Source organism: Nitrosophilus alvini (assembly GCF_015100395.1).
In the GTDB taxonomy this organism is placed as follows: domain Bacteria; phylum Campylobacterota; class Campylobacteria; order Campylobacterales; family Nitratiruptoraceae; genus Nitrosophilus; species Nitrosophilus alvini.
This window is the reverse complement of the sequence record NZ_AP022847.1, coordinates 1,735,857-1,785,000: the sequence shown is the minus strand read 5'-3', so window position 1 is coordinate 1,785,000 and position 49,144 is coordinate 1,735,857. Positions and strand designations below refer to the sequence as shown.

Annotated in this window: 43 protein-coding genes and 2 rRNA genes (2 of these 45 only partly in view); 22 read left to right on the top strand and 23 right to left on the bottom strand. The window is 37.0% G+C overall.

What is annotated here, in order from left to right; all coding sequences use genetic code 11:
• The 4 genes from EPR_RS09050 to EPR_RS09035 all read left to right on the top strand — a co-directional run.
• Nucleotides 1-84, top strand: a 23S ribosomal RNA gene (locus tag EPR_RS09050); it begins 3,133 nt to the left of the window's first position.
• Nucleotides 85-232: 148 nt separating this feature from the next.
• Nucleotides 233-348, top strand: a 5S ribosomal RNA gene (gene rrf / locus EPR_RS09045).
• 259 nt (nt 349-607) lie between these two features.
• Entirely contained in the window at nt 608-931 is a 324-nt protein-coding gene (locus EPR_RS09040) for a cytochrome C (protein ID WP_200762900.1), read from the top strand.
• Between the two features lie 226 nt (nt 932-1,157).
• Nucleotides 1,158-2,672, top strand: coding sequence for a DUF3373 family protein (locus tag EPR_RS09035; protein WP_200762899.1), 1,515 nt, complete (start codon nt 1,158-1,160; stop codon nt 2,670-2,672).
• A 32-nt stretch (nt 2,673-2,704) separates the two neighbouring features.
• Here the strand turns inward: EPR_RS09035 and EPR_RS09030 are convergent, their stop codons facing one another.
• The 3 genes from EPR_RS09030 to EPR_RS09020 are packed head-to-tail and all read right to left on the bottom strand — an operon-like array spanning nt 2,705 to nt 4,701.
• Nucleotides 2,705-3,739, bottom strand: coding sequence for an Mrp/NBP35 family ATP-binding protein (locus tag EPR_RS09030; protein WP_200762898.1), 1,035 nt, complete (start codon nt 3,737-3,739; stop codon nt 2,705-2,707).
• A gap of 24 nt (nt 3,740-3,763) precedes the next feature.
• Entirely contained in the window at nt 3,764-4,135 is a 372-nt protein-coding gene (locus EPR_RS09025; RefSeq protein WP_200762897.1) for a hypothetical protein, read from the bottom strand.
• On the bottom strand, nt 4,132-4,701 hold the full coding sequence (locus tag EPR_RS09020) for a hypothetical protein (RefSeq protein ID WP_200762896.1): 570 nt from the start codon (nt 4,699-4,701) through the stop codon (nt 4,132-4,134). Before EPR_RS09020 ends, EPR_RS09025 begins: the two co-directional genes overlap by 4 nt.
• 311 nt (nt 4,702-5,012) lie before the next feature.
• Here EPR_RS09020 and EPR_RS09015 point away from each other — a divergent pair, with 311 nt between their 5' ends.
• From EPR_RS09015 to EPR_RS08960, 12 genes are all read left to right on the top strand, one after another.
• Nucleotides 5,013-6,140, top strand: coding sequence for a sulfurtransferase (locus EPR_RS09015; RefSeq protein WP_200762895.1), 1,128 nt, complete (start codon nt 5,013-5,015; stop codon nt 6,138-6,140).
• 12 nt (nt 6,141-6,152) lie between these two features.
• Nucleotides 6,153-9,029 carry a molybdopterin-dependent oxidoreductase gene (locus EPR_RS09010; RefSeq protein WP_234697205.1) on the top strand — a complete coding sequence of 959 codons (2,877 nt, stop codon included), beginning with the start codon at nt 6,153-6,155 and terminating at the stop codon, nt 9,027-9,029.
• A gap of 13 nt (nt 9,030-9,042) precedes the next feature.
• Nucleotides 9,043-10,161 carry a 4Fe-4S dicluster domain-containing protein gene (locus EPR_RS09005; RefSeq protein ID WP_200762893.1) on the top strand — a complete coding sequence of 373 codons (1,119 nt, stop codon included), beginning with the start codon at nt 9,043-9,045 and terminating at the stop codon, nt 10,159-10,161.
• The gene (locus EPR_RS09000; RefSeq protein WP_200762892.1) at nt 10,158-11,366 is read left to right on the top strand and encodes an ethylbenzene dehydrogenase-related protein; all 1,209 of its coding nucleotides are present in this window, start codon (nt 10,158-10,160) and stop codon (nt 11,364-11,366) included. Before EPR_RS09005 ends, EPR_RS09000 begins: the two co-directional genes overlap by 4 nt.
• A complete protein-coding gene (locus tag EPR_RS08995) occupies nt 11,363-11,785 on the top strand; it encodes a hypothetical protein (RefSeq protein ID WP_200762891.1) in 423 nt (140 codons plus the stop codon). Before EPR_RS09000 ends, EPR_RS08995 begins: the two co-directional genes overlap by 4 nt.
• A gap of 112 nt (nt 11,786-11,897) precedes the next feature.
• Nucleotides 11,898-12,470 carry a TorD/DmsD family molecular chaperone gene (locus EPR_RS08990; protein WP_200762890.1) on the top strand — a complete coding sequence of 191 codons (573 nt, stop codon included), beginning with the start codon at nt 11,898-11,900 and terminating at the stop codon, nt 12,468-12,470.
• A complete protein-coding gene (locus tag EPR_RS08985; RefSeq protein WP_200762889.1) occupies nt 12,460-13,524 on the top strand; it encodes a 4Fe-4S binding protein in 1,065 nt (354 codons plus the stop codon). Before EPR_RS08990 ends, EPR_RS08985 begins: the two co-directional genes overlap by 11 nt.
• A 165-nt stretch (nt 13,525-13,689) precedes the next feature.
• Nucleotides 13,690-14,565 (top strand): KaiC domain-containing protein, encoded by an 876-nt coding sequence (locus tag EPR_RS08980; RefSeq protein WP_200762888.1) that lies wholly within the window; start codon nt 13,690-13,692, stop codon nt 14,563-14,565.
• 91 nt (nt 14,566-14,656) lie between these two features.
• Nucleotides 14,657-15,322 (top strand): bacterio-opsin activator, encoded by a 666-nt coding sequence (locus EPR_RS08975; protein WP_200762887.1) that lies wholly within the window; start codon nt 14,657-14,659, stop codon nt 15,320-15,322.
• Nucleotides 15,323-18,760, top strand: coding sequence for a reverse gyrase (gene rgy, locus EPR_RS08970; protein ID WP_200762886.1), 3,438 nt, complete (start codon nt 15,323-15,325; stop codon nt 18,758-18,760). It begins immediately after the preceding gene.
• Nucleotides 18,744-19,655, top strand: a complete 912-nt coding sequence (gene ppk2 / locus EPR_RS08965; RefSeq protein ID WP_200762885.1) for a polyphosphate kinase 2 — start codon at nt 18,744-18,746, stop codon at nt 19,653-19,655. Before rgy ends, ppk2 (EPR_RS08965) begins: the two co-directional genes overlap by 17 nt.
• 56 nt (nt 19,656-19,711) lie before the next feature.
• The gene (locus EPR_RS08960; RefSeq protein ID WP_200762884.1) at nt 19,712-20,398 is read left to right on the top strand and encodes an SDR family NAD(P)-dependent oxidoreductase; all 687 of its coding nucleotides are present in this window, start codon (nt 19,712-19,714) and stop codon (nt 20,396-20,398) included.
• On the opposite strand, the gene EPR_RS08955 is transcribed toward EPR_RS08960, so the two are convergent.
• Together EPR_RS08955 and EPR_RS08950 are read right to left on the bottom strand one after the other, a co-directional pair.
• Nucleotides 20,395-20,751 (bottom strand): hypothetical protein, encoded by a 357-nt coding sequence (locus tag EPR_RS08955; RefSeq protein WP_200762883.1) that lies wholly within the window; start codon nt 20,749-20,751, stop codon nt 20,395-20,397. The genes EPR_RS08960 and EPR_RS08955 overlap by 4 nt on opposite strands.
• Entirely contained in the window at nt 20,738-21,118 is a 381-nt protein-coding gene (locus EPR_RS08950) for a hypothetical protein (RefSeq protein ID WP_200762882.1), read from the bottom strand. The genes EPR_RS08955 and EPR_RS08950 overlap by 14 nt, the downstream gene beginning before the upstream one ends.
• 146 nt (nt 21,119-21,264) lie before the next feature.
• On the opposite strand from EPR_RS08950, the gene EPR_RS08945 reads away from it, so the two are divergent.
• A complete protein-coding gene (locus EPR_RS08945; RefSeq protein ID WP_200762881.1) occupies nt 21,265-21,720 on the top strand; it encodes a heme-binding domain-containing protein in 456 nt (151 codons plus the stop codon).
• Here the strand turns inward: EPR_RS08945 and EPR_RS08940 are convergent.
• The 14 genes from EPR_RS08940 to EPR_RS08875 form a co-directional block, all read right to left on the bottom strand.
• On the bottom strand, nt 21,713-22,267 hold the full coding sequence (locus tag EPR_RS08940; RefSeq protein ID WP_200762880.1) for an HdeD family acid-resistance protein: 555 nt from the start codon (nt 22,265-22,267) through the stop codon (nt 21,713-21,715). The two genes, EPR_RS08945 and EPR_RS08940, sit on opposite strands and share 8 nt — an antisense overlap.
• Nucleotides 22,268-22,270: 3 nt before the next feature.
• Nucleotides 22,271-23,296 carry an AmmeMemoRadiSam system radical SAM enzyme gene (gene amrS / locus EPR_RS08935; protein ID WP_200762879.1) on the bottom strand — a complete coding sequence of 342 codons (1,026 nt, stop codon included), beginning with the start codon at nt 23,294-23,296 and terminating at the stop codon, nt 22,271-22,273.
• A gap of 55 nt (nt 23,297-23,351) precedes the next feature.
• The gene (locus EPR_RS08930) at nt 23,352-23,942 is read right to left on the bottom strand and encodes a flavin reductase family protein (RefSeq protein ID WP_200762878.1); all 591 of its coding nucleotides are present in this window, start codon (nt 23,940-23,942) and stop codon (nt 23,352-23,354) included.
• Nucleotides 23,926-24,828: an eIF2B alpha/beta/delta subunit family protein gene (locus tag EPR_RS08925; protein WP_200762877.1), complete on the bottom strand. Its 903-nt coding sequence runs from the start codon at nt 24,826-24,828 to the stop codon at nt 23,926-23,928. Before EPR_RS08925 ends, EPR_RS08930 begins: the two co-directional genes overlap by 17 nt.
• Nucleotides 24,829-24,898: 70 nt before the next feature.
• Entirely contained in the window at nt 24,899-27,862 is a 2,964-nt protein-coding gene (locus EPR_RS08920; protein ID WP_200762876.1) for an EAL domain-containing protein, read from the bottom strand.
• Between the two features lie 80 nt (nt 27,863-27,942).
• Nucleotides 27,943-28,701: a polyphosphate kinase 2 gene (gene ppk2, locus EPR_RS08915; protein ID WP_200762875.1), complete on the bottom strand. Its 759-nt coding sequence runs from the start codon at nt 28,699-28,701 to the stop codon at nt 27,943-27,945.
• A 55-nt stretch (nt 28,702-28,756) separates the two neighbouring features.
• Complete coding sequence (locus EPR_RS08910; protein ID WP_234697133.1) at nt 28,757-29,854, bottom strand: ABC transporter permease; 1,098 nt, start codon at nt 29,852-29,854, stop codon at nt 28,757-28,759.
• Entirely contained in the window at nt 29,851-30,972 is a 1,122-nt protein-coding gene (locus EPR_RS08905; RefSeq protein WP_200762874.1) for an ABC transporter permease, read from the bottom strand. Before EPR_RS08905 ends, EPR_RS08910 begins: the two co-directional genes overlap by 4 nt.
• Before the next feature lie 27 nt (nt 30,973-30,999).
• Nucleotides 31,000-32,625, bottom strand: coding sequence for an ATP-binding cassette domain-containing protein (locus EPR_RS08900; protein WP_200762873.1), 1,626 nt, complete (start codon nt 32,623-32,625; stop codon nt 31,000-31,002).
• Nucleotides 32,618-33,760, bottom strand: coding sequence for an MFS transporter (locus EPR_RS08895; RefSeq protein WP_200762872.1), 1,143 nt, complete (start codon nt 33,758-33,760; stop codon nt 32,618-32,620). Before EPR_RS08895 ends, EPR_RS08900 begins: the two co-directional genes overlap by 8 nt.
• Nucleotides 33,760-35,211, bottom strand: coding sequence for a TrkH family potassium uptake protein (locus tag EPR_RS08890; protein ID WP_200762871.1), 1,452 nt, complete (start codon nt 35,209-35,211; stop codon nt 33,760-33,762). The genes EPR_RS08895 and EPR_RS08890 overlap by 1 nt, the downstream gene beginning before the upstream one ends.
• Entirely contained in the window at nt 35,193-36,518 is a 1,326-nt protein-coding gene (locus EPR_RS08885) for an NAD-binding protein (RefSeq protein ID WP_200762870.1), read from the bottom strand. Before EPR_RS08885 ends, EPR_RS08890 begins: the two co-directional genes overlap by 19 nt.
• Before the next feature lie 9 nt (nt 36,519-36,527).
• Entirely contained in the window at nt 36,528-37,682 is a 1,155-nt protein-coding gene (locus EPR_RS08880) for an HlyD family secretion protein (protein ID WP_200762869.1), read from the bottom strand.
• Between the two features lie 11 nt (nt 37,683-37,693).
• Nucleotides 37,694-38,290, bottom strand: coding sequence for a TetR/AcrR family transcriptional regulator (locus EPR_RS08875; protein ID WP_200762868.1), 597 nt, complete (start codon nt 38,288-38,290; stop codon nt 37,694-37,696).
• 143 nt (nt 38,291-38,433) lie between these two features.
• On the opposite strand from EPR_RS08875, the gene EPR_RS08870 reads away from it, so the two are divergent.
• The 4 genes from EPR_RS08870 to EPR_RS08855 all read left to right on the top strand — a co-directional run bounded on the left by EPR_RS08870 (nt 38,434) and on the right by EPR_RS08855 (nt 43,666).
• Entirely contained in the window at nt 38,434-39,549 is a 1,116-nt protein-coding gene (locus EPR_RS08870) for an HlyD family secretion protein (RefSeq protein WP_200762867.1), read from the top strand.
• A gap of 96 nt (nt 39,550-39,645) precedes the next feature.
• Nucleotides 39,646-41,214 (top strand): DHA2 family efflux MFS transporter permease subunit, encoded by a 1,569-nt coding sequence (locus EPR_RS08865; protein WP_200762866.1) that lies wholly within the window; start codon nt 39,646-39,648, stop codon nt 41,212-41,214.
• The gene (locus EPR_RS08860) at nt 41,211-42,503 is read left to right on the top strand and encodes a TolC family protein (protein WP_200762865.1); all 1,293 of its coding nucleotides are present in this window, start codon (nt 41,211-41,213) and stop codon (nt 42,501-42,503) included. Before EPR_RS08865 ends, EPR_RS08860 begins: the two co-directional genes overlap by 4 nt.
• Nucleotides 42,500-43,666 carry a phospholipase A gene (locus tag EPR_RS08855; protein ID WP_200762864.1) on the top strand — a complete coding sequence of 389 codons (1,167 nt, stop codon included), beginning with the start codon at nt 42,500-42,502 and terminating at the stop codon, nt 43,664-43,666. The genes EPR_RS08860 and EPR_RS08855 overlap by 4 nt, the downstream gene beginning before the upstream one ends.
• Here EPR_RS08855 and EPR_RS08850 read toward each other — a convergent pair.
• From EPR_RS08850 to EPR_RS08835, 4 genes are all read right to left on the bottom strand, one after another.
• The gene (locus EPR_RS08850; RefSeq protein WP_200762863.1) at nt 43,656-44,423 is read right to left on the bottom strand and encodes an undecaprenyl-diphosphate phosphatase; all 768 of its coding nucleotides are present in this window, start codon (nt 44,421-44,423) and stop codon (nt 43,656-43,658) included. The genes EPR_RS08855 and EPR_RS08850 overlap by 11 nt on opposite strands.
• Before the next feature lie 108 nt (nt 44,424-44,531).
• Nucleotides 44,532-46,403, bottom strand: coding sequence for an EAL domain-containing protein (locus EPR_RS08845; RefSeq protein WP_200762862.1), 1,872 nt, complete (start codon nt 46,401-46,403; stop codon nt 44,532-44,534).
• Nucleotides 46,400-46,831: a hypothetical protein gene (locus EPR_RS08840; protein WP_200762861.1), complete on the bottom strand. Its 432-nt coding sequence runs from the start codon at nt 46,829-46,831 to the stop codon at nt 46,400-46,402. Before EPR_RS08840 ends, EPR_RS08845 begins: the two co-directional genes overlap by 4 nt.
• Nucleotides 46,828-48,687, bottom strand: coding sequence for a TonB-dependent receptor plug domain-containing protein (locus EPR_RS08835; RefSeq protein WP_200762860.1), 1,860 nt, complete (start codon nt 48,685-48,687; stop codon nt 46,828-46,830). The genes EPR_RS08840 and EPR_RS08835 overlap by 4 nt, the downstream gene beginning before the upstream one ends.
• A gap of 194 nt (nt 48,688-48,881) precedes the next feature.
• Between EPR_RS08835 and EPR_RS08830 the strand changes: the two genes are divergently transcribed.
• Nucleotides 48,882-49,144: the 5' portion of an NnrS family protein gene (locus EPR_RS08830; protein ID WP_200762859.1), read on the top strand. 979 nt of this gene lie beyond the right edge of the window; only the first 263 of its 1,242 coding nucleotides appear in the window; it begins with the start codon at nt 48,882-48,884; the stop codon falls past the right edge of the window.

Below are 49,144 nucleotides of genomic sequence, written 5' to 3'. Positions count from 1 at the left end.
AGACTACCTGCTTGATAGGCTGGGTGTGTAAGGGCTGCAAGGCCTTTAGCTGACCAGTACTAATAGTCCGTTCGGCTTACATATAAAAGATCTGGGCGTATGCCGCCTTACTGAGTTACTTAAAGAGATTGCATCTTTATTTGGGCTGTTAACAATGAGTGTGAGTGTTGAGTGATAGTGTTAGTGAATGACAGAAAGATTAAGGGCTTCTCGAAGCTTTTACTCTTTCTGTCCTGGTGCCTATAGAGCGGAGGAAACGCCCGGTCCCATCCCGAACCCGGAAGCTAAGCTCCGCATCGCTGATGATACTGCACCCCTCGGGTGTGGAAAAGTAGGTCGGCGCCAGGCCAGGTTTTTTTCTTTCTTTTCTATTTATCCTTCTAAAACAACTAAAAAATCAATAAAAATTCTTGCTTTATTATCTGCAAATGTTTATTTTATATAAACAACATTTCTTTTAATAAATATAGTTTCATCTTATAATATAAGAAAATACATCAGTTATACTTATTTTATTTTTATTAAGTTATTCAAAAAAGTTATTTTAACTACATTTTATATACGTTCTGATAAAATGAATTTATCTATAATCATTAAAGGAGCTGTTATGAAGAAGTTTTTTGCAATACTTCTTACTGCATTTTTGGGATTGAGCTTTGTAAGTACTGCGGCTTTTGCAGATGTTACAAAAGGTCAAAGGCTTTTTCAAAAAAAGCTTAAAAAACCTTGTGGTATGACAGGAGCAAAATTTGCTGCAAAACATACTCAAGATGAATGGGAAGAAATATACGAGAGCGGTAAATTTAAAGAAGAGGTAAACAAAATATGTCCTAAAGTAAAACCTGAAGCTATTAAAGATAAGTGGGTAAAACATCTATTTGATTTCTGTTATGAATATGCTAGCGACAGCGGTAACGTACCTTCATGTTAAATAAAAATAAAAGCGGCTTTTAGCCGCTTTTATCTCCCTCATAGCTCCAGATATAATAAAATCTTATCATAATATGTTTTTTAAACTTATACTAACATAAGTAAAAATTATTGAACGAACTCATAAATAAAATTCAGATATAAATTTAAGTTATATTTAAAACCAGTTGATTTATAATCACTGTATCGCTGATATATGCGTAATGTCAAATATTAAAGGAGTGAGGATGAAAAAGTTTATCGCTTTGTCTGCAATAGCAGCAGTTGTAACAACGGGTTTTGCAAGTGAAGCTGACATAAAAGCTGAACTTGAACAGCTTAAAAAAGAGATACAGGAACTCAAAAAAGCACAAGCCGGAGTAAATCTCAAAGCACTGAAAAAGCAGCTTCAGGAGGTTAAAGCACACGATGCAGGTGATAATATAAAGTGGAATGTTGATTTCAGAACAGCGTATGATGTAATCGGGTATAAAACAGTAAACGGTAACTCAAGCTGGAACAGAATATTTACAAATAGACTCTGGCTTGGAATGGCATATGCACCAAAAAACAATATTGTTTTTAAAGGTCTGATAAGTTATTACAAGGCATACGGGCAGATGACAAACACTTTAGGGGCGAACTTTAACTATTTTGACTGGATTGTAAATGAGACTCCAAATCCTAACGGAGAGCTCAGAATAAAAGAGGCTTATTGGTTATATTTTGGAGAGAGTCTCTTTGGCGCCGACATTCCCTGGACAGCGAGTTTGGGAAGAAGACCTGCTACTGACGGACTTCTTGCGAGCTACAGAGAAGATCAAAATCCAAAATCTCCGCTTGGGCATATAATAAATACGGAGTTTGATGGAGCAAGTTTCAAATTTAACCTCGAAAATGTGACAGATATATCCGGTATGTATTTTAAACTCTGTATGGGAAGAGGTATGACAAATGCAAATATTAGATATGCTTCTATAAAACCGGGTTTTGTATACGGAGTTTCTAATCAACTTGTTGTGGGTGGAAATGGAACTGAATATACAGAAGTTCCTGATTATGACTCAACTGATCTTTTTGGCTTTATCTTCGTTCCATATGATGACGGACAATATTCTGTACATACTACAGCATTTAAAGCATGGAATCTTCCTGGTATAGTTTTGGATAGAACTGCTCCTATGGTGGATACTGATCTAGACGGAACGCTTGATTCGTATCAGGGCAACTTTAGACAAGTAGGTAATTTGTACGGTGCTGCTATAAGTTTCTTGGCTCAGGGTATTGGCGACGGTATAAACGATACACTTGATGAAACAAATGCATTCATAAGTTTTGCGGCAAGCAAAACAGATCCGAAATCCGGAAACGCTATGCTTGGATCTACCGAGAAAAAAACCGGCACATCCGTATATGTTGGCGCAAACTGGCCGTGTATGTTGATAGATGATGCCAGAATAGGGGTAGAATATAACCACGGAACGAAATACTGGAGAAGCTTTACATATGCGGAAGATACACTTGCAGGAAGCAAGCTTGCCACAAGAGGCGATGCGTATGAAGTATGGCTGACAAAAGAGCTTATCGGAAGAACACTTACCGCGCAGATAAGATATACATATATGAACTATAAATATACGGGAAGCAACGGATTTTTTGCAGACGGTGGTGCACCTATAGAAGTAGACAGTACTGATGGAAAAGCAGTAGATGCTTTAGACAAAGCACAGGATATCAGGTTCTACATAAGATACAGATATTAAAATTTTCCCGAAGGCTTAGGCCTTTGGGAAAATCACAACTTAAATGCCACTTCTTTTAAAAGGTTTTCCACAATATTTTTATAATACCCCTTTTGTCTTGCATCGCCTACTGCAATGGCAGGTGTTCCGCTGTCTGAAAACTCTCTTATCTTCATATCTAGGGGAATTTTTCCAAGAAAAGGAATACCGTATTTCTTTGCGAGAGACTCTCCTGCTCCAGAACCGAATATATCGTATCTTTTTCCTGTATCAGGGGCTATGAAAAAGCTCATATTTTCTATAAGACCTCCAATTTTTACGCCAATATCCTTGAACATCATAATAGCCCGGCTTACATCATCAACCGATACCATCTGGGGAGTAGTTACAAGAACACTGGCGGTGATGGGTAATTCCTGTGCCATTGTGAGCTGAATATCTCCGGTTCCGGGAGGCATATCTATAACCAGAAAATCCAACTCCCCCCAATCTACATCTTCAAGAAACTGTATCAAAGCGCTGACCGCTACCGAGCTTCTCCAGACAAGAGGCGTATCCGGCCTTGGAGTGGTAAGGCCTACGCTCATTATTTTAATACCGAAATTTTCACTGGGTATTATTTTGTTGTTATTTCCCCATCTAAGTTTTTCGTGACCTGTTTGTGTCATTCTGGGTATATCTGGACCATAAACATCTGCATCGAGCAAACCTACTCTGTATCCTTTCTGAGCCAGTGCAACAGAGATGTTTACGGCAACAGTGCTTTTACCTACACCTCCTTTACCACTTGTTACCGCAATGATATTTTTTGCATAAGGGGCTCTGTTGTTGGGTTTTGCGGTTGAGCCATAACTAATCGATTTTTTCTCTTTTGGTTTGAGTTTGACATGAATATATCTATAATAATCTTTGAAAACATCTTTTATATCCGCTTCTATTAAAGGAAAAGCTTCTTCATTTGTTATACTTAGAACTACTTCGAGTCTGTCTTTCTCTTCTTTTACCGAATCAACAAGTTTTAATTCGACAATATTTCTATTGAGTCCGGGATATTTGATACATTCAAGTTTTTTCCATATCGCTTTCATCTGTTCTCCTTTGATCCAAGACTCTTATTCGTAAGGATTTGCTCTCATTCTTTGTTTAAGAAGAAGGTCGGTACTCCTGGCCTTTTGAATCCATTTTGATATAACTTCTTTCGAAGCAGGATAAGTATGTAAAAGTTCAGAATAATTTTTTATTCTCTCATTTAATATTTTTGATATCTGTGTAAATAGAGCAGGAAGATTGTCTTTTTTATTCGCCTCCGCTATCAATTTTTTCAGCATCAGGTCTCTGTCGCACAGATCTATATTATTGATGCCGGCTTCTTTACCGGCCTTCATTAACTCTTTGTTTGTTATATAGCATCCGCTGTAAAAAACCGCCAATATCTGCTTTTCAAGAAGTGAAAAGCCGGAGTCAAAACTCTCTTTTTTTTTCATCTCTTATCCTTTTTAAGTCTCATATTTGCCGCTTTGCTTACGTCGATATCTGAATCTGCGGCAAGTTTTTTTAAAATATTTTCTGTTGATGAAGGATTTTCGGCAACTCTGAGTCTAACCATTTTGTCTCTGTCATCTGCAAGAATATTCAGAAGTTTCAAAGGTGTGTTGGGATTTCCGGAAAGTCCGTCCCGAACAATTTTTTCATCACTGAAAAGCTGTGAGAGAATATTTTTTGGTGTATTCGGATTAGTAGCTACTAGAGCACGAACGAGATTGACCTCATCGCGAGAGAGTTTTTCTAAAACTTCTGAAGGTGTGTGAGGATTTTTCGCTACTGCCCAGCGTGATCCCATATCTTCACTTTGGGAGAGTTTTACGAGAAGTTCTGTCATTATAGGACTTTTCTCCTTTTCTCTATCGTATACGGAGGTCCTAAGACTGAGATTCATAGCTACCATTCCGACGACTTCCATATCCTCTCCGAAATTTTCGAAAATTTCTTTTACTTTTTCAAGAGGCAATTTTTTGTCTTCAAGAAGTTCAAGTGCTTCGTTTCTATCCATGATATAACCCTTCATAATAATTTTGCCTTTTTAAATATTAAGAATACTTTTATGAATATACCTGAATAATATTAGCAAAATTAATTTAAAAAGGAGTTATCAAATATAATTGAATTTTTGATAAGCAATTTTGAATGAAGTTACTGTTTTTGTACAATATTTATTTATAATGTATAGAAATACAACTTTTTTTTACTGATTGAGCCTTTTTAAAGTTTAGCTAAGATATTAAAATTTATAATCAAGATGAGTACACAAAAGCCCACAGTTATGGGCATAAGTGAATGTGAATACAATCATAAGGAGATATAATGAAGAGATTGTTTCAGGCACTGTTGATAACAGCCGTGCTGATAGGTACGAATCTTCTTGCAAAAGATGATCGTATCCTTATAGAAGCAGAGGAGGCTGTCAAGCTAATAGGCAAGCCGGGTGTTATGTTTGTGAGTGGAGATGATGATACTGCTTTTGAGAACGGCCACATAAAAGGGTCTGTCAGTATGTATGCTCATCATCTGCATCATGCGGATATAATGGGCAATATGCACTGTGCTCCGCTTTTTATGTGTCCCGAGGATGCGCAAAAATATATTGGTGCACACGGCATTGACAACGATACTATTGTCATAGCCTATGACAATTTCAGGGGTCCCAACGCTACCGGGGTATATACATACTTCAAAAGTTTCGGGCATGAGAAGGTATATATTCTTAATGGAGGAATGGAGGCAATTAAAAAAGTTGATCCAAATCAGCAGAAATACAATGCTTTGAAGAAAAAGTACAAAAAGGCTAAAAAAGCGGCTAGAAAAGCTAAGAAAGCCGGAAATAAGGATGAATACAAAAAGCTTAAAGCCGAAGCAAACAGATACAAAAAAGAGCTCAAAAAACTTGAAAAAAAACTTCTTATAGTAAAAGGTGCAAAAAAAGTTGATCTTGGCCACCATTTACATGCGGTTCTTGCTCCCGAAGCGGATATAAAACCTAAAAAGTATCATATAGATATGAAAAAAATAAGATATGACATTATTGCCGGAAAAGATGAAGTATATAAAGCTATGAAAGATATTCTTGAAAAAGGTGAGAAGAGCAAGTATGTCATTATAGATACAAGAGGAATGATAGAAATTATAGGTGAAAGAAAACTCGACAATGTTGCAAGAGGCGGGCATATTCCCGGAGCAAAATTTATCGAGTGGAAAAATATAACGGATTTCAAAAACAAGAAGAGTTTCAAACCCCTTGAGGAGTTGCAGAAAGTTTTTGACAAATACGGAGTCAAAAAAGACCAGACCATATATGCATACTGCCATGTGGGTGCAGGAAGAAGTACGGAAATCATCACCGCTCTTGAGCTTTTGGGATATAAAAATATAAAAGTCTATACCGGAAGCTGGGATGAGTGGGGAAATGATATGAATCTACCTATAAGAAGATAAGGAGCAGGTGTGATGAACAGCAAAAGAAGAAATTTTCTTAAATTTTCAGGAGCTACGGCTGCTCTTGTGGCAAGTCAGGGAAGCCTTTTTGCTAAAACAGGGGCAATGAAAATAGAAAACGGCAAAGAGAACTATCCCAATACCACGTATACGGAGCAGATGTACAGAAACGAGTTTGGCTTTACGTACGGCAAAAAAGATGAGCATGGATTTGCCTATCACTGTGTAAACTGCCAGGGTAACTGTGCATGGGAGATCTGGTCAAACAACGGCGTGGTAACCAGAGAGAATCAGAGTGCGAGATATCCCAGAATAAATGCAAAAATTCCCGATTTCAACCCCAGAGGCTGTAATAAAGGTGTTCAGCACTCACAGGTAATGTATGAAAAAGACAGAATACTCTATCCTATGAAAAGAGTAGGAGAAAGAGGCGAAGGAAAATGGAAGAGAATCTCCTGGGATGAAGCTGCAACGGAAGTTGCACAAAAAATATGGGATGTTATGACAGACCCTGAAAAAGGACCCGACAAACTGATGGTTCATGCAGGAACCGGTCTTCTTACAGAAGGCAGAAGAGGTGCGCCTCTTAGGTTTTCCACTCAGCTGGGAGCATATAGAATATATCCGGCTTCATATCTTGGGGATATGTTTACAGGGGCTGCTGTTGCATATGGCGAAGGGAACGTAGGATGTACATACGACTTTATGTATCAGGTTGATACTGCGGTATTCTGGGGTGCAAATCCTTCTGTTTCAAGAATTCCCGATGCCCACTTTGTATGGGAAGGGAAGTATAACGGTGCAAAAATCATTGTTATTACTCCAGAATTCAACGCATCTGCAAGGGCTGCAGACCTGTGGATACCTATAAAGCCGGGTACAGATAATATTCTTGCAATGAGTGTTATTTATGAAATTTTAAATAACAAGCTCTATAAACCGGGATTTATGAAGATATATACAGACCTTCCTTTTCTTGTGAGGCTTGACAATCAGAAACTTCTTAGAAGAAGCGATATGGAGCATGCCCACAATGAAGAGGAACATGAAAAATATGAAGAGCAGTTTTACACATGGAACAGAAAAACAGAGAAAATTGCTCTTATGCCCGGCAGCGAAGGAAGTGATCATAAAACACTCAAAATCGACGAATTCGGAATCGACCCTGCCCTTGAAGGGGAGTGGGAAGTAACACTTCATAGCGGAAAGAGAGTTAAAGTTACAACCGTTTTCGAACTTCTTAAAAAGAATGCCAAAAGATTTGCACCTGAAAAAACGAAAGATATAACAGGTGTTCATCCAGATACTGTAAGGATTCTTGCAGAAGAGATTGCAAAACCGAAAGTTGTAGAAATAACTACCGGATTTTCTTTGAACAAATATTTCAACGGAATACTTTCAATATGGAACATTGCTTCTATATGCGGGCTTACAGGAAGACTGGGACCGTATGGGGGCCTGAATACCGAAAACGAATTTCAGCTCAGTGGACTTGGTGCTCTGAGTGGTTTTGGAAACAAATATAAGCCCAGATTTGGTTCGGGGTTTGTCGGCGAGTTTGTTTTCGGCGATGGAATGAAGACATTCAAAGAGTATTTCAGTGACGAAGATGTAAAAAGAGCTCAAAACGGTATGAGCAAAAATGAATATATAAAGTTAATAGATGCAATGCTCAAAGATGGAAAAGACGGCAAAAAAAGCGGCGTAAAACCATGGTGGACACCCGAGGTGGCCATTATAGTAGCCGATTCCAAATTTAGAAGAAATAAAGGAAGTGAATACAGAAAAGCTTTTCTTAACAAAACAAAATTCTGGGTGTATATAGACTACAGAATGGCAGAACAGGCGATGTATGCAGATATCCTTCTACCTGCAAAATCCCATTATGAAGTCTATGACATAAGAACAAGCCCAGGATATCACAGATTTACAAACCTTGCCCAGCCTGTAGCAAACATGAAGCCTATCGGTGAAGCTATGGATGAGTGGAGTATGTTTGCACTCATTGCCAAAAAGCTTGAAGAGATAGCTAACAGGCCGGAAAACAAAGCCAAAGCAAAAGTTCCCGACAGCAAGAAATACACAAGAGACGGATACAGGGACCTGGCTAATTTTTATAAAGAGTATACCAATACGGACGAAGAGTCAGAAGCGGATATGGAGCCGTATCTTGGAACAGACAAACTTGCAGTTCAGGCTGCTCTTGAGAAGTGTGAGCAGTATGAACCCTGGACAATGGAGAAGATGTACAAAGCCGGCGGATTTTTGCAGTTGAATGAAAAAGCGGCAAAAATGTCTCCTCTTTATGCGGACAGACCATACAATTCGGGTGAGTATATGCTCTATAAAATGGAGCCGTTCGAGACTCTTACGGGAAGACAGACCTTCTATGTGGATCACCCGTTGTGGATAAGACTCGGTGCAAATGTAAATACAGGTATGGAGGGCATCAAACCTCAGACAGACAAATATCCGTTTACTCTGATGACGCCGCATGCCAGATGGTCTATACATTCAAACTGGAAAACAAGCAGGACGCTTCAGAGACTACAAAGAGGTGTGCCTTATGTACAGATAAACAAAGAGATTGCCAAACTAAAAGGCGTAAAAGACGGAGATACGATAAGAGTTTTCAACAAAATAGGCGAATTTTACGCCATGGCAAAAGTGAGTTCATCCGCACCTCTGGATGCAGTTGTTATGGAACACGGATGGGAGCCTTATCAATATCTATACAATAAAGGTCATAACGACGTAGTACCTACGGCGCTTAATCTGCTTGAGATGGCGGACGGATGGGGACATCTGAAGTTCGGGGGCCTTTGGGACGGTAACCAGTATGCGTATGACGGCGCAGTAGATTTTGAAAAATCAGATAAAACGTATTAATTAGGAGATAGGCATGTCAAAAAGACAATTAGCAATGGTTATGGACCTTAACAAATGTATCGGGTGCCAGACATGTACTGTTGCATGTAAAACACAGTGGACAAACAGAAACGGCCGTGAGTACATGTACTGGAACAACGTAGAAACTTATCCGGGAGACGGATATCCCAAAAAATGGATGGAACTTGGTGGCGGTTTTGATGCTGCAGGTGATCTGCAGCCGGGAATCGTCCCAAATATCGAATCTGATTACGGAGTGCCGTGGGATTACAACTACGACTCTCTCGCAGAACAAAACTTGATAGCCGGCGGGATGACACCGGGTCTTCATCCGGACACAACTCCCACATGGGGACCCAACTGGGATGAAGATCAGGGAGACGGGGACTTTCCGAACGACAACTACTTTTTCTATCTTCCACGGATTTGCAATCACTGTTCAAATCCCGGATGTCTGAGTGCATGTCCAAGAGATGCGATATTTAAAAGAGAAGAGGACGGTGTTGTTCTTGTTGATCTGGACAGATGCCAGGGATACAGATACTGTATAGCGGGATGTCCGTATAAAAAGATATATTTCAACCCAAAAATCAGTAAGAGTGAAAAATGTATCCTCTGCTTTCCAAGAATCGAACAGGGTCTTCCTCCCGCATGTGCCCAGCAGTGTGTGGGAAGAATCAGGTTTGTAGGATTTTTAGATGATGAAGAGAGCCAGGTATACAAACTTGTTCACAAATACAAAGTAGCTCTTCCTTTGAGGCCTGATTACGGTACACAGCCAAATGTATATTATGTTCCTCCTACAGAAGCTCCTCCGAAATTTGACAGTGAAGGGAAAATAATCGAAGGAAGCAACAGGATTCCTATAGAGGAACTTGAAAAACTTTTCGGACCGGCGGTTCATGATGCTATAAAAACTATAAAAGCAGAGAAAGAGAAGAGAAAAAAGACGGGAGAGAGCGAGTTGATGGATATTCTTATAGCCTATCAGCATTCAGATATGTTCAGGCTTGATAACCATTACTATCAGGAAGTTGCAAAAGCCAAGGGCATGAAGCCTCTGGCGCCTGTAGATGAAAGATATATTCAGGGCAAACATACAAAAATCTCACATTTCAAGGTGCACTCATGAAAAAGATAGTACAGATATCAGCAGCCCTCAGCCTGGCTGCATCGGCTCTGCTTGCCGAAACGGTGCTCGCGGTAAAGGTTGATACTGATTTGAGCGGCTTCAAATGTAAAGACGAGGCTGTAAAACTTGCTAAATTTACTGAAGTTGCACTCTATCCGCAGACCACTATAAAGCTAAACGACAAAAAAGCAAACGAACTTAACAGTGCCAACAAAGCAAAAAGAGTGCAGGTTGCTGCTCTTTATGACGGGAAGAATATTGCGCTTATTTTGAGATGGCCCGATAAAACAAGAACCGTACAGCAAGGATATAAAAGCGATGTTTACGGTGACGGTTTTGCAGTTCAGTTTGCGACAAAATTTGATGAGCCTGAAAAACTTCCCTATATAGGTATGGGAAGCGACGGAAGGCCTGTTGTAATATATCTTCAAAAAGCTGTTGCAAAGGTGTATGAGCCAAATGCGGACGGTGTTGTAGGATACCAGGTAAACCCTCATAATACAAACAGATTTGGAGAAGACCTTGAAAAGTTTGAAAAAAGGGTAGAACAACTGGCTATCAGAGACTATCAGAAAGCTTTTGTCTCCGAGGGTTTCCGCTCCATGACAGAAATAAAAGACAAAAGTGCAAAATATAGTGCCGATATGCATTATGTAGATGCAAAGAAGATGTGGGGCGGGGCTGTCGTAAGACCCCTAAAAGACGAATATGCAAACCTTGACAAAGGGGCAATACCGGTAGCTCTTGCAGTATGGGACGGTGAGAAACTTCAAAGAGACGGACAGAAATATCTTTCCGGTTGGATTGCGGTAAAACTTGTAGGTAAAACCGGCGGAAACAGACTTGCAGAAGTTGTTAACGAAAAAGCAAAGGGCGATGTGGCAAAAGGGAAAGAACTCTCTATGCAAAACTGTGCCTCGTGCCATAAATTTCCAGGTTCGTCTGCTCCGGAATATATGGCGCCAGACCTCTCCAATATAGGAGGACAGGCTACTGCAGCATATATAAGAGAATCTATTGTTGATCCGAATGCTGTAGTGGTTCCGGGATACAACAGAAATTCACATCCGAATTTTCAGTGGTATATGACCGATGACAAGGGAAACAGAACTTCTACTATGCCTCCTTTTGATTACCTGGATAAACAGAGCATAGAGGATATCGTGGCATTTATGCAGACTCTGAAAGCGGAGGTGGAAAAATGAAAAAGCTATTGACGGTTGCGCTTGCTGCAGCGTTTTGTATCAGCGCTTTTGCTTCATCGGGCAGCGAGCATGAAGAGGCAAAGAAAAAAGGTTTTCTCGCTACAAAATGGTGTGTTGAGAATGGATATTTTGCCGACTGCAGGCTTGAAAGTTATCTGTGCGGTTACGGGGGCTGCTTCAAAGAGTGGCTGCCAGGAAATCCAGAGGTGGATGATCTTGTTCTTTTCGTTCATGACGAGGGCAGGTATTACAGACTTGATCTTGCAAATGTTCCAAAATATGAACTTCTTGAAAAAGCTGCAAACAGAAACGAAGTTACCATTATGGGAGAGATAGACGAAGAAGCCGGCGTAATAAAAGCGCATGAATTTAAAGCGCCTCCTCCTCCGAAGAAATCTTTTTTCAAAGGGTGCCTGTAGAACCAAAACCGCTTCAGGCGGTTTTGGCAGATTTGCAGATTGTCAATTTTATATTAATTTAAATGTCAAACAAATATACTGATATACCAACAAATCAGCAATAAGGATAGTTTTGGATAACAAAACAAGAGCTTTCATATATGCATTTTTATCAAGATGTTTCGAAAAAGAGCTGGATATCAAAGCATTAGAGGATTTAAAAAAGAGTGTTCAGCTTCTGGAGCTTATAGGTGAAGATACCAGGAGATGGTTCGAATCGGAAAGTCTTGATAAAATAGTGGAGGAAGCCAATGTAGACTATAACACGGTTTTTATGATAAACAGCCAGCCGGTTGAAACACTGGTTCTTGACAGCAAGGCTGAAATTCTTGTAGGACTTCAAAATCCTGTAATGCAGTTTTATTTCGATCACGGATATGAAGTGAATATGAATCAGACCCATATACTTGCACCCGATCATCTCTCCATAGAGATGGGGTTTATGCAAAATCTTGCATTTAGAAATGAAAACAGAGCTGCATATAATTTTTTACATAAACATCTTCTTGAATGGGTGCCACCATATATGATAGGTATAAAAAATTTGACGCAGACACCTCTTTACAGGGACTTGACAGATTTTACAGTGGATTATCTGTTGAGTGATTACGAAATGCTAAAAACCGAGTTTGGCCATGAGTCTTGATTATAAACAAAATACAAATCTTTTTGAGTTTGACTATCTAAAATGTCTAAGAACCGACTACTTTCATAACGATTGCAAAGAGTGCCTGGATATCTGTCCCGAAGATGCTATAGGGTTTGTCAGAGGAAGACTCAGGCTTCTTGAAGACAAATGTACCAACTGTGCCGTATGTATAGGCGTATGCCCTTCCGAAGCGCTGAGTGTAGAGTTTTTTGACCCTGATAGCTATATAGTCGAAGCTGCTCAAAAGGACTCTCTTAAACTATCCTGCAAGGAAGAGACGCCGTGTCTCAGTGTTTTTGATGTTCACCACTTTATATCAGGTGCTTTGAGGTGTGGCGAAATTATATGTGACTTGTCGCATTGTGCAGAGTGTAATCTGAATATTGAGGGAAAAACTTTTGAATCAATAAACGAGAGGATAGAAGAAGCGAAAAGTTTTATAGAAGCGCTTGGTGTTGATGCCGTTATAAAAACGGAAAGTGGAGAAAAGCATAAAGAAAGAAGAGCCTTTTTCAAGAAAATTTTTACGGCGGCAAAAGAGCTTTCACGAGAAAACAATGATCTTAAATCTTTGCAAAACGCCGTTAACAGAGTGCCTGTCAAACATACAATTTTAAAAAACTCTATAAAGCAAAATATTGAGAGTATTCAAAACACTCAAATCAACAGAAACTTCTCCTTTATCCGCGATAAAGAGATAAGTTACGATTTGTGCGACAATTGCGGCGAATGTGTACAATTTTGTCCGACAGATGCCCTTTTTTATGCCAGCGAAGGGACATCTATCTGGTTTATGAGCGGAAAATGTATCGCCTGCGGTATATGCAACGATATATGCAAGCCGGGAGCCGTCAGTGACAAAGAGGGGTTTGATCTTGTTGAGTTTGCATTTGACAGGGGGAAAGAACTTGTAAGACACAAACTTGAAATATGCCGTGAGTGCAGAACACCTTTTCCTTATAAAAGCGGAGAGCTTCTCTGTCAAAGATGTAAAGAGTTTGCCCATAAATATGAAGATATTTTTAAATTGGCCAGTGATATAGAAGATTGAATCTTTAAACTCTTATAATAATTTTATCTCCCTAAATCCCCCATCTCACTCTTTAGCAACTTAGCTATTTAGTCTTTTATCTATTTTCTCCAAAATGTGACTAAAGTGGCATATTTTAAATATTTTTTTTTGTTATAATCTTTAAAAAGGACAAAAGGAATCAAAATGGCACAAGAAGATGAAATTCGTTATAAAGAGCCAGAAGTTATTAAAGAAGGGGTTTTGGTTGGAAGTAAAGCTTTAGAAAAGGCTCCGGAGTTAGAAGGGGTTCCAACTGGAATTGAAGGACTTGATGAACTTTTTTTTACAGTAAAAGAGGTAAATGGCAAATTAAAGCAGATGCCTCTTGGAGGGATACCAAAATATAGTGTTTTTAACTTAACCGGGGTTAATGATACCGGAAAGTCATTAATGGTTGAACAGTTTGCAGTAGAGCAGGCAAGGAAGGGTCAAAAAGTAGCTTTTATTACAGTTGAGACTCCTGCAAATTTTGTTATAGCATCAATTAAATATAGAGCATTGGCAATGGGCTACGATTTTAGTAAATTTGAAGATAATATTATTATGATAGATGCAGCCTCACACACACCTCTGAGAGAAAATGTCCCGGATCTCTTAGCAACTTTAGCTTATGCAATAAAAACATATAAAATAAATTACACAGTTATAGATTCTGTTACCGGGCTTTTTGAAAACAGAGAGATGATGGCAAGAGCAATTGTTAGAAGAGTCTTTAATTTTATGAAAAAATGGTATCAAACGGCACTTTTTGTATCTCAAAAAAGAAGTGGTCACGAGGAACTGAGTGCAGAAGCTGCCGGGGGGTATGCAGTGGGCCATATTGTTGATGGAACAATGGTTTTGGCGAAGGAGATGATAACAAGTGCATACGCCGCTAGGATTTATAATGCAAATATTGGTGATTTGGTAAGACTTTTTAGGATAGATGGATGTAGGATGAGCGGACATGATACAAGAACACATTTTATGGAGATAAGCGAAACCGGAATTGTTAAGATTTTGGAATCAATTGGGAAGTAGTTAGTTGGAAGAGTGATAGTGTTAGTGTTAAAAATAGGTGCTATACCAACACTAACACCAGCACCAACACTAAATAAAAAAGGAGGAAAAGATGGCGATTATACTGACCGGAACGGGGCTTGATATAGATGAAAAAGGATTAGAGAGATTGGTAGAGAGAGTTTTTTACAAATCTATAGATCTTCTTGGTGGGTTAAAAAAACTTACAGAGTTTAGAACTCTTACTTGGCTTCCATCTCTTGCCAGGGCTGCTTTTGCAATAGTTTTAAGAGAGGAGTATCTAAAAACGGAGGATGATATAGCCGATTATGTGGGACTTACCAGAAATACGGTTAGAAATATCCTAAGAGCAGATCCTGATGCAGCAATATATAAGATAGAGCATTTTGATGAACTGACTGAAGAAGAGAAAAAAGAGATGAAAGTTCATACTGCAGGTGGAGTTGCAAAACTTGCATATAAGCTTGTAAAAGAGGGGCAAGACTCTCAAACGATGCTCGATTTTTGCCATGAGATTGCCGGTGAAGCGATAAAAGCTGCAAAATGTGAAGCCCCATGGGCATATATAGTGCTTAAAAATACCAAAGGTATCTCTTATCCGATTGTAGATTCAAGTGAACTTGAGAGGATGTTAAAAGAGGTGGATATTAAGGGAATAAACGGAAGTGAAGTTGCAAAAGGATTAACATATCCTATAAAAAATCCGGCGATTCTTTTGCATGAGATTAAAGAGTATCTGCAAATGAAAGGGGTATAGTTGATACCTTTGATCTATAAAGGAATGTGTCCAAATTGTGGTAAAGATATAGATAGTGACAGGTTGTATAAAGGGCTTTCCTGTAAAAATTGTCTAGAAATAGAGGTTCCGCAGGATCAGCTGTGTTCAGTTTTAAAAGAGGGCGAATTTTTAAAAGTTTGCTCTCTTAAAAAGGAGGTTGAAAATTTCAAAGAGTATTTTAAAAAAATTTTAGGTTATGATTTACGAGAGATCCAAGAGAGCTGGATCAAAAGGTTTTTTTTAAATATCTCTTATGCCCTTTTGGCCCCCACTGGAGTCGGAAAAACAACATTTGGTTTAATTCTCTCTTCATATTTGGCGAATAAAGATAAAAAGAGCTATATTATCTTTCCAACACATCTTTTGGCGAATCAAGCATATGAAAAGCTTTTAACTTTTGGTACTAAAAAAGATGATGTTTTATTTTATGATTCAAAGCTTTCCCAAAAAGAGAGAGAGCTTTTAAAAGAGAAAATTAAAAACAGTGATTTTAAGATACTTATCACTACAACAATGTTTTTGTATAAAAATTTTGAGCTTTTGCCCAAAGAGTTTGATTTTGTTTTTGTTGATGATGTGGATAGTATTTTAAAAAGTGCGAAAAATATAGATAAAATTCTGATGCTTTTAGGATTTTCCGAGGAGGATATCCAAAAAACTTTAGATTTTATAGTTTACAAAAGGGCTCTTTTTTCCAAAGGAAAAGTTTCACAAAAAGAGTTGGAAGAGTTTTATAAAAAAGATGAAGAAATCAAAAAAATTGCATCAAAAAAAGCAGCGAATTTAATAGTATCAAGTGCAACTGCAAACCCAAAATCCAGAAGAGTTTTACTCTTTAGAGAGCTATTGGGGTTTGAGGTAAGTAAGCCTAGTATTGCAATTAGAAATGTTGAAGATGTTTATAAAAAAAGTGACAATGTTTTAAAGGATTTAATTGAGTATATAAAAAAATTTGGAAAGGGAGGACTTGTTTTTCTTCCTTCAAATGAAACAAAAGATAGATTAAAGGAGACCCTCTCTTTTTTAAATAGTAACTCCATAACGGCAATTGGTTATGAAGAGTTGGATGAAGAAAATATAGAAAAATTTAAAAAAGGTGAAATTTTAGTAGTTGTTGGAATTGCAAGTTATAAAAACCCGTTGGCAAGAGGTTTTGATCTGCCCGATACTATTAGATATGCTATATTTGCCGGCGTTCCAAAGTTGGAATTTAATCTTGATATAACAAAACATACAAATTTATACTATTTTTTTCTTCTGCTGTTTCCTTTTTTTAAAAAATATCTTGATGAAGAAAAAGTTATTAAAATCTCTTCGTATATTAACTATCTAAAAAAAGTTTTTTATATAAAAAGTGAAAAACTAAACGAAAATGCAAAAAAGAGAATAGAAAAGATTTTAAATTTTGTAAATTCCCTGTTAAATGAAGATCTGATAAAAAAAATCGATAGTTCACCGGATATCTTTTTAAAGAGAAACAAAAACGGTTTTAGTGTTGTCACTGCCGATGTTACTGGATATATTCAAGCCAGCGGAAGAACTAGCAGGCTTTATGTGGGAGGACTTACAAAAGGTTTGTCTCTTATACTGGTAGATGAGGAAAAGGCATTTAACTCCCTTAAAAAGAAAGTAAGATGGTTTAGCGAAGAGATAGAGTTTAAAGATATTAAAGAGGTTGATTTAGAAAAAATCATTGAAAAGGTTGATAAAGACAGAGAGCTTGTAAAAAAAGCTTTAAAAGGGGAGTTGGAAGGGGAAAAAGATCTTTTTAAAACAACTTTTATGATAGTCGAATCTCCAAATAAAGCAAGGACTATTGCATCTTTTTATGGGAAACCTATAAAAAGAAAAATTAAAAATATGGAAGTTTTTGAGATTGTCACAAAAAACAGAATTTTAAATATTGCTGCATCAAAGGGGCATGTTTTTGATCTAAATAAAGAAGATGGATTCCACGGTGTTTTAAAAAATAGTGTATTTGTTGCCGAATATGAAGTGATTGATGAGAGCAGGATGGATATAATCAAAGCTTTAAGGGAGTTGGATTTAGAGGTAAAAGAGATTTTAATAGCGACTGATCCTGATATTGAAGGAGAAAAGATAGGGTTTGATATATATCTAAACTCAAAAATTTTCAACTCAAATATTAAAAGAGCAGAGTTTCATGAAATTACTAAAAGAGCGATAGAAGAGGCTCAAGAGAGACCAAGGCAGATAGATGAAGATCTAGTAAAAGCTCAGCTAGTAAGGAGAATTGCAGATAGATGGATAGGGTTTGAGATATCGCAATTTTTACAAAAAAAGTTTAACAGAAAGACTTTAAGTGCCGGAAGAGTCCAAAGTGCGGTATTAGAATGGATAGTAAAAAGAGAGGATGAGGTAAAGGAAAAAGATTATATTGTAAGAGTTAAAGTTGAAGGTTTTGATATAGATTTTGTTTTTGAAGATCTTCATAAGCAAAATGAGTTTTTTGAAAAAATAGATGAGATAGAGATAAAATATAAAAAAATAGAAAAATCCAAACTTTTTAAAAAACCTTTTTCAACAGATACTATGCTTTTTAATGCTTCAAATGAACTGAAATTTTCTCCAAAATTTACAATGCAGCTCGCACAAGACCTTTTTGAAGCAGGATTTATAACATATCATAGAACGGACTCTATCAGAGTTTCAAGTGCGGGGATAAATGTTGCAAAAGAGTACATTGAACAAAATTTTGGAAAGGAGTTTTTTTCTCCAAGAAGTTTTAAAACCAAAGAGGGCGCACATGAGTGTATAAGACCTACAAAGCCTATGGATGTTGATGATTTGAAAGAGTATCTGCAAATAAATGGACAAAAAACTATAACTCAAAATCATTTAAAACTTTACGATCTTATTTTTAAAGAATTTATAGCTTCACAAATGAGAGAGTGTGAAGTAGAAAAAGTTGAAGCTGAGGCTATTTTTGAAGATAAAAGAACGGACTTTTCATTTATAAAAAAGATCGTCAAAGATGGTTTTAACAAAATTTTGCCTATCGAGACATATAAAATTGATATAGGGTGTATGAAAATAGCAGAAAAAGAGAAATTTACAAAACCAAAAACTCCTAGATTCAGTTTTGCTACGCTAATTCAGCAGATGAAAGAAAAAGGTATAGGAAGGCCTTCAACTTATGCCATAATCATTCAAAGACTCTTTGAAAGAAGATACGTCTATCAAAAAAACGGTTTTATATTTGCCACAAATTTGGGTAAAAAAGTTTATGGAACTTTAAAAAGCGTCCCTCAAATTTATGAGTTTGTGAATGAGAGATATACAAAAGAGTTAGAAGAATTAATGGATAAAATTGAAAATAAAGAGGCAGATTATCAACAGATATTAAAAGACCTATATGAAAAGATAAAGAAGGAGATACATGGAAACTTTGTATGAGGATTTATATTTTTTAAAAGAGAGAATCAGTGAGCCAGAGCTCAAAGCAAAACTTGAATCTTTGGAAGATAAGATTCATAAGCTTAGAACAAAAACGGGTCTGAAGCTTTTAGTTAAAAAGAAAAAGATTTCAAAAGCGTTAAGAGAAGTTGAATACGAAGAGGAGTTAAAAAGGCTGCAGATTGAGCTTATAAAGATGCAAAACTGGATATATGAAAATAAAAAAAGACTTATGATTATTTTTGAGGGAAGAGATGCCGCAGGAAAAGGTGGAGCTATAAAAAGATTTACCGAACATTTGAATCCCAGAAAATACAGAGTCGTAGCCCTTCCTAAACCTTCTGAAGTGGAAGCGGGCCAGTTCTATTTTCAAAGATATTTTAAACATCTCCCAAATCCGGGTGAAATTGTTTTTTTCGACAGAAGCTGGTACAACCGAGCTATAGTTGAACCTGCGTTTGGCTTTTGCACCCAAGAACAGTATGAAAAGTTTATCAAAGAGGTGCCAGAAATTGAGCATGCACTCATTGATGACGGAATAATTATGATAAAGTTCTGGTTCAGTATTTCAAAAGAGACCCAGAAAAGAAGATTTGAAGAGAGGATGAAAAATCCTTTGAAGCAATGGAAATTGAGTTCCGTTGATATTAAGGCACAGAAACTATGGGATAAAATCACTTTTTACAAAGAAGAGATGTTTTCAAAAACACATACAACCTATAGTCCTTGGATTATAGTGAATTCCAATAACAAAAAACTGGCAAGACTTGAATCCATAAGATATGTCTTGTCGCAGATTCCGTATGATGGAAAAGAGAAATCAAGGACTTCTTTGCATCCTGACCCTGATATAGTTCAGAGATATCATAGAAGAAGCATTCAGATAGATGCCTGAGTTTGGGAAAGATATCGTTTAATCAATAACAAACTATGATATTAAAGGAAAGAAGAATGAGAGTTTTTATAACAGGGATAGGTTCCGGTATTGGGGAAGCTTTGGCAAAAGAGTATCTCAAGCGCGGAGATGAGGTATACGCTCTTGGCCGTTACAAACCAAAGACTTTGGAAAATGAAGATAACCTGTATTTTAGAAGATTGGATCTTTTCGCTCACGAAAAAATAGAAAAAGAACTTTTGGAACTACTGCCTGAGTGTATTGATATAGCCATACTTAATGCGGGGATGCTTGGTGACATAAAAGATATGAGCGAAACGAGTCTGTATGAGCTGAAAACCGTTATGGATTTGAATGTATGGTCAAATAAAGTTATTCTTGATTTTTTTAAAAATATAAATATAAAGCAGGTAGTCGCGATATCCAGTGGAGCTGCGGTAAACGGCAGCAGAGGCTGGAGTGGATATAGTATCAGCAAAGCTGCACTAAATATGCTGATAAAACTTTATGCCCGTGAAATGTCAAATACACATTTAAGTGCGCTTGCCCCGGGGCTAGTTGCCACACCTATGCTTGGTCACATACTTGAAAATATAGATGAAGAGAAGTATCCTTCTGTCAAAAGACTCAAAGAGAGTCCAAAGCTTTCGCCCGAGGAGAGCGCAAAGATGTTGATAGAGACTTTTGTGAAACTGTTAAAATATGAAAGCGGAGAGTTTCATGATGTAAGAAGGATGGATTAGGGGAGTTTTATACTCTTCTCCTCACCCCCGTATCCGTGAATAAGATCATGTGCTCTGATTTTTACTTCTTTAACATCTTTGGGTAGTTCTACATCATACATAGAGCGAGTAAAAGGTTGTTCATCTATATGCGGATGGTGTAGTATTCTTATAGCAAGGACTTCTCCATTTTCGTCAAGTATTTCCCATCTGTCTGCATAATGTTTTTGCCCTTCATCACTGTGTTTTACGGTAACGTGAAAATTATAGGTGTTTTTGGAAATTTTTTCTACATTTACATTTTTTACGTCCGCTTCACCGGCGAATATGGAGACAGCGAATATTAAAAGCATGAAAATTCTATTTAGTTTCATTTTGGTCATTCCTTTCAGGAAGTTCTATCTCAAACTCTTTTCCTCCGAAGCCCTCTTTTGAACAGTGGGCTCTAATTATAATTTTTTTTGTTCCGTCAGGTATTTTGAAGCCGTAAAGCTCCGATTCTATTATCTCTTTTCCAGGCTGGGGGCCGAAAATCAGCCTAACTGTTATACGTTTTCTGTTCTCATCAAGAATTTCCCACTCGTCGGCGAAATGGCTTGCGTCTACATCATTATGTTTTATTTTTACATATGCAATGTAGCTTCCGCCGTAGCTTTTTTTGATTTTTGCGTCTATTACATCGGCTTTCTCAGCCAGGAGAAAAGTTGAAAAAGCTATCATGAGAAGAGCAAATTTTTTCATATTTTTTCCTTATTTTCAGTTTTATAACTTTATATCATTATATCAAAAATTTTTTTTTAAAAGAAAATAAACCTCTTATCAATAAAATTGCTATAGCGAAGTTGTAACGAACTTTGGTTATACTCTGTTTCAAAAAGGAGAGAGGGATGGGAATATTTTTAAGAATGTGCGCTATTTTTCTTGGGATTTTTGCGGTTTTTCAGTTTATACCCACATATGAAAAAATAAATCCAGAAATTGACAGTTTTTTGGAAATAAAAGCTCCCAAAAATGTTATGCAGATTTTCAAACGCTCCTGTTACGACTGCCACTCAAATGAAACAAGATGGCCATGGTACAGTGATGTAGCGCCGATGTCATGGATAGTAAGACGTGATGTTGTAAACGGTAGGAGGGCACTTAATTTCAGTGAATGGGAAAATTACGACGAAGAAAAGAAAAAGGAGCTGAAAAAACAGATATATAGAAGCGTTGCGTTTGCTATGCCGATACCCCAGTATTTATGGACGCATCCTGAAGCAAAACTCAGTGATGATGACAAGTTGATCATAAGAAAATGGGCGAGTGGAGGAAGCGGATATATGCACTATGAAGTCAGATAGAGTTTTCCAGCTCTTTTTTCAGTGAGAGTGCGAATAAAAGAAGCGCGGAACCGTCAAAAAGTAGGTTCGCACTTGCCAGAATAATAAGTATCCACAATGTTGTAAGAGGCCATCCCACCAGAATAAATATAGCAAGCATAATTGAGACGACCCCTCCGTAGAAAAGTAGCCGCCACTTTTTTAAAGGTTTTAAAGAGACTGCGATTGCAGTTTTTGCAAATCCGTCAAGGAAGAAATAAAAAATCAGTGTCATTAGAATAACTGTATCGTTTTTTACAGGATATGAGAGAAATACGAGTCCGGCAACAACAAGAATTATTGGCTGAAGAAGTACCATATTCGCCGCTGAACAGTTTTTGTAAAAGGAGAGCAAAGCAGCTATGCCTGAAGATAGAAAAAGAATGCCCAGAGCAATATCTATGGAAGGTCTGAAAAAAAGTGCGGTCAAAATCCCTATACATCCTATTGCAATAAAAGAGGTGCCCGTTACCATTGCATATCCGTCAAGTTTTTTGAGCATCTCTTCATCGAACATGAAAAATTTCATTTTTTATTTCCATATTCCTTCTATTTTATATCCGCAATTCGGGCATGTACCGTTTTCATCAAGATAGTTTGTAACAAACTGGCCGATTCTGCCGCGTCTGTCTATAACAACTTTCCCACACTGCGGACAGTATGTGGACTCATGTTTTCGATCGTCTATATTTCCTACATATACGTACTTAAGACCCTCTTCTTTGCCTATATCATACGCACGCCTAAGCGTATCGGCAGGTGTGGGAGGGACATCTGTCATTTTGTACATTGGATAAAATGCCGAAACATGCCAGGGGATAGCAGTGTCAAGTTCTGCTATGAATTTTGCAATGTCTCTTATCTCTTCATTCGAGTCGTTTTTCCCTGGTATCAGAAGCGTGGTTATCTCTATCCATATACCTTTTGAATGGGCATATTTTACACACTCCAAAACGGGTTTGAGTCTTGCGCCGCATATCTCTTTGTAAAATTCGTCCCTGAACGATTTTATATCTATATTCATTCCGTCAAGATATGGTGCAAGAGTATCAATGGCTTTTCTTGTCTCATAACCGCTGGTTACATAAATATTTTTTAAACCTTTTTCTCTTGCAATTTTTGCTGTGTCGTATGTATACTCAAAGAATACAACCGGTTCGTTGTATGTATATGATATGGATTTACAGCCGTACTCTACCGCAAGATCAACTATTTTCTCCGGAGGCAGTTCTTCACCGAAAATTCTGTAATTATGTTCTTTAGGATATTGGGAGATTTCGTAATTTTGACAGAATTTGCATGAGAAGTTGCATCCAACGGTTCCGAATGAGAATGATGTTGTATTGGGAAGAAAATGAAACATCGGCTTTTTTTCTACAGGGTCTACGTTTACCGCTGCAGCACGTCCGTAAACGAGAAGTTTCAACTCCCCTTCTTCAACTTTTCTGACACCGCATATACCGTATTCACCTTCCTCAAGTTTGCAGGCCTGTGCGCATGCTTCGCACAGTATCTTGCCGTTTTTTAGTTTTTTGGAGAGCCAAGCGGAAGCTGCCATTGTCCCCTCCTTAATTTTTGGTTTCTTTTTATATTATATCAGAAACCAGGGATGCTTAAGGTATTTTGGGAGGCTCTATCTTTTTGCATTTTGTAATGTAGTTTTTTCCGCTTCTGCCAAGCAGATCCAGTTCAAAAAGGAGTCTGTGTGTGTCTGTAACATACGAGTCGTTTATGTAAAACTCTTTTACTTCAAGTATCAACGGAACTGTTTTGCTCCCTTTTAGATCAACTTTTTGCAGCAGTTCGCAGAAAAATGCGCAAGGTGTTTCCGTTATGACCGGCGGAAAACCTTCAACGATTTTTTCTGTTTTTATCTTAAACATTTCAGCTTCGCTTATCTCTTCTGCAACTTCTTTTGAACTGTAGTGCATTTTTTCAAGATTTTCGGGAGCTGCCAGACAGATGGTGCATTTTTTTGTTTTGAGTATATTTTTGAGGGTATCTTTTGGAGAGCCGTCCGATTTGTGTCCGATAGAGACTATAAGAGCGGGAGGATTTGAAGAGAGTGGAGAAAAATAGCTGAAAGGGGCGATATTAAGACTTTTGCCTTGAGTTACTATCCAGGCAATTGGACGCGGAGAAATGCTTTGACTCATTATTTTGTATCTCTCGATGGGTTCTATATTTTTAAAATCTATCAGCATATTTATCCTTTAAAAGAGTATGTATTTCTATTTTTTTACACAGTTTTTGCACCTCATCTGCACCAAGAAACCCGTTCTCGGTTGAGATGGCGTCTATGAGATGCAGAGGCGTAAAATCAAAATAGATATTTATAACATCTAAACAATCGTTATTTACTATTTCATTTCTGTTTTTAAGAGGCTCCAAGGGGGGTTTGAGACTGTATGGCCAAAACTTTTGAGAAGTCGATAAAGATATAACTTTTTTACCGTTGTCTTTTGCACAAAGAGCAATTCCATATGTACCTATTTTGTGTACCAGACCGAAATTTCCTGTTCCGTCTGCACCGATAAGAACAAAAGATATCTTTTTTGTCATAAAAGGAGCTGCGGCATCTGTAATGAGAGTTGTTTTTATCCCTATTTTACAAAGTTCTTCCGCTAGTTTGACTCCCTCACAAGCTGGTCTTGATTCTGTACATATTACTTTGAAGTCTTTTCCCGAATATTTGGCTCTCTTAAGTGCATCAAAAACGATGGAGCTGAAAGAGTGAGTCAATAAAGTATCACCGGAAGATATCAGTTCTGCTCCGTTTGAGGAGGATGTTTGAGCAGCTTGATTATATTTTTTGATAAACTCATTGCAAAAGCTTATGATCTTCTCTTTTTTCGGGTGTTTGTCAAGTAAAAAAAGAAGAGAATTTGCAAAAGAGAAAATGGATGCCATCATCGGTCTTGCGCCTGCAAGTTTAACGGCGGCTTTTTGCAAAATATCCGGTTTTGTATCTTTTTTTGCCAAAAATATTATAAGTTCTGCACACTTTTTTGTCAGGTACGAGGCTCCGTGAAGGTTATCGCTTTTTATTTTTCCTATTTCAAAAGATAAAAAATTTTCCAAATTATGCAAAATATTTCTCCAAAAAAACCACGTAAATAATTGTTGTACCGATAAATAGATTTAAATTTTTAAAATAGTATCATAAAACTTTGGAAAATTTTTTCACAAAAGGCTGCGCTTTTAAAAGCTCTATAAATTTTTCTGGTGAAAGAGGTCTTGAAAAAAAGTATCCCTGGGCTATATCACATTTTTCTTTTTTTAGAAACTGTGCATGATCTTTTTTTTCAACTCCCTCTGCAATAACTTTGAAACCGAGGGTTTTGGCTATGGAAATGACAGTTTTTACTATGGCTCTGTTCTTTTCATCAATTTCAAGTGTTTTTATGAATGACTGGTCGATTTTTAAAGTATCTATTGGGAAGCGTTTAAGATAGTTAAGTGAAGAGTATCCGGTCCCAAAATCATCTATCGCAAGGTGATAGCCGAGATTTTTACATCTATACATCATCTCTATCATTTCATCTATATTTTTCATCAAAATACTCTCTGTCAGTTCCAACTCTATTTTGTTCTTGAGTGAAGGATATTTTTCTATATAAAAACCGAGGGATTCTATAAACTCTTTTGGGTTTAAAAGCTGGACTCCTGAGACATTGATAGCCAGAATCATATCCTGTTTACACTCGCTTTTCCATCGGTTCATCTGCTCGATTCCATGCTGTAGAACAAGGCTGCCTATATCTGCTATCATTCCGCTTTCTTCGGCTATAGGAATAAAATCTGAAGGGGGTATAAGTCCTTTAGTGGGATGTTCCCATCTTACAAGCGCTTCTGCGCCGACTATTTTACCTGTTTCAAGTTCGATTTTTGGTTGATACTCCAAAAAAAGGTCGCCATTTAATACAGCACGTCTTAAATCATGCTCAATTGAAAGTCTTTGAGCGGCAAACCTGTTCATCTCTCTTTCGAAAAACATAAATCTGTTTTTACCCAGCTCTTTTGCTTTGTACATAGCCATATCGGCATGATTTAGAAGCTCATCTGTTGTAGTGCCGTCTTTGGGATATATGGCTATACCTATACTTACGGTTACAAACAGTTCATACCCTTTTATTCGGAAAGGTTTATTAACGGCTTTTATCACTTTTTTTGCCAGATTTAGAACGTTGTTTTTATTATTGAGATTTTCTATAAGAACTATAAATTCGTCTCCACCGACTCTTGAAACGGTATCAGTTTCTCTAAAACATGATTTCAGTCTTTCTCCCATCTGTTTTATAAGAATATCTCCAACGGAGTGTCCTAATGTATCGTTTATATGTTTGAATCTGTCCATATCTATAAACATAACTGCAAAAGGTTTACTGTTTCTTTTTGCATGTGAAATGCTGGCCTGAAGTCTGTCCAAAAGAAGCAGTCTATTGGGAAGGCCAGTCAAAATATCGTAGTGTGCTAACTGAAGATATCTCTCTTTTGAAAGTTTATGGTGTGTGATATCGGCAAAAGTTGCAGCAAAATAGAGTATTTTTCCGTTTTCGTCTTTTACTGTGGAGATGTTGAGCCATTCGGGATATACTTCCCCGTTTTTTCGTCTATTCCATATTTCGCCTTGCCAAAACCCTTTTTCATAAAGGGATTTCCACATCTTTTTATAAAAATCTTTTCCGTGTCTGCCGGAACTAAGTATATTCGGTTTTTTCCCGATAACTTCTTCTTCAGTATATCCTGTAAGCTCAGTAAATACACTGTTTACGTAGATGATGTTATTATGGCTGTCAGTTATGATAACACCTTCGATGCTGTTGTCTATAACTTTTTTGTAAAGTTTAAGTTCCCTCTCTTTCTCTCTTATCTCTGTGACATCCTGTATCGTTGCAAAGAGTTTTAAAGGTTTACCGTTTTTATCGGTTTTTATGAAACCTTTAGAGTGAATGAATTTTAAATTTCCTTTTTCGGTTGTTATTTTATACTCTATATCCCATTCGCTTTTTTCTCTGAAAGCTTTTATGATACTCTTTTTTACATACTCTCTGTTATCTGGGACTATAAAACGGTTGCACTCTTTTATGCTGAGCATTCTTCTCTTTTCTATCTCTAAAATTTCGAACAGAGAGCTTGATACTGTAAACTCTTTTGTTTCCAGATCGTACTCCCAGCTTGCAAGGTGGGCAATTTTTTGTGCTTTTTCAAGTCTTTCGTGATATTTGTTCAGTTTTTCAAAAATCTTTTCCAAATAAAATTTAAGAAAAAGAATTATCAAAAATATTACACTGATACTTATTGCAAAAGTTCTTACAATCGCACTGTAAAAGTCTTTCACGCCTGTAGAGACATCCTGATACACTTTTACATAAGCGAGAGTATTGCCTGAAATGTCTGTGAGCGGGATATAGTGCCTGTAAAAATATCTCTCATTATTAAACTCGATAAAATCTAGTCCAAAAAGTTTTAGCATGAAAGAGGTAAAATTGGGTATCTCTTGCTTATTGTTTTCTCTACTGCTTCCGTTTGGAGATACTACCGCCAATTTGTTGGATTTGAAGATACTTTCAAAATCTTTTGCAAAAGAAGAGGCAGGTATAGTTGTTTCTACAACACCTATAAATCTGTTTTCAAATATAATCGGGGAAACTGTTTCAAAAAAGATACCTTTTTCACTTTTTTCAAAACCGCTATATATTTTTTTCTCTTTTAAGGATTTTTTAACAAGCAGATGTTTTTGTAGATCCACATATTTGTCCGGTTCTTTTGTATTGACTGAAAACATAAGGTCGGAAGAGTAAAAAATATCTGTTGCATTGCTGCTTTTAAAAGAGGATTTTTTGTAAATTTCCTGCATTGTGTCGATAAGTTTTTCTCTCTCTTTGTTTTCAATCGAGAGGACTATTTCGGGAATTTTTTCAAAAAATGCAGCTCTTTGTGAAAAAAAAGTTGTATACTCTTTTTGTCTCTTTTCAAAAAAAGAGTGTAAAAGAGTTTCGTATACTGCAATTTTTCTTTTGAGATTTTCTTTCTCTTTAAGAGCTTCAAAAAAGAGATTGGCTACTGTCGCTGTGGCTATCAAAATAGCTACGGCTACAAGTATCCTGTTTTTAATATGCACAGCTATGCCTTGGTAATTTTTGGATAGGGATAAGATAATTATAGCTTATATATTTAAAAAATATTTTAAACATACAAAATTTAAGGAGCAATCATTCCTTTCTCATAACAGCTTATATCAAAGTCAAAAACCGTATTTGGGTCAAAAATGCAGATTTTTTCATCTTTTTCGGGGTAGTCTACTCTGCTTAGAAAATTTTTTATGATATTGAGTCTCGCATTTTTTTTGTCATCGGCTCTCACTATCGTCCAGGGAGCATATGCAAAATGTGTCATTGAAAACATCTCATCTCGTGCCAGAGAATACTCTTTCCACAGTTTTTGTGCCATATCATCTATGGGACTCAATTTCCACTGCTTCAAGGGATTTTTTTTCCTCTCTTCGAGTCTTCTTTTCTGCTCTTCTTTGCTTATATCAAGATAGTATTTGAAAAACAGCATTCCGTCGTGAACAAGGAGATGTTCGAAATTGGGAACCTGCTCCATAAATTTTTCATACTGCTTTTTTGTGCAAAAACCCATCACTTTTTCCACACCCGCTCTGTTGTACCAGCTGCGGTTGAAAAAGACTATCTCCCCGCCTCTTGGCAGATAATGAATATATCTTTGAAAATACCAGTATTTTTTATCGATTTCCGTCGGTTTTCCCAGTGCGACTATTCTTGTATCTCTCGGACTCATATGTTCGGTAAACCTTTTTATCGTTCCGTCTTTTCCTGCCGCGTCTCTGCCTTCGATAAGCACACATACTTTTATGTCGTTATTGATAACGTGGCGCTGAAATTTAACAAGCTCCACCTGCAGATGGTACAGTTCTTTTTTGTATTTTTCTTTTTCCATTCAACACCTCATTTCTAGAGCATTAAATTCAGTATATAAAAGTTTTGCAAAAATTTCAAAACAGTTTTCCTATTTTTCTGAAACCGTATAGAAAAAGAGGAATCCCCAAAATCAGAACACCGGCAAAGTATATCCATAAATCCTCAATCGGCGTTCCTCTGAAAAATATACTCTCAGTACCCTCTATATAAAATCTCAAAGGTGAAAACAGTGACATATATTGTAAAACAGGATGCATTGCATATATGGGCGTCCATGCGCCGCTCAGGAATATAAGCGGCATCATAATTATTACAGATAACTGTGTTACCTGCATCATCGATTTTGAAGCAGCGGCAATGAAAAGACCTATACCCGCAATAGTGAATGTAAAAAAGAAGCTCAATGCAAAAAAAGCCATTAAAGAGCCGTTTAAAGGGACATCGAAAGCGCCGAACAGTATAAGTCCAACTGACAAAAAAGTGCCCACAAGTATGATAATAACCTGAGAAAAGCTTTTTGCAAGTATGGTAATTTTCGAGTTAATCGGCATAAGAAGCATCATGTCCCAGGTTCCCTGTTCCTTCTCTTTTACGAAAACTGCCGCACTGAGTATCACTCCTATAAGTGTTATGATGGATAGCATCTCGGATATGGCCATAAAATAGGAGTTTTCGGCATTTTCGTTGAAGAGTTTGTGTATTTTCAGTTCGATAGGAAACAGATTTTCAATTTTAGAGACATCCATTGCAATGTTTGCCAGATATTGAAGTGCCATATACGCCTGCGTTGCCGCAGTTGAGTCAAGTATAACATCAATTCTGGGATTTTTGTTTTGAAAATACTCTTTTTCAAAGTCGGAATCAAATATAAGCCCCATCATTATGTCTCTATTGAATATTGCGTCTTGCAGCTCTTTTTCGGATTTGAAAAAAACCGGCTTTTTAAACTGCGGTTTGTGTAAAGATGAGACGATTTTGTTACTCAAAGCACCGCTGGTATTGTCAAAGACACCCACACTTATATTTTTTGCCTCCAGACTTATTCCTTTCCCGGCTATATAGATATCGAGTGTAAAAGAGTACAGGACTACCGCAACGAGCCCCCAAGACCTCAGAAAGCTGAACAGCTCTTTTGCCACGATGGTCCAGAACTGTTTTATATAGGAGATCATTTAAGCTCCTTTTTTATCATCGAAGATCCCAAAAAAATCAGAAAAAGCCCGTAAGCTGCAAGTATGAAAAGATATAAAAGGTTTTTAGGAGACTCGATACCGTTTCCTACGAGAAATGTATCGTAAACAATATGATTGTAGTACATAACCGGATATATATGGGCTTCAATATAGGACTCCCCTTCCATGGATGATATCGGCATCAACATTCCGGAATATAAAAAACCAGGAATAATGGTAATTATAATGGAAAGAACTACCGCTACTATCTGCGTAGAAGTAATTATGGATACCAGAAGGCCGATACCTATACTGATTATTATATAGAGTTCCGAAGAGAGCCAGTATAGCCAGAAACTGCCTCTGAAAGGGACATCAAAAAGATATGTGGCCCATAAAAACAGTATGAAAATATTGACTGAATGCAGAAGAAACGGCGGAGTCAGTTTTGCTATGAGAAATTCGCTTTTTTTTACAGGGGACGAGTAGAAATTGAAAATCGTCCCTTTTTCTTTCTCTTTTACTATAAGCAAGGCCGACAATATTGCGGGAGCTACAAGTAAAACAAGACCAATGAGGCCGGGAACTATCATATCTTCGTCTCTGAGACCCTGATTGAACAGGTATCTTTGGTTTATTTCGATCAGTTTTTTCGGCTCGATTCCTTTTTCGGATGCAAGATTTGCGGCCTCATGCAAAATAACCCCTTTTGTATAATTTTCCATTGTTGTTGACCTTACCGGAAAGGAAGCATCGATAAATATACCTATTTCGCTTTTTATGCCTTTTAAAAGATTTTTTTCAAATCCTGCGGGGATAATTATGATGATATCTTTTTTTGCCTTTTTTATAAGACTCAGGGCATCTTTTTCGGATATATTCAGTGTATCAACGTCAAAATATCTGGAATTTTCAAATTTTGAGATAAGATCCAAAGATAGTTTGGAGTTGTCGTAGTCAAGAATAACCGTTCTTATATCAGTTACCTCCATTCTGATACCGTATCCGAATAGAATGATAATCATTGTAGGCATAAAATAGACCATAACTATTATTTTTGAGCGAAAAAGTTCTGTAAACTCTTTTAAAATATATGCTTTAATGACATTTAGTCTCAAAACCAATCCTTTCGGGATACGCTAATCTTAATAACCGGTATCACTTTTATAAAACTGTAAAAAGATATCTTCGAAACTTTTTGCTTCGGGAAAATTTTTATATAGGTTTTCCACACTGTCGTCCGCTATCTTTTTGCCTTGTTTGAGAACGACTACACGGTCGCAGAACTCTGCTTCATTCATATAATGGGTAGTGATAAGTATAGAAATGCCCCACTCCTCTTTCAGTGCTCTTAAAAGCTGCCAAAACTGCGCTCTTGCAATAACGTCTACACCGGATGTGGGTTCGTCAAGAAAAAGAACTACAGGTTCATGCATAAGAGCTGCAGCGACGGAGAAGCGCTGGTTTATTCCAAGAGGCAGATTTTTGGGAAAATCGTCAAGGTACTCTTTGAAGCCGAGATTTTGTGCATATTTCTCTATCAGTTTTGCGGCAGTTAAGATATCTATTTTATGCATTGATGCAAAATAGTTGAGATTTTCCCTTATTGTCATGTCGCTGTAAAGAGCAAATCTTTGGCTGACATATCCTATCAGATTTTTCAAATGTTCTCTGTCTTTGCCGGTTTTTATTCTTCTTCCAAGCAGATAGAGTTCGCCTTCATCGATAGGATAAAGCCCCAAGAGCATTTTGATGAAAGTGGTTTTTCCGGCTCCGTTTGCACCCAAAAGGCCGAGTATTTCACCAGATTTTAGCTTCATATCTATATGATCGTTTGCGACAAAGCTGTCAAATCTTTTGGTCAATCCTTTTGCTTCGAGTATAACAGGGGGTATCTTTCGCTGTTTCTCTTTTTTGGGTGTTTTGATTTCGGGGGGCTTTTTATATTTTTTAAGATAGTTTATAAAAAAAAGAGCTTCAAGTGTAGGTTCTTTGTGTTTTGCATCAAGCTTTTTCACAGAGTATGTAGTATTGTGCACAGATATGCACTCTTCACACTCGGTTTTTTCATATACATAGGGCCTGGCGCTTTCTATAAGCTCTTTTGAACTGCCCTGGGCTATCACCTTTCCATCTTCAAAAAGCAGTACTCTGTCCGACTTTCCGGCTTCCTGCATATAGGCAGTACTTACTAGTATCAAAGAGTTTTGTTTTTTTCTAATGTCGTCAAGAATCTCCCATAGTTCAAGGCGGCTCAAAGGATCCACTCCGGTAGTGGGTTCGTCGAGTATCAGAAGTTTGGGTTTGTGAATAAGTGTACATATAAGAGAGAGTTTCTGTCTCATACCGCCGCTCAGCTTTCCGGCCTCCCTTTTTGTAAACTTTTCAAGGCCGGCCATTTTGAGGAGTCTGCGCCTGTATTCAAAAAATTTTCTATCCTTTTTTACCCCTCTTATCTCCGAGAAAAACTCAAGATGCTCTTCAACACTTAGCAGATCATAAAGCATAAGTCCGATACCCTGGGGCATAAGACCAAGATACGGCTTTGCTTTTTCGGCTTCTTTTGGAGAGTGGTATATAATATCTTTGTATCTTATCTCTCCCGAAAAGCTTTTAACTCCGGCAATAGCGTGCATAAGTGAGCTTTTCCCGGCCCCATCAGCACCGATAAATCCTATAATTTCGCCGCTGTCGGCTTCAAAGGATACCGGTTTCAAAGCCGTTATATCTTTATATTTGACGCTAACCTCTTTTATAACCAGATCAGCCATTTTTGATATCCGGAAGTGTTTTTGCTGCATAAAAGAGTAGTACCACTGCCATACCGGTACTCGAGAAAAGAAGTGCTGCATTAAAGCCTAGATGTTCCCACAAATATCCGGAAACAAGAGCACCCAAAGATGCCGTAATGGCATTGAATGTATAAAAAATACCGTAGACGGTTCCTTGGTTTACACTCTCTTTTGATATGTATGCCCTCAAAGCGTTCAAAGAGCCTACCATGAATATTCCGAAAAAGAGAAATGCGAACCAGACAGTACTCTTGTCTATCAGAGACAAAACTGCCAAAAATCCGGCCCCCATACTCATAAAAAGAATCTTTTTAGCACCGATTTTGTCTGTAAGGATTCCCAGTTTATAACTTGTAAGTGTCTGAACAAGCGTAAAAAGTATCATCAAAAGCGGTATGGTATGTGTAGAAAAACCGGCTTCTTTTGCTCTTAGAATAAAAAAAGGCTGTGAAAAGATGAAAAAGATAAAAGCAAAATAAAATCCTAATACTTTTAGAATTTTTTTCTCTTTATCCCTGAGGGTAAATCTGATTTTCTTTTTTTCCTTTTTTATATCACGGACAAAGAAAATCATAATGATCACCGCTATAACTCCGGGTATGGCGGTAGATATAAAAATATTTTGTATTATCTCTTTTGAACTTCCGAAATAGTACAGCAGAGCAAAAAGTATAATATTTCCGCTCATCTCTCCTGCAATATCAAGTGTTTTGTGAAAACCGAAACTTTTTCCTTCCCTGTTTTTTGATGAATAGTACGATATCATCATATCTTTCGGCGCGGAGCGCAAAGCTTTTCCAAATCTCTCAAGACTTCTAAGAAGGGCAACCCCTCTCCAGTCCGCAGTGAAAGCAAGAAGCGGCTTTGAAAATGCGGAAAAGAGATATCCTGTAACCACAAGAGGTTTTACAATCCCGTACCTGTCGCTGATATATCCTGAAAAAAATCTCAGTCCGTATGAGACAAAAGCGGAGAGCGAAGCTATGATGCCTACTTTGTCTACTCCTTCATGAAGAGCATATACTATGTATATGGGAATCAGAGGAACTGTCATGGCGGTCGCCATATCCGTAAAAAAACTTACGATCCCAAGATATACAATGTTTTTATTCATCAGAATCTCTTCCAAAACTCTCTGCTAAACAGCATAATAACTGTATAAAACTCTAGTCTGCCTGCAATCATGCCGAAAGAGAGTAAGGCTTTGTCCGCCCAGCTGAATAGTGCATAGTTTTGAGCCGGACCGGTCAGAGAAAATCCGGGACCTATATTGCCCACAATAGCTATTGCGGTACTTACCGATGTAAGAGTATCATATCCTCTTGCAAAAAGATAAAGCGCTATGAGTGTATTTGTCGCGGCAAAAAGAAGCAGAAAACCGGCAGTCGATCCAAGTACATCATTTTTTATTCTTTGACCGTCAACAAATATCCCTATAACAGCACTGGGATGAAGAATCCTTTTTATCTGTACGGATAAGTTTTTGAAAAGTACAACATATCTTATTACTTTTGCTCCTCCGGCGGTAGACCCTGCATTTCCTCCGATAAGCATGGCTGCAAATACAAGCGCTGTTGCCATAGCTCCCCACTGTTCATAATCTAAAGATGCAAAGCCTGTTGTTGTCAAAATAGAAGCTATTGTAAAAAATGAGTGGGTTATAGAGTCAAAAAAGGTATCGCCACTGCTGAAAAAATGTACAGTTGTCAGCAAGATTGAGAGAAGAAGAAAGATTTTCAGATACCATTTTACCTCTTCGCTGTTGTAAGCTCTGAAATCTTTGTAAAAAAGCTTCAGATGCGCAAGAAAATTTATCCCGGAAATTATCATAAAAACTGTTGTCACCCACAAGATAAAAGGGCTCTGCCAATGCCCCAGAGATTCTGTTTTTGTAGAAAATCCGCCTGTAGATATGGTTGAAAATGCGTGGTTTACAGCATCGAACAGGTTCATTCCGCCGATTTTGAGCAAAAGGGTATCAATGAGAGTCAAAAAAAGATATATTCCCCATAGTCTGATTGCTGTATCTTTTATTTTTGGGGTCAGTTTTTCGAGTTTTATACCTGTTGATTCGGCTTTGAAGAGAGTTAGCGAGCCTGTAGGATTTATCAAAGAAAAAAGTCCTACTCCGAGGACGATGATACCCATTCCTCCAAGCCAGTGCATTAAAGACCTCAAAAGAAGAACCCATTTGGGCAGCGAATCAATATCGGTATATATTGTAGCCCCGGTTGTAGTAAAGCCGCTTACAGCTTCAAAAAAAGCGTCCCAAAATCCGATATCGGTATAGAGTAAAAGGGGAATGGCTCCCCATAGGCTGCAAAGAATCCAGACGAGGTTTACGGAAATTATACTCTCTTTTATACCGAGTTTTATGTTGTGTTTGAAAAAGAAAGCGATTACGGCAAAGTTGCCTGCGAAAAGAAGAAGATCAAACAGAAAAAAATCTTTGATATTTTCCGAATATATCAATCCCGCACCAATAGGTATCAGAAAGAAGATAGATATTGCCAATCCTATGTAGGCGTTGAATTTAAGTATACTTCTTAAAGAGAGTATATCCATTCTTTCAGCCTCTCTTCTTCGGATGTATATCCGAATACGGTTATTATATCTCCCTCTTTGCAGACTATCTCTTTTGAAAAAGAGAAAATTCTGTTTTCTCTAAGTAGATAGAACCGCGCTTTTCTATACCTGATAGCCCTGATCTCTTTTCCGATGAGTTTTGAGTTGGGAAACACTTTTCTCATAAAAACAACACCTCTTCCTCCGCAGAAGTGCTTTTCGCTTATGACGGAACTTGAAGCAATCTTTTCAAGAATAGAATAGTATGCATTGGTTTTTGGTCCTCTTACAACTACTATTCCCAGTTTGTGCATAAGAGCGTAATACTCCATATCGTTGTTGATGGCCACAACTTTTTCTATTCCGTACTCTTTACCCTCTATACATCTTATGATGTTCTCTTCGTCATTATCGCTTGATGCTATAAGCATATCGGCATTTTTCAGCCCCTCTTCTTCAAACAGATGATGTTCTTTGTATTTGCTGTTTATTACTGTGACATTTTCCTGCAGAGTATATGATGCTTTTTTGCATAATTCTATATCACTTTCAATTATTTTAATGTCGATATTTTTTACGGCAAGTTTTTTTGCAATCTCTAAACCTGATATTTTTGCTCCGAAAATTACTACCCTTTTTATTTTTTTAGGCAGTTTTGTGTCCAATACCGAACATATCTCTTTTATAATATTTTCATCTCCGAATATATATACAAGATCCCCTTCTCTTATCTGAGTATCAAGGTCCGGAATAAAAAAACTTTTATCTCTTTCTATTCCCGCTACGGCTGTTTTTTCATTTGCAATATCGGATACTTTCAATATCTTTTCCGGTTTTATCTGAACCCTTACGGAAATAAGTTTGAAAGAGGTATGTATAAAGCTTTTTACATTGTTTGCTTTTGGAAAATCAAAAAGAGCTTCAACCGAAGCAGCAGTCGCTTCATACGGAAAAACAGCTTCAGTAATTTCAAGTTTTTTTGCTATCGAGCTTTTTGCAAAAAAGCTGTTTTTGAGCCTTATTATCTTTTTATCGACTTTTATCATATCATCGGCTATAAGAGTAGATATGATATTTGCTTCATCAAGGTCTGTAACTGCAATAAACAGATCAGCACTTTTGTCGTGCATTTTTATGTATGTATCGGGGTCTTCTATATTTCCTGCAACAGTAAGTATGTCTATACTCTCCATCAGTCTGTTCAGTGCATCTTCATTCTGGTCTATAACCGTTACGTTGTGTTTTATAGAAAGGGTTTTAGCCAGCCTGAAACCGACTCTTCCTGCACCAGCTATGATAATATCCATTTTTCTTCCTTACAGCGGGGGAATATCATGAAGGCTTTCCGGCAGATTCTTACCGTCGGTACTTATTATACCTATAGCCGGTATACCAAGTTTAAGTAAAGGATTGGTTTTTAGGGGTTTTATATGTACCGCAAACACTCTTTGGATACGATCGCTTCTGACACTAACCTCTTTTGGAGTAAATTCCGCTTTTTGTGCCACTCTTACCACTTTTGCCTCGATAGGCATATCCGGATGGCTGTCAAGAAATATAACCGCTTTATCGCCTACTTTTATCTTACCGTTTTCAAGAGTATCTATAAATATTTTCAGATATAGACTCTTGGGCGAAACAAGTGTGGCTACACTCATTCCTGCTCCCAAAACCTCTCCTTCATTTGCTGTTTTCGCTGTTATAAATCCTTCAGTCGGCGATATGATAGTCATTTCCGAAATCATTGCTTCCAGCTCTTTTTTGCCGGCTTTCAATGCATCTATATTTTTTTCAAGTGCCTCTATGGCTTTTTGAAGCGCATCGATTTTTAAAAGCTGTGCCCGTGCATTTTTCAGGTCGTTTTCGGCGATTTTTACAGCATCTTTTGCCTGGCTAAGTTTCTCTTTCAATGCATCAAGTTTTTTTGAATCGGTCGTAAGTCTCAGTTTTGCAAGTTCCAGTTTTCTGCTTTCTACCAGATTTTGTCTGAAAAGATTTCTCTGTCTCTCATAATCTTTTCTATCCTGGTCTATAACGGCTTTAAGGCTTTGAATGGTTCTGTTTATCTCTTCAAGTTGATGTAGTCTTGTCTGAAGTGCCAGTTTTGCTTTTTTAACAGTAAGGGGAATGGTTTTTTTGGCAATTTCGAGTTCAGTGACTTTGGCTTCTTTCTCTTTTTGGGCAGCTTCAATTTGATTGGATAGAGCCTCTTTTTTCGCTTCTATCTCATCACTTTTTAAAACAGCTATAATCTCTCCTTTTTTGACTTTTACACCTTCTTCGATTTTAATACTCTCAATTCGTCCGGGATATTTTGTATTGAGATTTATAAGATCACCGTCCATTCTTCCGGTTCCGGCTATCAGGTTTGGCGGTAGAGTTTTTGGATTGAGCTTTATATATATAAAATATGCTGAAGCGGTAAGCAGAAGAGCAAACAAAGATATGGAGAGATATTTTTTGGCATTCATAGCCTGTCCCTTTATGATTTTTTGAGTATACCCTCTATAAAGATGCGATAGGCTTCCTCTGTTTTTTCTTCCAGATTACCGTCATAATCGAGCCAGAATTCTATATAACCGAAAGTGAAAGAGTTGAAAACATATGCGGTTTCCAGAAAATTTTTCGATTTCAAAGCGTTTTTTTTATTCAGATTTTCAAACTCCCTGGCCAAAAACTCCAATATAATCTGTGCCGGATTCCCTTTTTTTCTGTTCAGTTTGTAAAAAAAGAGTGGATCGCCTGCAATAGGGTCCTGGATGATTTTTGGTTTTTTGGAGAAAGTTTCGAACTTCAGTTTTATGAAAATTTTCAGCTTCTCTTCCGGACTTTTGGCATTTTCGCATTTTTTTAAAAGATTTTGGTAAAAAATATTGATTTGACGCAAAATATATTCGTAAAAAAGATTCTCTTTAGAGCCGAAAAGCTGATACAAAGCTCCTACAGAGATTTTGCATTTTTTGGCAAGGTCCTGCATTTTTAAGGCTTCAAATCCAACTTCTTCGAAATAGGAAGTTGCTTCTTCCAAAACCAGCTCTTTTTTCAGTTCTTTGACTCTGCTTTTAATCTTCTCTTTCATATCGCCTCTTTGAACCTTTTTTCATAATTGTAGAACAGTTTTTCTTAAATAAGAATGAGTTAATAAAAAAATGAATATAATTCACTGATTACGGTTGGATTTTTGCCGATGATCGGTAACTTAATAATTAAAAAGAGGGTTAAATGAAAAAAGCTGGTTCTGTTTTGATAATTTTTTTAATATTTATATTTGCGTATCTGGCATACGACTATATCAGTTACAGAAGCAAAAATGCCGTCAGTGATGCAGCTTTTGTAAAAACTGACTCGTTGACTTTTCTCTCGTTCAAAGTAGGCGGCAAGATTGCAGATATGAAAAAAAAAGAGGGAGACAGAGTTAAAAAGGGTGATCTTTTGGCCTGTATTGATGATAAAGATTTTTTGGTTGCTAAAGAGAAAATAGAGTCTTATATCAAAGAGCTTGATGAAAATATCGAAGCTTTAAAGATTAAAAAAGAGAAGATTGCCAGATCAGTATCCATCACTTCCGAGATAGCAAAAAATGAGATATCAGTGTTTAAAAAGAAGATAGAAGCATTAAGGCTGTCCATTGAAGCAAATGAGATGAAACTTTCAAAACTTTCAAAAGATGAAAAAAGATATGAAAATATGTTGAAAGAGGATTTGATATCCAAAAGCAGCTTTGAAAATATAAAAACAAAAAAAGAGTCCCTGTTAAAACTGACAGAGTCTCAAAAGCAAAACCTTAAGGCAAATATACAGTCTCTTTTGAGTGTCAGGAAAAAATATGAGCTCTCTTTGGTGGAAAGAAAAAGTATTGAAGAGCTTCAAAAAAAGATAGAGGCTCTTTTGCAAAAAAGAGAGGCTCTTGAAAAAGAGCTCCAAGATATAGAAAACAAGATAGGTTATTGCAAACTGTATGCTCCGTATAAGGGCATAATTGCAAAAAAATTTACAAACATAAAAACTGTAGTAAAAAAAGGAGCACCTGTATATGCAATCGTCGATCCTGATGATCTTCACGTTGAGGTGCTTTTGTCTGAAAAGAAACTCAAAGGTGTGAAGCCGGGATGCAGTGCTGTAATAGAACCCGATGCCATCAAAGAGAGAAAATTCAAAGGAGTGGTAACAAAAATTCTTCCCGCTTCCGCATCCACTTTTAGCCTTGTTCCAAGAGACATAGCAAGCGGTGAGTTTACAAAGCTCGATCAGAGGTTTGTTGTAAGGATAGAACTTGAAGATAAAGAGGGGCTTAGAGTAGGGATGGGGGCTACTGTAGCTATAAAAAGAGAGAACTAATATTGGATATTGGAGAGAAGATGGAGCAAAAGCTCAAAAATCGGGAAATTTATATCTATTTGCCTGAAGATTTAAAATTTTTGGCAGGAAAACAGAATGCCCAATGAGCAGTGTCCAATATCTAAAAATACTGCTCCGCAGCCTTGGGATATAACAAGCAAAGAACGCGCCATTTTTTCAATCATCGTTATGGTAGGTGCGTTTATGGCCATACTCGATACTACCGTGGTAGATGTTATAGTTCCAAAGCTTACGGGTCCTCTGGCTACAGATATGTACGGGGTGCAGTGGATAATAACAAGCTATATGATAGCGGCGGCCATCGGACTTTTGGTCTGCGAATATCTTATAAAGAGGTTTGGGGCAAAAAGCATATATCTTTTCGGAGTTGCACTCTTTTCTTTTGCATCTTTTTTATGTGGAATTTCTAATGATCTTGGATTTATCATATTTGCAAGGACTCTTCAGGGGGTAGGAGAAGCTTTGATAATGGTAACGAGTCATATCATGATATTTTCCTATTTCCCTCCTAACAAACAGGGGCTTGCAATGGGGATATTTGCTCTTGGTGTGAGCTTTGCGCCGGCTCTTGGTCCTACAGTTGGCGGATATCTCACCGAATATTACAACTGGAGAATGGTCTTTTTTATAAATGTTCCAATAGGCATATTTTTGGTAGTTGCCGGAATTGTTTTTTTGCCAAAAGAGAGATTTTTCGAAAAGCTTAAATTCAATTTTGTCAGTTTTTTTCTAATATCTTTCGCAACAGTGAGCCTTTTGATAATGTTAAGCCGGGGACAGGTTTTGGGGTGGTTCAGCTCAAATCTCATCGGTATTTTGATGTTTGCATCCATTATTGGTTATCTTCTTTATGCACTCAGCGAAATAAATTCGAAATATAAACTCATCGATTTTTCTCTTTTTAAAAATCCGGATTTTCTAAATGGAATACTTATATATTTTTTTATTCTGGGTTTCAGCATGTATCAGTATTTCTATCTGCTGCCGGTATATTATGAGCATATAAAAACACTGCCTACTCTTGATGCGGGGATTGCTGTTTTTGCATTTGCCGTTTTCATTGGAATTTTCTCACCGATAGCCGGGATAATGAGTGATAAAATAGGCGCAAAATATACAGTCGCTATCGCCGCGTTTATATATATTCTTACTTCTGTTTTCCTGCTGCCGCATCTGAACTATTATACTCCGATGACAAAGGCGATACTTTTGACAATTCCTTTCGGTATAGGAATGGGGATGTTTTTTGCTCCCACAACTGTTTTGCTTTTGCAAAGTGTGCCGAAACACAAAGGCGAGCTTGCCATAGTATTGATGGATTATTTTCGTTTTGTGGGAGGAAGTTTCGGAACGGCTCTTGCGACAAACAATATGGAGTTTTTCAAAAATATGCATTTTCAGAATATGAACGAACTGCAAAATATAGAGTATGTAAGCGGTTTTTTGGAACAATTAAAAGAGAAGCTGGGGATTAGTATGGAACAGGCAAAGGTGCTTTTTGGAAACTATGAGGCGTTTATGAGCTATAACTACGGATTTTATAACACTTTTATGCATGCGGCATACTGGGGGTTACTCGGATTTGTTTTCGTTGTGGCACTTTTTGTTTTCAGACCAAAAAATCCTATAAAGGTACAGAGATGAAAAAAACGGTTTTTATGCTTTTGCCGATAATTCTGTTTGGCGGAAGTTTTGAGGATATCGCAAAAAGAGTTGATGAAAATCTACTGCTCAAATCCAAACAGCAGCAGGTAGCTGCTATGAAAAAGATGGTTGAAGTTGCCAAATCGAAAAATTTTCCGACTGTTGATGCATCTTTGCAATATATACGGCTGAAAGATACGCCTACAACCTCTCTTCATCTGCCTCTTCCGGGTATGCCTCCTTCGATACCTATGGGTACAAAAGACAATTTTGAAGGGCAGATAGGTTTTAGTTATCCGATTTTTACCGGTTTTGCCATCACAAGAGCAATAGAAAAATCTAAACTTGAATATATAAAAGCAAGACTCGAATTAAAAGACCTCAAAAGAAATCTTTATATTAAGCTAACAGATATCTATGCTGCCGTTTACAGCCTTAATGAAAACATCAAGGCTCTAAAAGAGGGATTGAAAGCCGCGAAAGATGCATATAAAAAAGCGAAGGGTTTTTATGATCAGGGTCTGCTTGCGGCGGCTGATCTTTATAACATTGAAGCAAAAATCTACGAGATAAGAGCCGACATTGAGAATATCAAATCCCAGAAAACAGAATTTATAAATATGCTCGAGTATATAACAGGAATAAAAAAAGATGCGGATAATTTGCCCCAAATAACAGTTTCTGCAGATAAGAGAGCACTGTTTAAAGAGGCGCTTTCAAAAAGAGAAGATATTCTAGCATTAAAAAAAGAGCTTGAGATCAGTCAGAAAGATATTGAGCTTGCAGCAAGCGGATACTATCCCAAAATTGTTGCTCTTGGAGCACTGAAGAGACAGGGTAACACTGTAGCTCTCGACGGAAACGGGTTTACAAATGCAGATCAAAGCTTTATAGGCGCGGTTATAAAATGGAATATTTTCGACGGATATGCCACGACAAGGTCAAAAGAGGCGGCATCTGCAAAAAAATTGGCAGCAGCTTATTTTTACAGCGATTATGTAAAAAAGGTTGAAACTGAAATAGAAAACAGTATAGTTCGGATAGAATCCCTGAGCGCCACAAAAGAGGCAGCAGTCAAACAGTTAAGGGCACAAAAAGAGTATTACAGACTGACGAAAGGAAAGTTTAACAACCAGCTTGCAAGCGCAGATGAGCTCAGCCGTTCTATTGCAGCTTTATCTGAAGCAAAAGCGAGACTAAAAACAGTCGAGTCTATGCTGTTTCGGCAAAAATGCAGACTCTTGTTACAGATATCTATGAAAAAGTTTGAAGAGGCGGTATTTAGATGAAACTTTTTAAGATTGCTCTATTGATAATTTTTGTCATTTTGGCTGAAGCATCTCAGGAAAGTATTTCAAAAATTGCTCTGGAATGGGAAAAAAGAGCCCAAAAAGGGGATGTGGAGGCTATGAAAATTACGGCCGCTTTTTATGAGAAGGGTGCCGGATTTAAAAAAGATATAAAAAAGGCTTTTTATTACTACAAAAAAGCGGCAATGAAAGGAGATGTAGAAGCTGCTGTGAAAGTAGGACTGATGTATCTTGAAGGCGAGGGGGTTGAAAAAGATGAAAAGCTGGCCATTAAATGGTTAAGCCACAAAAATAGCGAAAACTTTCACAGTAAGCCAGAGAGAAAAAATGAAGATATTCAGACAATGTTTCATACTCTTATAAAAAAGTATGAAGACAATACGACGAAATCTGTACTAAAGAGAGTCTTCTCTGAAAAACTCGGCATAATTCCATACAAAGAGAACTATTTTATGCCTTTTACCTACGATTTTACAAAAAAGAGTGACAGAAATCGTAAAGAGGCAAAATTTCAGATAAGTTTTTTAAAGCCTCTTGCGTCGAATCTTTTAGGATATGATGAGATATACGCTTTTGGATATACTCAACAGTCAAACTGGCAGATATATTCGGCATCGTCTCCCTTTAGAGAAACAAACTACGAACCGGAACTCTTTGTAATGGTACCTACACCCGGAATGAAGAGAATTCCAATGATAGGGTATAAAGTAGGTTTCAACCATCAGTCAAACGGTCAGCCGGTGCAGTTTTCAAGATCTTGGAACAGAATTTTTGCCGAAGGATTGTTTCATTATAAAAACCTATTGTATGCGGTAAAAGTATGGTACAGAATTCCTGAAAGAGATAAAAGATTTCCAGGTGATCCGGGCGGTGATGATAATCCCGATATTGAGTCGTATCTCGGATACGGAGAGTTCAAAGCGGGGATTCCTCTCGGTAGACATTTTTTGAAACTCAAACTCAGAAACAACCTTCGCTTCAAAAACAACAGAGGATCTGTTCAGTTGGACTGGTCTTTTCCTTTTTTCCTTTTCAAAAGAACATTTGGCTATGTTCAGTATTTCAACGGATACGGTGAGAGCCTGATAGATTATAATAAAAATGTAAACAAGATAGGTTTTGGAATGATGTTTACAAGATAACGAAAATCAAAAAAACCGTTCCCACAACAATTCTATAAATACCGAAAGGTATAAATGTGTGTTTTTTTATAAAGTCAAGAAACCACTTAATTACAAAAAGCGCCACTATAAACGATGTTACAAAACCGGCTGTCAAAGCAGTAGCGTTTGAAAAATCAAATTCGCTGTGGTGTTTGTATATGTCATAAAATGTGGCGGCAAACATCGTAGGAACCGCAAGAAGAAAACTGAACTCCGCTGCGGCTTTTCTTTTAAGACCTATAAGAAGACCGCCTATTATAGTGGCGCCGCTTCTTGAAGTTCCCGGTACCATGGCCAGAGACTGAAAAAGTCCTATCAAAAATGCTTGCCTGTATGTGACATCTTCCGGGTTTTTTACGTGGTGTGTTTTTTCTTTATAAAAAAGCTCCACCAATATAAAAATTATGCCGCCAACGATAAGCATATATGCCACAGTAGAGGGTGCAAAAAGAGACTTTATGAGTTTATACAGCGTAAACCCCAAAACGGCTGTAGGCAAAAAAGCGACCAATAGTTTTTTCCATAATTCAACGTTTGTCAATAGCTTGTCACGAAAAGCGAAAACGACTGCCAGAATGGAACCAAGCTGAATAATCACTTCAAAACTTTTCAAAAAATCTGTCTGTTCTAGTCCCATCAGCTTTGCCGTTAGTATAAGATGTCCTGTGGATGAAACCGGCAAAAACTCTGTCAATCCCTCAACAAATCCGAAAACAATTGCCTGTATAATATCCATATCAGACCTTAAATAATCAGATGAAAACAAATGCAGGTATTGTACCTTATCGTATCAAAGATACTCTTGAAATCTTTTTGGTACCTATAGCGAATCTCAGGATAGTTTTTACTGAATTTTGTTAGATGGCTTGCCAAGATAGAAACCCTGCCCCTCTTGTATGCCAAGTTCCCTGATAATTTCCAGAATTCTTTTATTATGGACAAACTCTGCCACTGTTTTTATGTTTAACTCTTTTGCAAAAAGAGCGATCGATTTTGTGATACTGTAGGAAATTTTTGACTTGTCGATCTCTTGTATCAGGCTTCCGTCAAGTTTTAAAATATCTATAGGAAGAGTTTTAAAAATGGCAAAATTTGAAAATCCGCTGCCGAAATCATCGATAGCTATTCTTACATTAAAAGATTTAAGTCTGATAAGTCTTTCTCTGATGATATCTTCTTTTATATCTTCATTTTCCAAAAGTTCTATAACCAGCCAGTGAGAAAGAGCTTTATGTTTTTCTATCTCTTCAAGAATCATATTGTAGATGACATTATCGCTTATATCAGAAAAGCTGAGATTTACACTTATTGATACTCTCTTCTCTTTGATAGTATGAAAAACTGTGTTTAAAACTCTTTTGGTCAAAGCATAATATACATTTGTTTGAACAATATGTTCTAGAAACATACTGGGATATATAAGTTTGCCCTTTTTATCAATCATTCTGACAAGAGCTTCATACTTTACTATCCTGTTTTTGTTTATATCGAAAATCGGCTGGTAGTGGCAGAGTATTCTGTTTTCATCCAAAGCCTCTTGAACTTCCGAGATTTCAAATTGTCCGCATGTTGCCTCCTGTATCTCTCTTTGGGAATATAAAACTATTTTGTTTCTTCCCTCTTTTTTTGCTATATAAAGCATAGAGTCTGCAGCTTTTATAGCATTGTTTATGTTTTTGAATCGTTCAGGCTTTAAACATATTCCGATTGATAAAGTTATATTTATCTCGGCGTTGTTATATATAAATCTCGTATTTTCGATGGTTTGTTTGATTCTTTGGGCTATTTTCAGAGCGAACTCTTCTCTATCGTTTTGTTCTAAGAAAATCAGAAACTCTTCCCCTCCGAATCTGACAATCCTATCATCTTTTCTTACAAGCTGTTTGATAATATGTGCAACCTCTCTTAAAATAAAATCACCGGCCTTATGGCCGTAGTTGTCATTTACCTTTTTGAAGTGATCGATATCGATCATGAGAATATGATATTTAGACGGGTCTATGTTTTTTAAAAACTCTCTTAAATAGGTTCTGTTGTATAAAGATGTTAATGCATCTGTTATGCTCTCTTTTTTTGTAATGATATTCAAAACTGTCTGATAGAGCAGCAGTAAAACTAAAATGCCTATTGCTGCAAAAATATATGTAAAAATATTTTTTATAGGCTTTGTTGTATTGTAAATATTTTGCGGAAGATCGGTAGAAAAGTCTATAGCAATAACTGCTTCAACTTTATCGTTATAAATAAGAGGTTTCAGATATGTTATCCAAAGTCCTTCCAGGTTTTTATGAAGGATAATATTCTCTTTTTTTGTTTCGTATACCTTGTTCCATGCCGCTTTTTCAACATCGAGTTTTTGACCGAATTCTCCTCTGTCGCTTTTGCTTCCATCAAGCAGATAACGAAATCTCCCTTTTTTGTCTCTGTATAAAACATAAATATATTTATAAGATGAGTTGATCAAAATGGAAAGAGCGTCTTGGAGTCTTTCTCTCAACTCTTTGTCTTTTGAGAGGCTCTTAAAAGGATCTTTTCCTACATTCTGTTTTATAATCTCTTCTATATTGACCGCAAACTCTTCAGCCTGTTTTATAAAAAGTCTTTCAAGATTGTGTGAAAGAGCGTTTTCTACTTTTTGCGTAGCAAAGAAAAGGTAGACGATGGCTGCAAATATAAAAATTATAAGCAAAATACCGATTCTATTTATATGTCTCAAACACTATCCTCTATAAATTCTTCGAAAGTTTTTGGCAAATTTATATTGAGTTTTTGCAGGTTTTTTTTGATAAAAACTATATTGGGTCTTCCTTTCTGCCAGAAAAATCCGCCGATTGCCACATTCTGATATTTTTTTAAAAGAGCGTAGTTTCCTACGAAAATTATTACCTTATATGTATTGAGATTTGTTAAAGTTTTTGGATTGTGGACAAATAATATATCAGCTTTTTTTATATCATTGGTGATTTTAGTACCCTCTATTTTTTCATATATAACTTTTTTTTCGGGTTTGTCGGTCCAGACAATAATCGATTTTTTATCCGGAAATATTGCGCTTAATACCGTACGGTAAATTTTCTGTTCTATTTCTAATACTGATGCCGACAGACTTAGGACTGTAAAAAACAAAAGTACAATTTTTCTCAAAACAGATACTCCATATTTATCCAAAATTTTTTATCAAATACGGGAATTGCATATGGAAAATTTTTGTATACCTGTTTAAAACTGCTGTTAAAGATATTTTCGCCTCTGATTCCAATTGAAAGATTTGGCGAATAGTGATATTTGGCGGCAGCCGTCCAGTCGAATGTTTTATCCACTGAAATACCGTATGCTTCGTAACTGCTTTTATAGATAAGCTCGTTATAGAAGTCGAATTTGCCGTAACTGTTGAAAATTCTAAAGTTTATGCCATATTTGGGGCTGAGTTCAACTCCTTTGTTGTTTTCACCGGTAAAAAATTCAAGATAGAGTCTGTCGTTTCTATCGAAAAGATAGGCATACTTAAGCAGATAAAACTCTTTTCTTACTGTATCGGGGCTATTTATAAATCCGGAGTCCGAGAAGATCACATTATCTTTCAGTCTGTGTGCACTGGCTCTGAACTCCACCTCATATCCCTTTTTTTTATATCTGATGCTTGCCATATGTATATCTATTATCGGAAATCTCAGGTTTGGATTTATTTTGTATGGAATATCGTCTTTGTTATAGAGTTTGTAAAACTCTACCGGATAGTATGTTCTTGTTGAAAATGCTTTGAATTGAAAATTGCCGATATTTTTTATAAATCCCAGTCTTATGATATGATGGCTGTGCGATCTTACCTCTTTGTCATAAATGTAAAAGTCTTCTTTAATTGAACCGACAATCATCGTCTTTTCATCAAAACTGAAACTGTTTTCAGCATAAAGAGAGTATAAGTTCAAAGAGTTGGCGTAGTTTGTTGAAATTTGATCAAATTTACCTTCTGCTTTGAAACCTTTGTATTTATAAAAAGCGCCCAGAAGAAGCCGGTTTTTTTCAAAAAGGAGTCTCTTCTCCGCAATAACAGAAAATACGTCGTCTTTACAATGTGTGCTATAGTAGTCGACAATGCCGGCACTGCCAGCGTAAATGCCGTTTTCGTCCTGATATGTTCTATCATAATCAAGATTGTCATATTCAAGTTGCAGTTTGAAACTGTTTTTGAAATTTTTTGTTATATGGACATAACTCTGTTTTACATCCACTTTGCCGTCTGAAGGGGTATAGTTTGTGCCTATTCCCATAAAATTTTCATTTTCTTTGAAATAGTGCGCAAGTTCTATTCTCCAGTCGTTATATAAAATATCGGAATAAAAGTTATATCCTTTTTTGTCACTGCTTATTTCATACTCTTTGTGATCATATTTTTTTCTTTTTATGTTGTTTGTATTTACATAAAAGAAGTATGAAAATCCGTCCAGCGCTGTGTGGGCAAAATATGTATCGGCTTCAAAACTGCCTTTTTGGTCTTTAAGCACTCTTAATTTCCCGCCCTCTTCTCTTTCTGCTTTTTTAGTATAAACTTTGATAATTGCTGTGCCCGGTTCGTTGCTGAACTCCATGGATGACGCCGTTTTATAGACCTCTATATGGTCAATATACTCAACAGGCATATCGGACCATACCACCATGGCACTTCCAAATGATGTGGAAGTTACGTCATGGTCGTTTATGAACAGCCTTATCGCCGGCATAGGTATATAGCTTGAAGTCGGTTTTGAAAAGAGATAAAGATTGTTTGAAGTTCTGGTAAGCATCAGAACGGGGAGAGTTTTCAAAATATCCAATAAACTGCGAGCCTGCATCTTTTCCAGATCTTCTCTCGTATAGATATCTACAAAACCGGCAGATTCGATTTTGGTAATCTTGGATAGTTCAGATTCAATTCTGTATTCGTTTAAAAGTTTTGCCAGATCTTCTGAAAATCCATATGATATCAAGAGCAGAAAAAGGAAAAATTTTTTCAAATGCATCTATCTCCTTTTCAGGAACTAAAATCATTTAATATTTCTATATTATAATCTTATGCTTTATATAAGTCTTAATTCTAATAAATATAATTTCCGATAATTTAAATGTTTGTAACTGACAAATTTGACTGATATTATTGATAAAAAAAGATTATTGAGATAAACTTTTGCAATATTTTTTGTTTTAAGGAACTGTTATGAACCAATGGTCTCATACTGCGGAAAAAAAGCCTGGTTTCTGGGATATTTTCACATCACAGCCCCATAGAATGTTTTTTTCATCAGGTGTGATATTTGCAATGGTTTTTATGACTTTTTTTGCACTTCAGTTCAAAGGGGTGATAGGTGTTACTTATGAGCCGAAACTTTTTCACTTTTACTCTTTTGCATTTATAATTTTCAGCCAGTTTTTTATAGGTTTTCTTTTTACTACATTTCCAAGATTTTTGGGTGTTCCGGA

Bases quoted from the DNA above. Each gene is read 5' to 3' on its own strand.
- EPR_RS09040 (WP_200762900.1), top strand. From the start codon at position 608: ATGAAGAAGTTTTTTGCAATACTTCTTACTGCATTTTTGGGATTGAGC.
- EPR_RS08855 (WP_200762864.1), top strand. From the start codon at position 42,500: ATGAAACTTTTTAAGATTGCTCTATTGATAATTTTTGTCATTTTGGCT.
- EPR_RS09035 (WP_200762899.1), top strand. From the start codon at position 1,158: ATGAAAAAGTTTATCGCTTTGTCTGCAATAGCAGCAGTTGTAACAACG.
- EPR_RS08975 (WP_200762887.1), top strand. From the start codon at position 14,657: ATGGCGATTATACTGACCGGAACGGGGCTTGATATAGATGAAAAAGGA.
- EPR_RS08910 (WP_234697133.1), bottom strand. From the start codon at position 29,854: ATGATCTCCTATATAAAACAGTTCTGGACCATCGTGGCAAAAGAGCTG.
- EPR_RS09000 (WP_200762892.1), top strand. From the start codon at position 10,158: ATGAAAAAGATAGTACAGATATCAGCAGCCCTCAGCCTGGCTGCATCG.
- amrS (WP_200762879.1), bottom strand. From the start codon at position 23,296: ATGGCAGCTTCCGCTTGGCTCTCCAAAAAACTAAAAAACGGCAAGATA.
- EPR_RS09030 (WP_200762898.1), bottom strand. From the start codon at position 3,739: ATGAAAGCGATATGGAAAAAACTTGAATGTATCAAATATCCCGGACTC.
- EPR_RS08835 (WP_200762860.1), bottom strand. From the start codon at position 48,687: ATGCATTTGAAAAAATTTTTCCTTTTTCTGCTCTTGATATCATATGGA.
- EPR_RS08860 (WP_200762865.1), top strand. From the start codon at position 41,211: ATGAAAAAAACGGTTTTTATGCTTTTGCCGATAATTCTGTTTGGCGGA.
- EPR_RS08960 (WP_200762884.1), top strand. From the start codon at position 19,712: ATGAGAGTTTTTATAACAGGGATAGGTTCCGGTATTGGGGAAGCTTTG.
- ppk2 (WP_200762875.1), bottom strand. From the start codon at position 28,701: ATGGAAAAAGAAAAATACAAAAAAGAACTGTACCATCTGCAGGTGGAG.
- EPR_RS08955 (WP_200762883.1), bottom strand. From the start codon at position 20,751: ATGAAACTAAATAGAATTTTCATGCTTTTAATATTCGCTGTCTCCATA.
- EPR_RS08900 (WP_200762873.1), bottom strand. From the start codon at position 32,625: ATGGCTGATCTGGTTATAAAAGAGGTTAGCGTCAAATATAAAGATATA.
- EPR_RS08880 (WP_200762869.1), bottom strand. From the start codon at position 37,682: ATGAATGCCAAAAAATATCTCTCCATATCTTTGTTTGCTCTTCTGCTT.
- EPR_RS09020 (WP_200762896.1), bottom strand. From the start codon at position 4,701: ATGGATAGAAACGAAGCACTTGAACTTCTTGAAGACAAAAAATTGCCT.
- EPR_RS09025 (WP_200762897.1), bottom strand. From the start codon at position 4,135: ATGAAAAAAAAAGAGAGTTTTGACTCCGGCTTTTCACTTCTTGAAAAG.
- EPR_RS09015 (WP_200762895.1), top strand. From the start codon at position 5,013: ATGAAGAGATTGTTTCAGGCACTGTTGATAACAGCCGTGCTGATAGGT.
- EPR_RS08985 (WP_200762889.1), top strand. From the start codon at position 12,460: ATGAGTCTTGATTATAAACAAAATACAAATCTTTTTGAGTTTGACTAT.
- EPR_RS08865 (WP_200762866.1), top strand. From the start codon at position 39,646: ATGCCCAATGAGCAGTGTCCAATATCTAAAAATACTGCTCCGCAGCCT.
- EPR_RS09010 (WP_234697205.1), top strand. From the start codon at position 6,153: ATGAACAGCAAAAGAAGAAATTTTCTTAAATTTTCAGGAGCTACGGCT.
- EPR_RS08885 (WP_200762870.1), bottom strand. From the start codon at position 36,518: ATGGATATTATCATAGCTGGTGCAGGAAGAGTCGGTTTCAGGCTGGCT.
- EPR_RS08875 (WP_200762868.1), bottom strand. From the start codon at position 38,290: ATGAAAGAGAAGATTAAAAGCAGAGTCAAAGAACTGAAAAAAGAGCTG.
- EPR_RS08870 (WP_200762867.1), top strand. From the start codon at position 38,434: ATGAAAAAAGCTGGTTCTGTTTTGATAATTTTTTTAATATTTATATTT.
- EPR_RS08945 (WP_200762881.1), top strand. From the start codon at position 21,265: ATGGGAATATTTTTAAGAATGTGCGCTATTTTTCTTGGGATTTTTGCG.
- EPR_RS08995 (WP_200762891.1), top strand. From the start codon at position 11,363: ATGAAAAAGCTATTGACGGTTGCGCTTGCTGCAGCGTTTTGTATCAGC.
- EPR_RS08895 (WP_200762872.1), bottom strand. From the start codon at position 33,760: ATGAATAAAAACATTGTATATCTTGGGATCGTAAGTTTTTTTACGGAT.
- EPR_RS08980 (WP_200762888.1), top strand. From the start codon at position 13,690: ATGGCACAAGAAGATGAAATTCGTTATAAAGAGCCAGAAGTTATTAAA.
- EPR_RS08940 (WP_200762880.1), bottom strand. From the start codon at position 22,267: ATGAAATTTTTCATGTTCGATGAAGAGATGCTCAAAAAACTTGACGGA.
- ppk2 (WP_200762885.1), top strand. From the start codon at position 18,744: ATGGAAACTTTGTATGAGGATTTATATTTTTTAAAAGAGAGAATCAGT.
- EPR_RS08850 (WP_200762863.1), bottom strand. From the start codon at position 44,423: ATGGATATTATACAGGCAATTGTTTTCGGATTTGTTGAGGGATTGACA.
- EPR_RS08950 (WP_200762882.1), bottom strand. From the start codon at position 21,118: ATGAAAAAATTTGCTCTTCTCATGATAGCTTTTTCAACTTTTCTCCTG.
- EPR_RS08890 (WP_200762871.1), bottom strand. From the start codon at position 35,211: ATGGATATACTCTCTTTAAGAAGTATACTTAAATTCAACGCCTACATA.
- EPR_RS08930 (WP_200762878.1), bottom strand. From the start codon at position 23,942: ATGCTGATAGATTTTAAAAATATAGAACCCATCGAGAGATACAAAATA.
- EPR_RS09005 (WP_200762893.1), top strand. From the start codon at position 9,043: ATGTCAAAAAGACAATTAGCAATGGTTATGGACCTTAACAAATGTATC.